Source organism: Labrys sp. ALF-8 (genome assembly GCF_059699065.1).
In genome coordinates this window covers 2986190-3041958 of sequence record NZ_AP048537.1, presented here as the reverse complement: position 1 = coordinate 3041958, position 55769 = coordinate 2986190, and the positions used below count along the sequence as shown (strand labels likewise).

The window sequence follows — 55769 nt, the reverse complement described above, 5'->3', positions numbered from 1 at the left end:
TGCCGTGGCGCTACGCCTCCAGCGCGAGAATCCGCACGGCTTCGAACTTCTCACCCGCTACCCCGTGCGCTTCGAATATGCGGGGTCCGCCGGTGTGTGCCTGCAGGCCAAGCGCCCCTTCATCGAACTGGGTCCCGACGGCGAGATGATCGCCATCCGCTTCAACAACCGTTCGGCGGCGCCGTTCGTCGACGTTCCCTATGCCGACATGCCAGACTTCTATGCCGCCTATCGCCGCTTTGCCGAGATCCTCGAGGATCCTGCGATGGAGGTGACATTCAAGCTGAAGCCCGGCGAACTCTTCATCGTCGACAACACCCGTGTGATGCACGCGCGCAAGGCCTTTTCCGGCACGGGCAAGCGCTGGCTCCAGGGCTGCTATGCCGACAAGGACGGCTTGCTGTCGACGCTGGCGGCGATCGAGGCCGAGACCAAGAGGGAAGCGGCGGAATGAGCACCCCCACCCTCGATTCGACCACGATCGTGGCTTTCCTCGCGGACATCTTCGAACGGCGAGGCGCCGAGGAATATCTCGGCGAACCGGTGACCATGGCCGAGCACATGCTGCAGGGTGCGTGGTTCGCCGAGCGGGAGAAGGCAAGCGACGAACTTGTGGCGGCGGCCCTCCTCCATGATGTCGGCCATTTCACCAGCGAGTTCGGCGCCTATTCGCCCGATGACACCGAGGACAAGCATCATGACGATGCTGGCGCCGAGGTTCTGGCTCCCTTCTTTCCGCCTCTCGTCACCGAATGCGTCCGTCTCCACGTCTCGGCCAAGCGCTATCTGTGCGCCACCGATCCGAGCTACGATGCCAAGCTCTCGCCCGCCTCGCGCCACACCCTCTCGCTCCAGGGCGGGCCGATGAACGAGGAGGAGATCGAGGAGTTCCGCTCCAGCCCCTTCTACGAGGAGGCCGTGCGTGTGCGGCTCTGGGACGAAGCCGGCAAGGTCGCCGGCATGAAGACGCGAAGCTTCCGCGACTATGCTCCCCTGCTCCAGCGCGTGGTCGACCGCTTCCTCGCGGGGAACGCGATCAGGGAAGGTGTGACAGGACGTTGATCACCTTGCCGAGCGGATCGCGCAGGTAGAAGCGCCGGACGCCCCAGGGTTCGTCGGTGAGGCCGTAGACGATCTCATGACCGGCGGCGATGGCGCGCCAATGGACCGCGTCGACGTCGTCCACCTCGATCGAAAGGTCGGGAACCGCCGTTCCCGAACCGCCCTCGCTGGCGATGCTGACTTGCGGCGCCTGCCGCCCCGCGGCCGCCAGCGTGACGATCCAGCCATGATCCATGACGAGTTCGAGGCCCAGCAGATCGCGATAGAACCCCACTGCCTTGCCCGGATCGACGGCGGCGATGTTGGGGATGATGCGCAGGACAGTCATCGGCTGAAATCCCCCGCTGCCAACGGCCGTTCGCCTAAATCCTCGGCGACACGCAGGAGATAGCCATCCGGGTCCTGGACGAGAAACTGCCGCTGCCCGACCTCGCATGCACCGACGCGATACCACTTGTCTTCGCAATCCATGTAAAGCGGCCAGTTCGCCTCCCCGAGCCGCGCTAGGATCGGTCCGACTCCGGAGACCTCTATCTGGAAATTGATGCCGCGCCCGAATGGCCGCGCCAGTGTATCCGTGATCCATTGCCGGGCAGCAGGATCGCGCTGTTCGAGCATGACCGCGGCTCCATTGCGATCGAGATAGGCAAAGCCCTCCTCCGGTCGATCATAGGATATGCGAAAGCCGATCAGGTCGACCCAGAATGCAAGGCTTCTGCCGATGTCGAGGACGATGAGTTCAGGAACGAGCCTCGCCGATCCGCCCATGGCCGCCCCCGCCACGCTACTCGTGCACCACACCCACCGGCGCCGTCTCGATCGAGAAGGCAGCAGCGAGCAGGGCCTGCGTATAAGGCTCGCGAGGGTGGTCGAAGATCTCGGTGGCGGGGCCATGTTCGACCACCTTGCCGGCCTGCATCACCATCACCTCGTTGGCGAGCGCCCTGACCACCTTGAGATCGTGGCTGATGAAGAGATAGGCGAGTTTGTGCTGCTGCTGCAATTGCCTCAGCAGGTCGACGATCTGGGCCTGTACGGACATGTCGAGCGCCGAGGTCGGCTCGTCCAGCACCAGGAACTTCGGCTGCAGCACCATGGCGCGGGCAATGGCGATGCGCTGGCGCTGGCCGCCCGAGAACTCGTGCGGATAGCGGTCCATGACCATCGGATCGAGACCGACATCCGTCAGTGCGCGAGCCACGGCAGCCCGGCGTTCCTCCACCTTCATGCGGGTGCCGAGCACCAGCAGTCCTTCCTCGACGATCTGTCCCACGGACATGCGCGGCGAAAGCGAGCCATAGGGATCCTGGAAGACGATCTGCATCTCCTTGCGCAGCGGGTTCATCGCCTTGCGGTCGAGACCGTCGATGGCCCGGCCGAGATAGGCGATCGGACCCTTGCTGGAGATCAAGCGCAGGATGGCGAGGCCGAGCGTGGTCTTGCCCGAACCGGACTCGCCCACGACGCCGAGCGTCTGCCCTTCCTTCACCGCGACGCTCACGCCGTCCACGGCCTTGACGTAGCCGACGGTGCGCCGCAACAGCCCTGCCTTGATCGGAAACCAGACCTTCAGCCCGTCGGTGGAGACGATGGTGCGGGCGTGGGGATCGAAGGGCGTCGGCCGGCCCTTGGGCTCAGCCGCCAGCAATCGATGCGTGTAGTCGCTGGAAGGACTCGCGAAAACCTCTTGCGTCGGCCCCTGGTCGACGATCCTGCCCTTCAGCATGACGCAGACCCGGTCGGCAAGCTTGCGCACGATGCCGAGATCGTGGGTGATGAAGAGCATGGCCATGCCGGTCTTGGCCTGCAATTCCTTGAGGAGCTTCAGGATCTGCGCCTGCACCGTGACATCGAGCGCCGTGGTCGGCTCGTCGGCGATCAGGAGATCGGGATCGTTGGCGAGCGCCATCGCGATCATCACGCGCTGGCGCTGGCCGCCCGAGAGCTGGTGCGGAAAGGCATCGAGGCGGCTCTCGGGATCGCGAATGCCGACCTGGCGCAGGAGTTCAACCGTACGGTTGCGGGCCTTCTCTCCCGACAGCCGCTGGTGCAGGCCGAGGATCTCACCGATCTGCCGCTCGATCGTATGCAGCGGGTTCAGCGAGGTCATCGGCTCCTGGAACACCATGGTGATGTCCGCGCCGCGCACCTTGCGCATCGTATCCTCGGAAGCGCCCAGCAGGTTTTGGCCGCGGAACAGGATTTCTCCCGAAGGGTGGGAGGCCGCGGGATAGTTCAGAAGTTGCACGATGGAGAGCGCCGTGACCGATTTGCCCGAGCCCGATTCACCGACCAGGGCAAGGGTCTGGCCCCTGTCGAGCGTGAACGAAACATGGTCGACGGCAAGCACCCTGCTGCCATCGTTGTTGAAGGCGACGGAGAGGTCGCGGACATCGAGAAGCGGTGCGGAAGGAGCCATGCGCAAGGCCTAACCCAGAATCGGAGCCAAATGAATCGGATTCTTCCGAGGGTCATACCCTCCCCTGTCCGATCCTCATCCGGGCACGCCGCGCCAACGCCTCCGAAACGATCAGTGCGGCGACGGCCAGCAGGATAGAGACCATCGTCAGGCGGACGACCGTGCTGTCGCCATTGGGATCCTGCAGCGCTGTGTAGATCGCTGCCGAAAGGGTCTGGGTCTCCCCCGGAATGTTCGATACGAAGGTGATGGTGGCGCCGAACTCGCCGAGCGCCTTGGCAAAGGCGAGCACCATGCCGGCGATGATACCGGGCAGCGTCAGGGGCAAGGTCACCGTGGCGAAAGAGAAGAAGGGATTGGCGCCCAGCGTGCCGGCCGCAGCCTCCAGCCTCGGATCGACGGCCTCGATGGCGAGACGGATGGCCCTCACCATCAGCGGGAAGCCCATCACGGCACAGGCGATCGCCGCGCCGGTCCAGCGAAAGGCGAACACGATGTTGAAATGCTGCAGCAGGAACGCGCCGATGATGCCGTTGCGCCCCAGGAGCACCAGCAGGATATAGCCGGTGACGACCGGAGGCAGCACCAGAGGCAAGTGCACGAAGCTGTCGAAGATGGCCTTTCCGGGGAAGCGGCAACGCGCCAACACCCAGGCGGCGGCAATGGCGAAGGGCAGCGAGATCACCGTGGCGAGCCCCGCGATCTGGAGACTGAGCCAAAGAGCCGTCCATTCCTCAGGCGACAGTGGATCCATCGCCCCTCCAAAGGCAAAGCGTGCTCGCAATTCCCGGCGAACCCGTCGGATCGCAGAAGGCTTCGGACTCGATCACGATGTTATGCCTTCGCGCCGTTTCGTTATATTCTGTTGAATAGGGCGCATCGGCTGCAATCGCAATCATGATGCGGCATCCGCAGCGCCCATCCCCCGACCACGGAGCCAGAATATGTCCGGCCAGCCCACCGTCAGCCTCAAGCTCACATTCGCCGTCGATGCCAGACTCGGCCCTGGCAAGATGGATCTTCTGGAGGCCGTGGCGCGTACAGGTTCAATCTCCGCGGCGGGACGCGCGCTCGGGATGTCCTATCGGCGCGCCTGGGTGCTGCTCGATTCCGTCAACACGATGTTCGGCGAGGCCGCCATCGAGACCTCGGCCGGCGGCGCCAATGGCGGCGGGGCCCGGCTGACCAGCTTCGGCCAGAGGCTGCTGGCGGCCTATCGCTCGGTTGAGGTCGAGACGGCGCGGCTGGCGGAACGGGCCTTCGAGGGCGTCCTGCCCGCGACGGCGGAGAAGGCCCGGGCGTGACGGCAGGGCGCAGGCTCTGCTACCGAACGCGATCGTACCGCTGCCACAACGGCCCGAGGAAGGCCTCGTAGTTGCGCCAGCGTCCGATCGACGTTTCATAGAGCGGTCTGTGGACCCGGCTGTCGGTATGTACCTGCCGGTGGCTCCTGTGAAATTCCACGCAGTCGGGATGCCATTCGAGTTCGCAATGCGCCAGGATCCTTCGAACCTGCGCCGGCAGGTCCTCGACCAGATCCTCGTAGCGAAGGTCCAGCATCACACCACCGGGGAGGACCCGGCGCCAATGGGCCATCAGACGCTCGTAGCCACGATAGTACCGTCCGAGCTCCGCGAGATCATAGGCGTAGGGCTGGTTTCCGTTCGAGAACAGGCGAAAGAAACAGGACAGGCAGGTGTCCAGGGGATCCCGATAGATGTGAATGATGCGGGCGCCCGGGAATGCCGCCTGGATGAGGCCGAGGTGCCGGAAATTGATCGGCAGTTTGTCGACCGGGCGTTGCCCGCCTGGTGCCATCGACCGCATGTTGCCGAGATATCGGGCGCCGATGGTCTCCAGATCGCGTTGCGACAGTGACGCCAGTTGCTCCGGATTCCCCGACAGGCCGGGCAGGCCATCGAAGCCGTCGATCGCCTTGTCGAGGAAACCGACTTCCCCCGCCGCGAAGATCCGCGGATGGCTCGAGAGGATCTGTTCAACGAGGCTGGATCCCGATCTCGGCATGCCGACGATGAAGATCGGCGCATCGGCCCCGGAAGGCGGTAGGGAGGGGCGCCGGTGCGTCACTTCCTCGCCAAAGGCGGCCGCCGTCCTCTCGAAAAGCTCCAAAGCAGCCGTTTCGTCGTAGCGGAGCGTCTTTCTCTTGAGGGCATTGCCGGCCGCAAGATGCCGGAACGAGCGTTCATACCGCTCGTAGTCCTCATAGGCCTTGGCCAGTCCGAAATGCAGGCTCGTCCTGTCGCTGGTAACGGGATGCGGTGTGTCCTCCAACATCTCTTCCATGACGCGCAGGCGTTCCGGATCGACCGCCCGGTACCCGCACTCCGCCAGTGCGTGGTAGAACGCCCCCCTCTCCGGAGCCAGCTTCAGCGCCGTTTCATAGGCGTGCCGGGCCGGAGCGAATTGGCCGAACTGTTCGAATATCCGGCCCATGTTGAAATGCGGATCGGCAAAGTCGGGTTTGGCCGTCATCGCCCTGGCGAGATCGTCCAGGGCCTCCGCGGATCTTCCCAGATGGCCGAGGAGCATGCCCCGATTATTGAGCGCCTCGTGATTGCCCGGCTCCAACGCCAGGATTCTCGCGAGCACCTCCAGGGCCTCGGCTTCGCGTCCCGACAAAACCAGCAACTGGGCCGTCCCCAGTAGAATTGCGGTGTTGGATGGATCAAGTTCCAGGGCGGATGAGGCACAGCGCAGCGCATCATCCGGTCGGTTCCATAGATAATAAATAGATGACAATAGATGAAGGCAACCCAAGTGATCAGGATGCCTCTTCAAAATCATCCGACAGATATCGGCCGCTCTCTTGAGATGCTCTTGGTTATATAAATCAACGGCCTTACTGAATAGCCCAGTCTCGTCCATCATATTTTGTATTCTGAAAAATACAAAACTAGGACTGCATTATTTCCGCTATGTTTCCGTATGGATAAGGAGTTATACTAAATCTTGTCATTTTCGATAAGATTGGCAGGAAACGATCTCGTGGCACCGCTCCGCCCCCGGGATGCGGAAAGTGAGAGGCGCACAGGTCTCGTGCACCACTCACGTTTCGACAGAAGCCGTGCGAACCTACCTTATCGCCGTCGCGCCGCCCGGAAGCACTTCCAATCTCCAGAACTTCTCGGGCTTGAAGTAGGTCGCCGCGATGGCGCGGACGTCCTGCGCCGTCACCTTCTCGTAGCCCGTCAAGTTCTGGCGGATGAGATCGAGCCGCCGGGCATCTGTCTGCACGCCGCGCAGGTTCCGCAGCCAGTACTCGTTGCCTTCCTGCTGGTGCTTTACCGTCTCGATCATCGGTTCCTTGGCACGGGCCAGTTCGTCCGCCGAAACATCGTTCGCGGCAAGATCGGCAGCGATCTTGTCGACCAGTGCATAGAACCGATCCACCTTGGCCGGCGTCGTCTCGACATAGGCATAGGCGTAGCCATACCCTGGAATGGATTTCGACAGGGAAACGTCTCCTTGCGGGCTGTAGGTCGCGCCCTCCGCGATGCGGAACTGGTCGATCAGCCGATTCTGGAAGATCTGGCCGGCGAGATCGGCGGAGAAGGCACGCGGCAAGTCGGAAAGCATATCCCCGACGGGCACCGCCATCACGGCGGCTGCGTTGTCGAGGCGGCCGGTGTGGCTGCGCAACACGGGCTGTGCGGTCGGTATGGGGAACTGTGCGCTGTCCGTCGCGGGCGCATCGTCCGCCCGGGGCGGCAGCGCACCGAAAGTCTGCGCGACGAGACCTATGGCCGCATCGGCCGTGACATCGCCCGCGATGGTCACCTCGATCGCCCCCTTGGTGATCGGGTCGTGGAACAGCGCCTCGAAGTCTGCGGGCTTGGCGGCCAGAAGCTGGTCGCGATCAGGGAACGTCCAGCGCGGGTCGCCGGCATGGACGAGACCGAGGAAATCCCGGCTGACGACCGCACCGGGCGTGGCCGAATATTGATCGAGGTTGTTCAGATAGGCCTGCTGGAGTCGCGCGAACACTTCCGGACGATAGGCAGGATCCGAACCGTAGGCGGTGAAGATCTGCAACTGCGTCGCAAGGTCCTCCGGACGCGTGCGGCCTTCGAACTTGAACGAACCGTCATCGAGCGAGAAGTCGATGCTGGCGACATTGGCGGCCAGCGCCTTCTGCATGTCCTCATAGTCGATGGCCTTCACGCCCGAAAGTTCCACGCCCTGCGCCGTCCATGTCGGGAGCGGGCGATCCTTCGGCAGATCGAGCCGGCCATGACCGATATCGACCCGCACCAGCACCTCGTTGGCCCGCAGCTTCGTCGGCTTGACGTTGAGGCGCACGCCATTGGCAAAGCGTACCAGCGTCAGGCCCAGATCGCCTACGTCGCGGCGCTCCACCACCGTGCCGGCATCGCCGAAATGCGTGTAGGGCCAAACGGCCGCCATGGTCTTGGCTGGTGCCGTCACCGGCACGGCCTGCGAGGCGGCATAGGCTTTCGCCACCGCATCCGCGCCGCCCTGCGGGGCCTGGGCCGTCTGCAGCACCAGGCGAGGTCCATTGCCCGAGAAAACGGTATTGTGCAGGGCCTGGTTTACCTCGTCCGCGGTGAGACCCTTCACCATGCGTTCGAACAAGGCGAGATCATCGGCGGGAGAGGTGAAGACCTTGTCGTCGTCGACGCTTTGAGCCAGCGTGTTGGCGATATCGGTGCTGGTACGCGTAGCCGCACCGCCGGCCGCGGCCTGGAGCAGCGAGCGGTATTCCAGGATCTCGCGATCGAGTTCGGACTGCTCTACCCCGAACTGGGCGATCCGGCGCTGCTCCTGATCGATGGCCGCGAGCGCGGCCTGCCATTTGTCCGGCTCGCTGTCGGCGGCGACGAGCGCGATTCGAGCAGAATCGTAGAGGTCCTGCGAGGCGACTTCGGCGCTGATGAAGGGCGCGTTGGCCCGCCGGGCCATGGCGCTGACCCTGCGCTTCAACACCGAAAGGCCGAGATCCTCGACCATTTCCGCTCGCCGCTTTGCAAAGGTGTCGGGTGAGCCGTCATAGGGCCGCGTCCAGGCGATCTGGATGCGCGTGGAGGCCCCCGGAACGGTGACGATATCGGCACCGAGGCCCTGCTGCTTGAGCTTGCCGAGATCGGGCTCCGGCCGCGCTGGGCCTGCCGGCTTCCAATCCTCGAAGCGCCGGCGGATTTCGGTCTCGATCGCATCGGGATCGACGTCGCCGACCACGATCAGCGTCGCACGATCGGGGCGATAGTTGGCACGGTAATAGTCACGCACCAGATCGACGGGCGCGTTGGAGATGATGTCCGTTTTTCCGATCGGCGGGCGCGACGGTACCCGCTGGCCGGCCAGCAGCACGTTGATGAGGCCGATCATGCCGCGATACTGCGGCGTGTCGCGCAGGCGCTCCTCGGAAAGGATGACGCCGCGCTCGCGATCGAAGGCGCCGGCGTCGAGCTTCAATTCGCTCGCGGTCTCACGCATCAGCATCAGGCCGGTCGACACCGTGTCGGCATCGACCTCGGGAAGGTCGAGGGCATAGACCGTTTCGTCATAGGACGTGTGCGCATTGGTATCCGGGCCGAAGGCGAGACCCTTGCGCTGGAGAATGCGCACCATCTCGCCCTCGGGGACGTGGGTCGAGCCCTTGAAGGCCATGTGTTCGAGGAAATGCGCGAGGCCCTGCTGGGTGTCGTCCTCCTCCAGCGAACCGGAACCGATGCGGAAGCGGATCGCCGCCTGTCCCGAAGGCGTCGCATTGCGCATGACGGCGAAGCGCATCCCGTTGGCGAGGGTGCCGAAGCGGATGCCGGACTCGGCCTGGAGATCGCTGGCAGCCTGGGGCCATGGCGAGACCGGCGCTTCGGCACGGGCGGGAAGCGCGGTTCCGGCGAGCACGGCGACGAGCGCCGTGGCCGCGAACAGACGGGACAGGGCGGAGAAGCGGGGGGAAAGGCGGGACAAGCGGATCTCGAATGCGACAATGGGAAACGGGCGGCAACGAAGCGGCTGACCGCCGTTCATCGCATCATCGCGCTTGCATGACAAATCCGCCCGCAATTGGGCCGACCGTCATGTTTATGCGGCAGATTGCCAAAAATTATACTGAGGCCGGCCGTGGACCGGTGCCCCGCTTGGCATCGAGCGAAATGAGTTGGCTCGGCTCCTTCTGCGGCGACTTGCGGTTGCCGAGATTCGAGCGGATGAAATCCGCAATGCGCGGAGCAATCTCGGCCCGGAAGCGCGAGCCGTTGAACACGCCGTAATGTCCGACGCCCGGCTGCGTGTAGTGGGCCTTCTTGTCGTGAGGCAGGTTCACGCAAAGGGCATGTGCGGCCTGGGTCTGGCCGTGCCCGGTAATGTCGTCGTTCTCGCCTTCGACGGTGAAGAGCGCGACATTGCGGATGGCGCCGGGGTCCACCGGCTTGCCGCGATGCGTCATCTCTCCCTTGGCGAGGGCATATTTGATGAACACCGTATCGACCGTCTGCAGGTAGAACTCCGCGGTCAGATCCATCACCGACAGATATTCGTCATAGAATTCACGATGCTTCTGGGCGCTGTCGCCGTCGCCACGCACGAGATCGAAATAGAGCGTCTTGTGCGCGTCGAAATGACGGCTGAGATTCATCGTCATGAAGCCGGTCAGCTGGAGGAAGCCCGGGTAGACGTCACGCATGAAGCCCGGATTGGGGAACGGAACCTTGGTGATGACGTTGCCCTTGAACCAATCGAGCCCCTTGTCGACGGCGACGTCATTGACCTTGGTCGGCGACAGGCGCGTGTCGATCGGGCCGCCCATGAGGGTCATGGTTAGCGGCGTATAGGGATCGTTCTTCTCCTCCATGAGCGACACGGCCGCCATCACGGGAACCGAGGGTTGGCAGACGCCGATCACATGGGTGTCCGGGCCGAGCGCGTGCAGCATCGAGATGACGTAATCGATGTAGTCGTCGAGATCGAAGCGGCCTTCAGAGAGCGGTACCAGGCGGGCATCGACCCAATCGGTGATGTAGACCTCGTGGTTGGGAAGGAAGGCCTCAACGGTCCCGCGCAGCAGCGTGGCGTAGTGGCCAGACATCGGCGCCACGATGAGAAGCTTCGGATCGGGGCGGCGATTGCCGCGGATGGAGCGGGAAAAGTGAATGAGATTGCAGAAGGGTCTCTGCCAGACGATGTCCTCGTGTACCGGGACGCGCTCGCCGCCGACCAGCACGTCCTCGATGCCGAAGGCAGGCTTGCCGTAGCGCCGCGTCACGCGCTCGAACACCTCGCAGGCCGCGGCGATCGACTTGCCGAACGGGGTGCTGGAAAGGGGGTTGCCCGGATTCTCGAAGAAGGCTCGCGTTGCGTCGGAAAATGCACGGCTTGGACCGATGGCGGCATGGGTCGCCTCGTAAAGGGCGTAAACCGGCGTCGAAACGACGCCCATGCCAAACATGTTTCGAAATTCTTCAAACATCGCACCACCACGAGACGGGATTTCCACCCAAAAGCTCAGACGCATATGTTCGACAAGTTGGCGCAGCCAACGGTGCGCCGCAAGGTGCCTGTCACTCATTTGTCATAGCAGCATTATTGCGCCGCAACAAACTCTCGTGATGTTTGCGTGTGCAGAAACAGCGACTCGCGATAGCTGTGCCGGCAAAATTGCCTAAGCTGGCGCCATCGTACCCAGGGAGACAGAGATGCCCGATCAACCCGCCCTCGGCCTTGCCTCACGAGAAGGCAAGCCGGATCTCTCCGATTTCGCCGGCACGCTCGACGAGATGGCGGATCTGCCGATCAGCCATGTCGAGATCCCCGCCTACGCCTACGATCTCGTGCTTGCCGGCAAGCCTCTCGCCGGGCGCGTTGCCGAATTCGAACGGCTCTGCCGCGACAGGCCGTTCGGCTACACCGTGCACGGCCCGCTTTCGATCAACTTCATGGGCCCCCCGGCTCAACTCCCCCGTTTCCTCGATACCACCAAGGCCTTCGTGGAGATCTGCGCGCGCATCGGTGCTCCGCACCTGGTCATTCACGTCGGCATGATGTTGCCGGACGAGCGCCATGATGCCGAGAACGCGGCTGGGCGCCAGCGCGACTACCTGCGCCGCGCGGGAGATTTCGCGGCCCGCCACGACGTCACGCTCTGCGTCGAGAACCTGTTCGACTTCGGCCCCTATGCCGCGACGCCGACCATCGCCCGCCTTGCCGAGGAACTGGCGCTGATCGACCATCCCCGGGTGCGGGCGACTTTCGATTTCAGCCACGGGCTGATCCACGCCACCCAATACGGCTACGACTTTCTGGAGGAAGCCAAGGCGCTGGCGCCTTTCGCAGTGCACCTGCATCTCCACGATTCCTTCGGCGAGCCGGATCTGCCCTGGGTCTATGCCAGCGCCGAGGCCAACGCCTTCGGCTTCGGCGATCTGCACTTGCCGCAGGGTTGGGGAAGCGTGCCATGGGACGCTCTCGCCGCCGAATGCGAATTCCCGGCCGACCTGATCGCCATCCACGAACTCAACATGCGCTTCTGGCGCGACCGGCATGACGCACTGGGCTATGCGAGCGGATTCCTCGGCCGGTTGAAGCCGAGGGACTGAGACATATCGCATATTGCAGGCGCCGTGCCTCGTGCGAAGGCCGGCGCTCCCCCCGGGAGCGCCGCGGCTGCCGCATCCTGTCGCAATCGGCATGGTCCCTGTCGTGCCAGGCCACGTTCGGACACGGCCCTGCCCTAACATCGCGCCTATCGGCAACGCTCCTCGAGTTGCCTGGGAGGAAGCCCCGTGAATACCGACGTCATCATTTCCTGTGCCATCACCGGAGCCGGCGATACCGTCGGTAAGCATCCCGCCATCCCGGTTACGCCCAAGCAGATCGCCGATTCCGCCATAGAGGCGGCCAAGGCCGGCGCTGCCATCGCCCATCTGCATGTGCGCGATCCCGAGACCGGCAAGGCCGCCCGCAAGCTCGAACACTACCGCGAGGCGGTTGAGCGCATTCGCGATTCGGGCGTCGACGTCATTATCAACCTCACTGCGGGCATGGGCGGCGACTTCTTCTTCGATCCCGCCAATCCGCGGACCGGGGGCCCCGGAACCGACATCGCCAATGCGGCCGAGCGCGTCGCGCACGTCGAGGAACTGCGCCCCGAGATCTGCACTCTCGATTGCGGCTCGCTTAATTTCGGCGACGGCCTCTTCATGGCCACCGGCGACCTCCTGCGTGAAATGGCCCAGCGCATCCAGGCCGCCGGCGTTAAGCCTGAGATCGAATGCTTCGAGCTCGGCCATATCTGGCTGGCCAAGGACCTCATCAAGCGCGGCCTGATCGATTCCCCGCCGATGTTCCAGCTCTGCCTCGGCATTCCCTGGGGCGCGGAGGCGACCACCGAGACCATGGTGGCCATGCGCAATCACCTGCCGGCCGACGCCAACTGGGCCGCCTTCGCCATCGGCCGCATGCAGATGCCCTTCGTGGCGCAGGCCATGCTGCTTGGGGGCAATGTGCGCGTCGGCCTCGAAGACAATATCTGGCTTGACCGCGGCGTGCATGCCAGCAACGAATCGCTGACCATGCGGGCCAGGGAGATCATCGAGCGTCTCGGCGGCCGCGCCCTCACGCCCGACGAAGCTCGCGAAAAGCTTGGTTTGAAGAAGCAGAAATAAAAGAGTTCCGGGGAGGTACGGGCATCTCACTCGTTCCTCCCTTGGTGCATTACCGTTCAAGAACGGGCAGGATGCCCGCGCCCCGGAGCGTCTCCATGGCCCGCGTAACCACGCCCAATGAAGGCAAGCCCTTTGCCGGCTGGGATCGGGACAAGCCGATCCCGGCGCCGCTCGCCTTGCACCGAACGCCCGTGATTGAGGCGTGGACCGACTATAACGACCATATGACCGAGAGCGCCTTCCTCCTGGTCTTCGGCGACTCGTCCGACTGTTTCTTTCGCTATATCGGCATCGACGAGGCCTATCGCGCAGCCGGCCAGTCGATCTACACCATGGAAACGCGCATCCATAACCGGCGCGAGGCCCATATCGGCGATTCCCTGGCATTGACGCTGCAACTCATCGACCACGACGCCAAGCGCCTGCACATCTTCCACACCATGACCGACGAGGCGACGGGCGAGGTGCTGGCCACTGCCGAACAGGTCCTTGTCCACGTCGACATGGGGGCCGGGCGCTCCTCCTCCTTCCCGCCGGAGATCGCGGAACGGATCGAGGCGATCGCCAGGGCGCATGCCGCGTTGCCCATGCCGCCTACGGTAGGCGTGCCGCTGGGACTGAAGAGGAAGTAGCTTCCTCCGTGCCGCATCATTAGAGCACGAGCAACTCCTCGAAATGCTCCATGTCGTTGAAACTGCAGAAGGCCGGCGGCTGCAGTTCCAGCACCGGGGCCTCCCGCTGCAGCAGCGCGAGGCCTTCGCCCAGCACCTCCTGCCAGGCCTCCAGGTGTTCCTCGGCAAGCCACTCCACCGGATAGGAGAGTGTGATGTGGAAGCGGTAGGTGTCGTGGTCGGGGTGCCGGTAGCCGAACGCGTCCGACAGCGAGTCCCGCCATGCCTTCAGCAACGCCCTGTCCTCGGGCGACGCGCCCTCGATCGTCACCTGGGTAGGAACCACGTCCACGGCCTTGACCCTGAAGGGCGCGGGACGGGAAAACTGCGCGAGCCGCTCGCGATAGAGGCGGGTCATGGCATTGATGGAAGTGCTCGAAAGCTGGTCCTGCGGCCAATAGGGCCAATGACGGCGATATTCGATGATGCCCTGGAACAGGGTCATGTGCAGGCTGGAGACCGGCGTGAAGGCGAGCCTGTCCGCATCCGGCATCGCCATGAGGCGGTCGCGCAGGGCCACCAGGGCGCGCTGGGTGGGCGTATCGGGCACCACATGGCTGATCACCGTATTGCCGGGCTCGGTCAGGAACCGGCCCTGCCGGTCGTAGCGCGTGCCGAAATGACGCGGGCTCTTCCGATTGGCACTGGCCGCAAATTGCCGAAGGGAGGATTTGATTGCCGGGGAATGCATTGCAGACTCGCCTCGAGGGCTGGGAGGACTGCCAACCTACGCATGCCCCGTGACAATCCCATGGAAGCCGCACCACAACGACAAAAGCCGGGCATGAGCCCGGCTTCAAATCACGTGGTGATGCGAAATCTCAAGACTTCGGCAGGTCGATCGGCTTGTCGCTCTGCGAGTTGAGATAGAGCAGCACGTCGGCGCGATCCTGCGGCTTCGGAAGGCCGGCGAATGTCATCTTCGTGCCCTTGATGAAAGCCTGCGGGCCCTTGATGAAGTGGTAGAAATCATCGGCCGACCAAGTCTCGCCCTTGTCGTGCAGCGCCTTGACGGCGTCCGAATAGGCGAAGTCCGACTTATGGCCCTTCGGGCCGCCGATCACGCCGAACAGGTTGGGGCCGACGCCGTTCTTGCCGCTCTTGTCGTCGGTATGGCAGGCGGCGCACTTCTTGAAGATGGCGGCGCCGCGTTCGGCCGAGGCCTTGGCGACCAGTTCGGCCAGCGGCGGATCCTGGGCCGCGGCCGGGGCGTTGGCGGCGACGGGAGTCGCATCGGGAAGCTCGAAGCCCGGCTTCTCGGCCTTCTCCGGCTTGAAGATTTCCTCGGCGACGATGCCGAGACCCAAGGAGAGCATAAGCGTGCCGAGGACCGCGCCGGCAATCTTGTTCAGTTCAAACGACGACGACGAGCTCATCCCCGGCTCCAGCTACATTACGACCTTGGCTTGCGGGCGCGAACCCTGCCAATCTTCTTGCCATCAACTCAAACGCCGGCGGCCCCTGTGTCAACGGCAAACCCCTAGGTTCTGTCGTCTATCCGGTTTGACCCGTAGTTTGCAACTCGTATAAATCGCGCGCACTTGCTACTTTTCGCCGCCCCGCTACAAGGGACGGTCCCTTCCGACCAGGATCGCCGTGTCCCATCCCCTCATTCTCATTCCTTCGCGCCTGGCTTCGACGCGCCTGCCCAACAAGCCGCTCGCCCCCATCGCGGGCGAAGCCATGATCGTCCACGTCTGGCGTCGCGCATGCGAATCGCGCCTGGGGCGGGTTGCCGTCGCCACCGACACGGCCGAGATCGCCGATGTCGTGCGGGCCGCGGGCGGCGAGGCGGTCATGACCCGCGCGGACCATCCTTCCGGTTCCGACCGCATCCACGAGGCAATGACGACCCTCGACCCGGAGGGACGTCACGACATCATCATCAACGTGCAGGGTGACCTGCCGACGATCGAGCCGGCCTCGATCCGCGCCGTGTTCGGCCCGCTCGCCAACAAGGCTGTGGATATCGCGACGCTCACCAGCGTGATCGCGCGCGAGGAGGAGAAGACCAACCCGGCCATCGTGAAGGTGGTGGGAACACCGATCGAACCCGGCCTCCTGCGGGCGCTCTACTTCACCCGCGCCACCGCACCCTGGGGCGAGGGGCCGCTTTATCATCATATCGGCCTCTATGCCTATCGCCGGGCTGCGCTTGAACGCTTCGTGAGCCTGCCGCCGTCGACGCTCGAGCAGCGCGAGCGGTTGGAGCAGCTTCGTGCCCTCGAGGCCGGCATGCGTATCGATGCCGCAGTGGTGGAGGGCGTGCCGCTGGGCGTGGATACGCAGGAAGAGCTCGACCGCGCCCGCAAGATCCTGGAAAGCCGTATCGTATGACCGCATCTCAGCTGAAAGTCTCGTTCCAGGGGGAACCGGGCGCAAACTCGCATATCGCCTGCGTCAACGTCTATCCGGACGCAGAGCCGCTGCCCTGCCCCACCTTCGAGGACGCCTTCAACGCCGTATCCTCCGGCGAGGCCGATCTCGCCATGATCCCGATCGAGAATTCGGTCGCCGGGCGGGTGGCCGACATCCACTACCTGCTGCCGACATCAGACCTGCACATCGTGGGCGAGTATTTCCTGCCCATCCACCACCAACTCATGGCCCTGCCCGGCGCGAGCCTTTCGACCATCCGCACCGTGCATAGCCACCCACAGGCGCTCGGCCAGTGCCGCAACAACATGCGCAGGCTCGGCCTCAGGCCGGTGACGGAGAGCGACACCGCCGGCGCCGCCCGCTTGGTCCGGGACTGGCAGGATCCCACCCGGGCCGCCCTCGCCTCGCCGCTGGCGGCTCAGATCTACGGCCTCGAAATCCTGCAGCCCGACGTCGAGGACGAGCCGTACAACACAACCCGCTTCGTCATCCTCTCCAAGGAGCCTGAATGGGTGCCCGTGGGCCAGGGACCGACGGTCACTTCGCTGATCTTCACGGTGCGCAACCTGCCGGCCGCCCTCTACAAGGCGATGGGCGGCTTCGCCACCAACGGCATCAACATGACGAAGCTGGAAAGCTACATGGTGGGCGGCCATTTCTCGGCGACGCAGTTCTATGCCGAGGTCGACGGCCATCCCGAGGAGAAGAACCTGAAGCGCGCCCTGGAAGAGCTGGGCTTCTTCTCCACCAAGATGCGCATCTTCGGCGTATTCCCGGCAAGCCCCGACCGGGACGACCACCAGCCGCCGGGCGAGTGAGGCCGCGCCGGGAGGTGCCTGCGCGCCTGCGGGACGCTAGAGCGTTTTGTGTTTTGACGGAATCGGCAAAACGCAAAGACGCGTCGAAAAACAAAGAGTTAGAGAAAAGCGGCGTTTCTACCTAGACGCGCTTTGCTCTAGGCCACCACGGAGCCTCCCTTTTCGGCGAATTCCTTGAGCAGGTGATGGGCGATCGCCACAGGCTTGGGAGCGTTGAAGCCATCCGGATGGCATTCGGCCAGCATCTGGATCACCTCGGCCTGCGTGAACCAGCGGGCATCCTCCAGCTCCTTCTTGTCGATGCTGATCTCGGTGCCGATTGCCCGGGCGAAGCATCCGATCATCAGGGACGACGGAAAGGGCCAGGGCTGGGAGGCGAAATAGCTGACGAAGGAACAGGAGATTCCCGCCTCCTCCCGGATCTCCCTCCGCACAGCGTCCTCCACGGTTTCCCCGGGCTCCAGGAAGCCGGCAAGAGCCGAATACATCTTGGGAGCGAAGCGATTCTGCCGGCCCATCAGGCAACGATCGCCATCGACGGCCAGCATGATCACCACGGGGTCGACGCGCGGGAAGTGCTGGGCCTTGCAATTGGGACAGTCACGCCGCCAGCCCGCGCAGCCGGCCTGGGATTCATGGCCGCAATTGGCGCAGAAGCGATGCCGGGTGTGCCAGTCGAGCGTTTCCTTGGCAGTGCCGAGCTCACCCACGATATCCGGCGAGACCAGGCCTCGCGTGGCGATCGATCGCAGGTCCACTGCCTCGATATCCTCGCGGCCCGCGATCGCCTCCAGCAGGTCCCGCTCGAAGCCCCGGGCAAAGACCGGCGTATCGTCATGATCGAGTCCGAGGAATATGGTTTGCCAGCTATCCGCCAGCGCTTCGATATCGGCCCGTGTAAAGAAGGCGCCGTAGGTCTCTCCTTCCTTCGCCAGGATCGGCATGTTGCCGGCCACGGCAATGAAGCGCGCCGCACGATGATTGAGCTGCTCGGCCACATAGGCCGGATCCTCGCGAAGACCGGAAACGCGGTCGAGCGGGTTAAAGGAGAAACCGATCGCGGCCGACCGGTCGAAGAGGGAATGCAATGTCATGAGTTCATCTTTACGATATGGAAAGCGCTACACGTAGCCGACTAATAAAATTGGAGGCATCCTCTTCCGAGTAGGCCACGGCCGGAACCTGCCCCCAAACGGGTTTGGGCCAGGCGGCGTCCGAGCGGAAGCGGGCAATCACGTGAACATGCAGCTGCGGCACGGCATTGCCGAGGGAAGCGACATTGAGCTTGTCGCAGCCGGTGAGGCCCCTGAGCGCCTTCGACGCCCCGGCGATCTCCACCATCAGCTGGGCGCGATCGGCCTCGTCGAGGTCGATGATCTCGGTCGCGCCGACGCGGCGGGGCATCAGCAGAAGCCAGGGATAGGTGGCGTCGTTCATCAGCCGCAGATGAGAGAGCGGCAGGTCGCCGATCTCGATCGTATCCTGGAGGATCTGCGGATGGAGTGTGAAGGCGGAGGATGACATCGGAATCGCGCAGTTTAGAAAGGCCTGCACAGTGTCACCAAGGGGGCCGCGTGGCAACGATTCTGCAAGACTCCCGCGTGTGCCCGCTATCGTGCCGATCCGAAGACCGGCACCTTTCCGATACCTTGCGTTTCCGGATGGTGCCCGTAGCGCCCGCGCGCTCCTCGAGCTATCCGATCACCAGCAACAGGTCCTTCGCGTCGATCTGAGAGCCGGGTGAAACGAGCACCTCCGCCACCTTGCCGTCGCGCGGCGCATGGAGCGCGGTCTCCATCTTCATGGCCTCGATGGTGAGCAGGACATCGCCGGCCTTCACCGCCTGGCCTTCCTTCACGGCTATCGTCGACACCGCACCCGGCATCGGTGCCGCGACATGGGCATCGTTGCCCTCCTCCGCCTTCCGGCGCGCCTTCACGCTGCCGGCGGCGAGGCGATCGGGCACCTTGATGATGCGCTGCTGGCCGTTGAGCTCGAAGAAGACGCGGACCTGGCCCTCCTCGTCGGTCTCGCCCATGGTCTGCAGGCGAATCGCCAGCGCCTTGCCGCGCTCGATCTCGATGGAGAGCTCCTCGCCGGTCTTCATGCCGTAGAAATAGGTGGGCGTCGGCAGCACCGAGACCGGCCCGTATTTGCGCAGGGCATGGGCATAGTCGGTGAACACCTTGGGATACATCAGATAGGACGAAATCTCGTTGCCCTCGACCTCGCGGCCGATCTTCTTCTCCGCCTCGGCCTTGAGTGCCGGGATATCGGCCGGCGGCAGCAACGAGCCGGGCCTGGCCGTGATCGGGGCCGTATCCTTCAGCACCTTCTTCTGCAGGGCCGCGGGCCAGCCACCCTCGGGCTGGCCGAGATCGCCATGCATCATCTCGACGACGGAGGCCGGGAACGCCACCTCGCGGGCCGGGTCTTCCACCTCGGCCCTGGTCAGCCCCTGCGCCACCATCATCAGCGCCATGTCGCCCACCACCTTGGAGGACGGCGTGACCTTGACGATGTCTCCGAACATGTCGTTGGCGGTGCGGTAGGCCTTCGCCACCTCGTGCCACCGCGTTTCCAGGCCCAGGGAGCGCGCCTGCTCCTTGAGGTTGGTGAACTGGCCACCGGGCATCTCGTGCAGGTAGACCTCCGAGGCACCGGCCTTCAGATCGCTCTCGAAAGCGGTATACTGCGTGCGCACGGCCTCCCAGTAGAAGGAGATCTGGCGAATCGCCTCCTGGTCGAGACCGGGATCGCGCTCGGAATGACGGAGTGCCTCCACGACCGAGCCGAGGCAGGCCTGGGACGTCGTGCCCGACATTGCATCCATGGCGGCATCCACCGCGTCGACACCGGCCTCGATCGCCGCCAGCACGGTTGCGCCGGCGATGCCCGACGTATCGTGCGTATGCAGGTGGATCGGCAGGCCGATCTCCTGCTTGAGCTCACTGACGAGCTTGCGCGCCTGGGCCGGCTTCAGGAGGCCCGCCATGTCCTTGATCGCCAGGATGTGGCAGCCCGCCTTTTCAAGCTCGCGCGCCATCCTGACGTAATAGGCCAAGTCGTATTTCGGACGCGAGGCGTCGAAGATATCGGCGGTGTAGCAGATAGCCCCCTCCGCCAGCTTGCCCGCCTCCAGCACGGCATCTATGGAGACGCGCATGTTCTCCACCCAGTTGAGGCAGTCGAAGATGCGGAAGAGATCCATGCCGGCTTGCGCCGCCTGACTGACGAAGAGCCGCACGACATTGTCGGGATAGTTGGTGTAGCCGACGCCATTGGCGCCGCGCAGCAGCATCTGGGTGAGGATGTTGGGCGTGCGCTCGCGGATCAAGGCAAGGCGCTCCCACGGATCCTCGGTGAGAAAGCGCATGGCGACGTCGAAGGTGGCCCCACCCCAGCATTCCAGCGAGAGGAGCTGCGGCAGCCCGGCGGCATAGGCCGAGGCGATGCCGGCGATGTCGTGCGTGCGCATGCGCGTGGCCAGCAGCGACTGGTGCGCGTCGCGCATGGTGGTATCGGTGATGAGGACCTGCCTCTGCTCCTTCATCCACTGCGCAAATTTTGCGGGGCCGAGCGTGTCGAGCAATTGCCTGGTGCCCGATTGCGGCTTGCCCTCGAAGGCGGGGGCCATCGGCGTGCGGGCCTCGGCGGGCGGCTTCGCCCGGCCGCGCGCCTCGGGATGGCCGTTGACGGTGACATCCGCGATATAGGTCAGGAGCTTGGTGGCGCGGTCGCGGCGCTTGGCGAACTGGAAGAGTTCGGGCGTCTCGTCGATGAAGCGCGTGGTATATTGATTGTTGCGGAACTTGGGATGAGCGAGCACCGCCTCGAGGAAGGGCAGGTTGGTCGCGACACCGCGGATGCGGTATTCGCGCAAAGCGCGCGTCATGCGGGCGATAGCCTCCTGTGGTGTCGAGGCCCAGGCCGTGACCTTCTCCAGCAGCGGGTCGTACCAGCGTGTCACAACGGCGCCCGAATAGGCGGTGCCGCCGTCGATGCGGATGCCGAACCCCATGGCGCCGCGATAGGCGGTGATCCGGCCATAGTCCGGAATGAAGTTGTTCTCCGGATTCTCGGTGGTCAGGCGACACTGGAGCGCATGGCCGCGCATGAAGATATCGGACTGCGGCGGGATGCCGGTTTCATAGGCGCCGTCCTTGCCGATGACGCCGATTCGTCCGCCCTCCGCGATTCGGATCTGCGCCTTGACGATGTCGAGGTCCGTGACGACCTCGGTCACCGTATGCTCGACCTGGATGCGCGGATTGACCTCGATGAAGTAGAACTTGCCAGTATCGGCGTCCATCAGGAACTCGACGGTGCCGGCGCCCGAATAGTCGGTGCCGCGACCGATCTTGAGGGCAGCCTCGCATAGCGCGTCGCGTGTCGCCTCATCGAGATACGGTGCGGGCGCGCGCTCGATGACCTTCTGGTTGCGACGCTGGATCGAGCAGTCGCGCTCGAACAGATGCACCAGCGTGCCGGCATTGTCGCCGAGGATCTGGACCTCGACGTGACGGGCGCGACGCACGAGCTTTTCGAGATAGACCTCGTCCTTCCCGAAGGCGGCCTTGGCCTCGCGCTTGGCGGTGAAGACGGCATCGAGCAGCTTGTCCTCGCTCTCGATGGGCCGCATGCCGCGCCCGCCGCCGCCCCAGGAGGCCTTGAGCATCACGGGATAGCCCACTTCGAGCGCCGCCGCCTTGATCGCCTCGGGATCGTCGGGCAGGGGCTCGGTCGCCGGCATGACCGGCACTCCGACCGACATGGCGAGGTTGCGCGCGTCGACCTTGTTGCCGAGTGTCCGCAACGTCTTCGGGCTCGGACCGACGAAGACGATGCCGGCCGCCGCGCAGGCCTCGGCGAATTCCGGGCTCTCGGAGAGCAGGCCATAGCCTGGATGGATCGCATCCGCCTTCGCCTCCCTGGCGACACGGATCACCTCCTCGATGGAGAGATAGGCCTCGACCGGCCCCTTGCCCTTGCCGATCTGGTAGGCCTCGTCCGCCTTGAAGCGGTGGAGCGAGAGCTTGTCCTCCTCCGCATAGATGGCGATGGTCGAGATGCCGAGCTCGGTTGCCGCGCGAAAGACACGGATGGCGATCTCGGAACGATTGGCGACGAGCAGGCGGCGGAAGGGAGGACGCATGGACACTCGCGTTCTGGAGGAGGGCGTCCGACTTTATGTTGCAACGCGAAGAGGATGCAAATGCTTTGCTGGAAGAGTTTCCGGGAACGTGGACATCCCGTCAGATCCTGGCGTGGCCCGCCACGGGAACGGAGCCGGTGCAGTCCCAGCGCGTTGTCCTCTTGGAAACCGCGACGTCTGAAGAGCCGACGGGATGTCCGCCCTCCAGGAATCGGAAGCCCCGCCGAAGCGGGGCTTCCTATCGGGCCATCGGACTGGTGTCGGGCGCAGATCCGACGGCCCGAAAGCTCAGTAGCAAACCTTCACGCGTTCCCAGTGCCAGCCGTAGTAGTCGGCGACGCGGCGCTTCTCGATGTAGCAGCGGCGATAGTAGACCGGGCGGTAGTCGTCATAATAACCGTAGCCGTTGTTGTAGGCGGAGCCGGCCAGGAGGCCGCCCAGCAGGCCGATGCCGGCACCGGCGGCAAAGGCGCCATTGCGGCCATAGCGAGCCTCGGCGGAACCGGTGGTGGCAACCGCGGCGCCAGCCAGCGTGGCAGCAACCAGAGTACCCGTCAGGATCTTCTTGAACATCGTCGTCTTCCCATCTCGCTGTCTTGCGCGGGCTTGCGCTTGATCGATGGAGAGACCTTGCCCCACGGCTGCGATTGCTTCCGTGCGATTAGGCACGGGCGGGTTTTTCCCTCGCGCCGGTCATCCCGGCGGCACACCCGCATATCGCGACATCCGTATCTTGGAACGGGGGCGCTGGGCATCTAAGGATGAAGCGGACGACGTTCGCGCACCCGGGCCATTGCCATGATCGACAAGTTCGAGTTCCTCATCGCCCTCTCCCGCGAGCACCATTTCGGGCGAGCAGCCGAAATCTGCGGGGTGACCCAGCCCACTCTCTCTGCCGGCATCAAGCAATTGGAGGGGGAACTCGGTGTTCTCCTGGTCTCGCGCGGCTCGCGTTTCCAGGGCTTCACGCCGGAGGGCGAGAAGGTGCTGGAATGGGCGCGGCGCATCGTCGGCGACAGCCGGGCCATGCGCCAGGAGGTGGCGGCGCTCAAGCGCGGCCTCAACGGTCATCTCACAATTTCCGTGATTCCCACCGCGCTCTCGATGGTGGCCTCGCTCACCACACCCTACCGAGCCCGACATCCCAACGTGACCTTCACCATTCTCTCCCGCACCTCGATCGACGTGCAGCAGGAACTGGACAACCTCGCCGTCGACGCCGGCATCACCTATCTCGACAACGAGCCGCTGGGCAAAGTCTCGGCGGTCGAGCTCTACCAGGAGAGCTATTGCCTGCTCACGGCCGCCGACAGCGAACTGGGCGGGCACGAGACCGTGAGCTGGGCGGAACTCAGCAACGTACCACTCTGCCTGCTGACGCCCGACATGCAGAACCGCCGCATCATCGATCAGTTGCTCCGCAGCGCCGGTTCCACCGTCGCGCCGACGCTCGAGTCCAACTCCATGCAGGTCCTGCTCTCGCATGTGCGTACCGGACGCTGGTCGAGCGTGATGCCCTCGATCCTGGTCGAGCGCCAGGGCGTGGGCCAGCGGGTGCGCTCGATCCCGATCGTCGAGCCGGCGGTCAGGCACCTGGTGGGGTTGATCACGCCGAGACGCGAGACGCAGACGCCCCTGGTTGCCGCCCTGATCGCCGAGGCGAAGCGCTTCGCGGCCGGCAATCGGACGGAATGAGCGTCCCAGAATCTTTGCATCTTGGCGCTCAACGCGCTATCGGCATGGCCCAAATCAGAATGACTAGGCCGCTGCAATGAAGTTCACGCTTTCCTGGCTCAAGGACCACCTCGAGACCGAGGCTTCGCTCGACGAGATCGTCACCACCCTCACCCGCATCGGGCTCGAGGTCGAAGGGGTGGAAGACCCCGCCAAGCGGCTGGCCGGCTTTTCCATCGCCTATGTGGTCTCGGCCGAGCAGCATCCCAACGCTGACAAGCTGAGGGTGTGCATGGTCGACACCGGCACGGGCGAGCCCGTTCAGGTGGTCTGCGGTGCGCCGAACGCACGCGCCGGGATGAAGTCCGTATTCTCCCCGCCCGGCACCTATATTCCCGCCAAGAACATCACGCTCGCCATCGCACCGGTGCGCGGCGTCGAGAGCCGCGGCATGCTCTGTTCGGAGTTCGAGCTCGAACTTTCCAACGATCACGACGGCATCATCGACCTTCCGGCCGATGCGCCCGTCGGCATGCCCTATGCGGATTATGCCGGCATCAACGATCCCGTCATCGACGTCAACCTGACGCCGAACCGGCCGGATTGCACGGGCGTGGTTGGCATCGCCCGCGATCTTGCGGCCGCCGGGCTCGGTCGCCTGAAGACGGCCGCCGTGCCCTCGATCGGCGGCAATGGCCCCTGCCCCGTCAGCGTTACGCTCGATTTCGGCGCTACTCCCTCGCTCTGCCGGGGCTTTGCCCTGCGCCTGGTGCGCGGCGTCAAGAACGGCCCTTCGCCCACCTGGATGCAGCGCCGCCTCTCCGCGATCGGCCTGCGCCCCATCAACGCCCTGGTCGACATCACCAACTACATCACCTTCGATCGCGGCCGGCCCCTGCACGTCTTCGACGCAGCCAAGGTCAAGGGCAACCTCGTGGTCCGGCGCGCCCGGGAAGGCGAGGCCATCCTCGCATTGGACGGCCACACCTACGCGCTCAACGACACCATATGCGTGATCACCGACGCCGAAGCGCTCGATTCCATCGCCGGCATCATGGGCGGCGAGCACTCGGGCTGCGACGAGAGCACCACCGACGTGCTGATCGAATCGGCGCTGTGGGAGCCGCTCAACATCGCCCGCACGGGGCGTGCGCTCGGCATCAACACAGATGCACGCTACCGCTTCGAGCGCGGCGTCGACCCGGAATTCATGGTGCCGGGCGCCGATCTCGCCACGCAACTGGTGATGGAGCTGTGCGGCGGCACGCCGACGGAGCTGACCATTGTCGGCGATCCTCTTCCGGCGGCCGAGATCATCGACCTCCCCGCGGACGAGGTGCTGCGGCTCACGGGGCTCGACACGAGCCTCGAAATCAGCGCCGATATCCTCGATCGCCTCGGGTTCGGCGTGATCCGCAAGCCGGACGCGCTGGCGGTGACGGCGCCGAGCTGGCGGCCCGACATCGAGGGCAAGGCCGATCTCGTCGAAGAAGTGATGCGCATCGTCGGCGTCGACAGCATTCCCGTCACGCCGCTGCCGCGAGCGCCCCACGTACCGCTGCCGGTGCTGACGGTGCTGCAGAAGCGCACGCGCCTCGCCAAGCGCAGTCTCGCCGCACGCGGACTGATGGAGGCCGTCACCTGGTCGTTCATCGCCAAGGACCAGGCCGAGAGATTCGGCGGCGGCCAGCCGGCGCTGGCGCTCGCCAATCCGATCGCGGCCGATCTCTCCGACATGCGCCCCAGCCTGCTGCCGGGCCTCGTCGCTGCGGGCCAGCGCAACGCCGATCGCGGCATCGCCGACGTCGCCCTCTTCGAAGTGGGTCAGATCTTCCGCGGCGATCGCCCGGAGGACCAGAAGATCGCCGCTTCCGGTATCCGCCGCGGCCTCGCGCGCCCCACCGGCTCGGGCCGTCACTGGTCCTCGGCCGCCCAGACCGTCGGCGTGTTCGATGCCAAGGAGGATGCGCTCAGCCTGCTCGGGGCACTCGGCGCGCCGGTGGCGAGCTTCCAGATCGTGCCGGGAGCGCCTTCATGGTACCACCCGGGCCGTTCGGGCACGATCCAGCTGGGGCCGCAGAACGTCATCGGCTGGTTTGGAGAACTCCATCCCGGCGCGCTCGATGCGCTCGATGCGGACGGCCCTGTCGTGGCCTTCGAGATCGTCCTCGACGCCATTCCGGTGCCCAAGCCAAAGGCCACCAAGACCCGCGGCCCCCTCAACGTCTCGGCCTTCCAGCCGGTAAGGCGCGACTTCGCCTTCCTTGTCGACCGCAAGGTGCGCGCCGCCGACATCCTCAAGGTCGCGCAGGGTGTCGACAAGAAGCTCATCGCGGGTGTCTCGATTTTCGACGTCTATGAAGGCAAGGGCGTCGGGGACGGGCAGAAATCGGTCGCCGTCGAGGTGGTGCTGCAACCGCAGGATCGCACCCTCACCGATGTCGAGATCGACGCCGTCGCCAGCAAGATCGTCGCCGAAGTGGCCCGGAAGACAGGCGCGACCTTGCGCGGATAGCCGGATGGGAGAGTTCTGCGCCGGGCACCCCTGGCAATGAGGGGCGCTACCGGACTCACGCCCGTCTTCAGGCGTCGCTGGAGGAGTGCTTCACCGCCTCGAGCAGCAGCGCCAGCTGGAGGGAGACGAAGGTGTCGACGAGTTCGGAAAGAGGGGCGTGGATCTCCACCGCGCGTCCGCCCGGGGCGTGCAGCGACACATAGCCGGCCTGCTCCGCGTCCTCCAGCAGGCGTCGCACGTGCACGCGCGAAACACCGAAATACTCGGCGACCGCACCGTAGTGGAAGTGGACGGTCCGCTCGGCCAACACCTCGCCCGGCTGGTCGGTGGAAATGAGCCTCAGAAGGATCTCGTAGCCGGCGTTGCGGGACATGAAGAGCCGGATGTCCGGCACCAGGTCCACAAGCGAGCCATGCTCCACGAAATGGCGGCTCAGGAACCGGCTGATGCCGGCCAGCAGCCTATCGTCCGCCTCCAACTGCGCGATGGCGTGATTCGCCTCTTCCAGCAAGGACAGCGCGAGCAGGAAGGGCGTCAGCAATCGCTTGCCGACGGTGATGGCGGCCTGCGTGACCTCCAGGCGCTTGATGCGCCTGTCGTGCGCTTCCTTGCGCTGGCGCAGATAGCCAGCCTCGCGCAGCAGATTGAGCAGGCTGCCGATCCGATTGTGACCGGCCAGCGTATGCCTGGTGCAGAAGGCCTGTACGTCTGAGACCGTGACGCCCGTGGAGAGATCGCCCGGGATATGGGAGAAGTGGCGGTCCAGCACATAAGCGCCGACGACCTGCCGCACCTCGTCGGTCGCCATCTGGATCAGCGCCTTGTTGCCCTTCAGGACGGCAACATAGCGGCGGGCAAAGACATTGCGTGCAGCCCTGAATTCCGGATGCATCCGCAGTGCCTCAGCGTCGGCAAGAATCGACGACTGACCCTCAGGCAACGAAGCTCTCATAGACCCGTCAACGCTGCGATATTGAACACTTTAATGTGCGGCATCTCGTAACAACATCCCTTGCACATCTCTTCGTAGATCCCGGTCACGCCGCGCTTATTTACTGGATAGGCGATTTCGCAAACGGGGGTGTATAAAGAAGCAAGAAAGGAACCCAAATTGACCGGGCTTTCGCCCAAACTGTGGCGATGAGGTCACAGATGCCTAGTTCCTACCACGCAATTAAAAAATGAAAAGAAAAAACTTACCCTACGACATGACATAGAACCATTCTACCACTTCTGACTTAATATCTTTCTAAAGAAGTATATTTTTCTATAGATTTAAATCAAATTTTGTATAATTTGATCTTTTTAACTTAAATAAACATGTTTATTTTACGATATACCTTCATAAGTATTTATATTTAAATTATAATTCCAAGTAAAATGTTTGTTAATATCTGATCTTCGGAGCAAATAAAGTGCTATAAGAACACATGGTACACTGCCTTGGCCTTGACCATTTGAGAAAGATTTCTCGAACGGTGAAATATTTCACGTACAGGCAGTCCGGCTCCATCCGGGCGATCAACGACAAGCCCCGGGAATTCCTCGCATCGACCCGCTGCAAATTCGGCAGGAGCGTACCCGCGGAACGCGAACGGCAGGTCCGGACCAGCTCGATACACTGAAGGTTATCGTCCGCTTGACGCCGCGCGTAGCGGGCCGCTTCCGGCGCCTTGCATCGATCCCTCTCTTGCTACCGTCGCCTCATGGTTACTGTTTGGTTATAACTCCCCCCTAGAATCACAGGCCTCGCCTGGCTTTGCCTCGCTTCACGCGGCGAACCGGTTCAGTTTCATCCCGAGCATCGTCCGGGGGCTCGCGCGCCCGGGCCCTGCCCCCATGAAGGCATCTCATGACCCTGTCGAGCATTCTGGAAGCCATCATCCTAGGCGTGGTCGAAGGTCTGACCGAATTCCTCCCGGTATCGTCGACCGGCCACCTGCTCCTCGCTTCCCACTTTCTCGGTTTCGATTCGGACGGTTCCTTCGAGATCCTGATCCAGTTCGGCGCCATCCTGGCACTGCTCTCGGTCTACGCCGAAAGACTGTGGCGCATCGCCACTGCCATTCCCACCGACAAGCAGGCGCGCCATTTCGTCATCGGCGTCCTCGTGGCCTTCCTGCCGGCCGTGGTCGTCGGCGTGCTGCTCGAGCACAAGATGAAGGAATATCTCTTCAACGTTCCAGTGGTCTGCTACGCGCTGATCGCAGGTGGCCTCGTGCTGCTGGCCATCGACGAGTTCAAGCTCGAGAAGCGGTTCCCCAACTGCTATGTTCTGCCGCTGCCGGACTATCTGAAGATCGGCATCGTCCAATGCCTCTCGATGATCCCAGGCGTTTCCCGGTCCGGTTCGACCATCGTGGGCGGCATGCTGGTCGGTCTCGACAAGCGCTCCGCAGCCGAGTTTTCCTTCTTCCTGGCCATGCCGACCATGCTTGGCGCCTTCGTCTACGAGTTCGCCAAATCCTACAAGACGATGAGCTTCGAGAATCTGGGCCTGACGGCGATCGGCTTCGTCACCGCCTTCATCTCGGGCCTCTTCGTCGTGAGGACGCTGCTCGATTTCGTCTCCAAGCGCGGCTTCGCGGTTTTCGGCTGGTGGCGTATCATCGTCGGCGTGATCGGCTTGGCAGCTTTCTACACCGTAGGCTGAGCGCCCACGAAAAAGGCCGGTCGTGAACGACCGGCCTTTCCATCATTCCCTTGATTTCGGGAGAGGCCGTCAGGCCACCATGTTCTCGAACTGGCCGGCCTTGCGGAAGCGCCAGAGATAGCTCGGCACGACGGCCTCGACGGTGGCGGGCTGGATCCCGAGCCCCTCCAGCGTGCGCCCGTCGGCCTGGGCCTGCGGGGAGACGACGTTGTCATGGCGTAGGAGTGCGACCTGGTCGCGCGTGAGCGGCGGGTTGGGCAACAGGCCGGTGAAGGTGGCCTGGATATTGGCGATCGCGAACGGGACCGGCACCAGCAGGCGGTTGCGGTGGGTGGTCTTGAGCACGAACTCGAAAATCTGGCGCAGGCTCATCACTTCCTGCCCCCCGAGTTCATAGGTGGTCGCAGGCTTGAGCGCCCCCTCTGCACCTCGAGCCAGCACTTCGGCGACGTCGCCGACGAAGACAGGCTGGAACTTGGTTTCCCCGCCGCCGATCAGCGGCAGCACCGGCGACATACGGGCAAGGGCCGCGAACTTGTTGAAGAAGTCGTCGTCCGGCCCGAAGATCACGGACGGGCGAAGGATGATGGCATCCTCGAAGGCAGTACGGGCGGAATCCTCGCCCTTCATCTTGCTGGCGGCGTATTGCGACGTCGAGGTTTCGTGCAGGCCGAGGGCGGAGACATGAACGAAGCGCTGCACGCCGGCGGCCTTGGCGGCTCGGCCGATGGCGCCCGGTCCGAAGGCCTGGGCTGCATCGAAGGTGTTGAGCCCGCGGCTATGCATCACGCCGACGAGATTGACGACCGCCTCGGCACCCTCCACGGCGGCGGCGATCGAATCCGGATAGCGCAAGTTGGCCTGCATGCCATGGATCTGGCCGACAGCGCCCGCCGTCATCAGATATTGCGCAAGATCCGGCCGACGCACCGCTACCCGCACGCGAAACCCACGCTTGGCGAGCGAGCGCACGAGATTGCGGCCGACAAAACCCGATCCCCCGAAAACCGTGACCAAGCGATCGCTGACTGGCGCCATTTCCTAGAAACCTTCAAAGATAATCCTGTCGGTTTTCCTTAGCGCGACAGGGTGGGGCTGTATAGAGGCTGTGCCGCCGCGATTCATGGCTATCGGCCGATCGAGGCTTCCGGCACAATATCCAGGGAGGAAGACAGGAGTACGATGTCAACTACGGTCATGCCCCATGACGGCCTCGGCCTCGACACGCTGCGCCTGGAAACGCTGATCCGGCTGCGCTGGATGGCCATCGCCGGACAGCTGGTCGCCGTGCTCGGCGTCCACTACGGGCTGGGCTTTCCCGTGCCGCTGGAGGCCTGCCTGCCCCTGATCGGGCTAAGCATGCTGGTGAACATCGTGCTCAGGCTGCGCTATCCTCCCACCGAACGCGTCGATCCGGCCCGCGCGGCCTTGCTGCTGGGCTTCGACATCGTGCAACTCGCCGCGCTGCTCTTCCTCACGGGCGGGCTGCAGAACCCCTTTGCCTTCCTTTTCCTGGCGCCGGTGATGATCTCGGCCACCTCCCTGCCGCCACTGATGACGCTTGCTCTCGGCGTGCTCGCCATTGGCTGCGCGACGCTCCTGACGGCCTGGCACCTGCCCCTGCCCTGGTTCGCCGGCCAGGAGCTCGGCATGCCCATGCTCTACGTCGTCGGCATGTGGTTTTCGGTCCTGCTCGGCCTTGCGTTCATCGGCGTCTATGCCTGGCGCGTGGCGGAGGAGGCGCGCCTGCTCTCCAATGCCCTCGCGGCGACGGAACTCGTGCTGGCGCGCGAGCAGCACCTGTCGCAGCTCGACGGACTTGCCGCCGCCGCCGCCCACGAACTCGGCACGCCGCTCGCCACCATCGCGCTCGTCGCGAAGGAACTGGAGGTCGCGGCGCCGCAGCAGGGTGATTTCGTGGACGATATCCGCCTCCTGCGCAGCCAGGTCGAGCGTTGCCGCGAGATTCTCGGTAAGCTCGCCTCGCTCGGCAACGACGACGAGACCCCCTTCGCGCGCATGCCCTTGCCGCTGCTGATCGAAGAGATCGCGGCACCCCACCGCGATTTCGGCATCGCCATCTCCGCGCATTTCGACGGTCCCGAGGAGGAGGCCCCCGCCGCGACACGCAACGCCGGCATGCTCTACGGCCTCGGCAACATCGTCGAGAACGCCGTGGATTTCGCCAAGTCCAGGGTCACCATCGTCGCCGCCTGGGATACCAAGATCGTGACCCTCACGGTGAGCGACGACGGCCCGGGTTTTCCGGCCGAGATCATCGGACGCCTGGGCGATCCCTACATCACGAGACGCCGGCCGCGCGCTCCCGGGCAGCCCGGAGGAGGCCTCGGCCTCGGATTCTTCATCGCCAAGACGCTCCTGGAGCGCTCGGGCGCCGCCATCGCCCTTGCCAACCGCGCCGCCCCGGACAGCGGCGCCATCGTGAGGCTGGAATGGCCGCGCGAGGCTTTTGAGCGATAATGACTCAAGAATTTCCTGAAAAATTGAAAGGTTTTTAAGTCGCCTTGTGCGGGATTAGGCGTTAGAAGGCGTCGACGGTGAATCTGCTTCATTTTGCCGCTATGGTTGTGATGTGGCCATGTGCCGCGCTTGGTGAGTACGTCGATGGTTACCCCAGACTTTCCCGACCGTTCACTCCTGCTCGTCGATGACGACAAGGCGTTCCTGCAACGATTGGGCCGGGCCATGGAGGCCCGGGGCTACACCGTGACGACGGCCGACACGGTCGCCGAGGGCCTCGCCCAGGTCGAGGGAGCACCGCCGGCCTTCGCCGTGATCGACATGAAGCTCTCGGACGGCTCGGGCCTCGACGTCATCTCGCGCCTCAAGGTCAAGCGGCCGGATGCGCGAGGCATCGTCCTGACCGGCTACGGCAACATCGCCACCGCCGTGACGGCGGTGAAGCTCGGCGCATTCGACTATATCGCCAAGCCGGCCGATGCCGACGACATCCACGCCGCGCTGATGGCGGATCCCAGCCACAAGCCGGAACTGCCGGAGAATCCGATGTCGGCCGACCGGGTCCGCTGGGAACATATCCAGCGGGTCTACGAGCTCTGCGGCCGCAATGTTTCGGAGACCGCGCGCCGGCTCGCCATGCATCGGCGCACCCTGCAGCGCATCCTGGCGAAAAGAGCGCCGAGGTAGCGGCGGGCACCGCGCTCGTCCGGCACCTGCAGCCCGGCCGGATTTCGAACGGTCTCTCCTGCGGCGAGGACCGTCGTCTCGACCTCATGGCTTGCAGACGGCCGGAACGACCGGGGCGTTCGCGCTCCAGGGAGCCTTGCATCCCCCCATCCATCCTTGCTAGGCCCTTCGCCAACCAATGGGAGAGCACATGAAGACGCGCGCAGCCGTGGCCTGGAAAGCGGGAGCTCCGCTGACGATCGAAACCATCGAGCTGGGAGGCCCCAAGGCGGGCGAGGTCCTGGTCGAGATCATGGCGACAGGTGTGTGCCACACCGATGCCTACACCCTTTCCGGCGCGGATCCGGAAGGTCTCTTCCCGGCGATTCTCGGCCATGAAGGCGCGGGCATCGTGCGCGAGGTAGGCGCCGGCGTCACCGGGCTGAAGCCAGGCGATCACGTCATCCCGCTCTACACGCCGGAGTGCCGGCAGTGCAAAACCTGCCTGTCGCAGCGCTCGAACCTGTGCACCGCCATCCGCGCCACCCAGGGCAAGGGCGTGATGCCGGACGGCACCAGCCGCTTTGCCTGCGACGGCGGCGAAGTCTTCCACTACATGGGCTGCTCGACCTTCTCGAACTTCACCGTGCTGCCGGAAATCGCGCTCGCCAAGGTGCGCGAGGACGCTCCCTTCGACAAGATCTGCTACATCGGCTGCGGCGTCACCACAGGCATCGGCGCCGTGATCAACACCGCCAAGGTCTGGCCCGGCGCCAATGTCGTGGTCTTCGGCCTGGGGGGCATCGGCCTCAATGTGATCCAGGGCGCCCGCATGGTCGGCGCCGACAAGATCATCGGCGTCGACCTCAACCCCGCCAAGGTCGAGATGGCCAAGAAGTTCGGCATGACGCACTTCGTCAATCCGGCGGAAGTCGGCCATGACAAGGTGGTGCAGGCGATCGTAGACCTCACCGGCGGCGGCGCCGACTTCTCGTTCGAGTGCATCGGCCTTCCCGTCACCATGCGCCAGGCGCTGGAATGCTGTCATCGCGGCTGGGGCGAATCGATCATCATCGGCGTGGCGGCCTCGGGTCAGGAAATCTCCACCCGTCCGTTCCAGCTCGTCACCGGCCGCGTCTGGAAGGGCACGGCGTTCGGCGGCGTGCGCGGGCGCACCGAAGTGCCGAAGATCGTCGACTGGTACATGGAGGGCAAGATCAACATCGATGACCTCATCACCCACACCATGCCGCTCGACCAGATCAACCACGCCTTCGACCTCATGCATGAGGGCAAGTCGATCCGCTCGGTGGTGACGTTCTGAGGCGGCGACGCCGCCAAGATTACCAAATTGTAACGCTGCGGCATTGCAACCTATGGATGCCGCAGTTTTTCCTTTTATCCTTCATCTAACTTTACAATCATCCCGTCGCTGCGAAAAGTCCGCCGGCTAGTCTCCCTCATCATGCAGTTCCACCTGCATTCCTGAATGGAGATTGAGATGAGTGAAGGCGTAGATACCTCGACCAAGACCCGCCGCTGGCCCCGCATCCTGCTGCTCGGCGGCACGATGGCCGCCGGCATCGTCGTCGGTGCGGCAGGCCTCGCCGGCGCGGCGATGGTGGGCGACCATATGGGCTGGCGCCAGCACGGGCCACGCCTGGAGCGTGTCCAGAATTTCGTCCGCATGTCGCTTGATTCGGTGGCGGCCACCTCCGACCAGGAGGCCAAGGTGCACGACATCATCGCCTCGGCCTTCACCGACATGGCGCCCAAGCCGGAGGACCAGGCGGCGCTGCGCAAGCAGGCCCTCGACATCCTCAAGGCGCCGACCGTCGACAAGGCGGCGATCGAGAAGCTGCGCACCGACTTCGTTGCCCGCGCCGACGCAAAGTCCAAGCGCTTCACGGATGCGGTGATCCAGATCGCCGACATCCTGACGCCCGACCAGCGCGCCAAGCTCGCCGAGCGTGCCCAGGCCTGGGTCGAGCATGGCCCGATGATGGGCGGCGGTGAGCACCACCGCGACGGCTGGCGCCATGACGGTCGGGGCGGTCCGCCGGAGCGGGGCGACGGCAACGACGAGCCGGGTCCCGGCAACAATTGATGCGCCGGCCCCGTTGGGCCTAGAATGGCGGCCGCTCCCGGGACCTGGCGACAGGTCCCGGGAGCGGCCAGACAGATTCAATGAACCAGATAGAACAGGCGGCTCGCTTGGAACGCATTCTGATTATCGACGACGATGCGCGTCTTTCTTCCATGCTGAGCGAATATCTTTCCGCCGCAGGCTTCGACGTCGACCGCCGACAATCCGGCATGGACGGCCTCAACGCGCTCGAGCGGGAAGCCTACGACGCCGTGGTGCTCGACATCATGCTGCCCGACTTCGACGGCTTCGAGGTCTGCCGGCGCCTGCGCATGCGCTCCAATATCCCGGTGGTGATGCTCACGGCGCGGGGCGACGATACGGACCGCATCGTCGGCCTCGAGATCGGCGCGGACGACTACCTGCCCAAGCCCTTCAACCCGCGCGAGCTGCTTGCGCGAATCAGGGCCGTGCTGCGCCGCCGCAGCGTCCCGGCCGAACGCGAGGACCAGGCGCTGCGCTTCGGGCGGCTCGCCATCGATCGCGGCTCGCGCAGCGTGCGCATCGATGGGGAGGACCGTCCTCTCACCAGCCATCAATTCGACATCCTGCTCGCCCTGGCCGACAATGCCGGGCGCGTGCTCAACCGCGAAAGACTGATGGACTTGGTCAAGGGCGAGGAACTCGACGCCTTCGACCGCTCGGTCGACGTGCACATCTCCCGCATCCGCGCCGCCATCGAGGACGACGCCAAGCATCCGCGCCGCATCCTGACCGTGCGTGGTGCCGGCTATGTCTTCGCCAAGCGGCAGGATGCTGACTGAAGCGGCGCGCTGCCATGCTGACCTTCTTCCGCAAGCGGCTGTTCTGGCAGGTCTATCTCACCCTGCTCACCTGCCTCGTCCTCCTGGCGCTGCTTGTCGGCGCGCTCTGGCGCCTGACCGGCGACGATCCCGGGGCGCGCTGGGGCGCCTTCCGCATCCGCCTGACGACGGAACTCATCAAGGCGGAACAGCAGTCGCCCGACACCCTGAACAGCGAGATCCGGCGGCTCAGCGAGGATATGGGCGCGTCGCTCTCGGTCTATACCAAGGATCGGGTCCTGGTCGCCTCGCGGGGCATCCCCATCGCCCTGCCTGCCGGCGACGACGACGCTCCCCAGCGCTGGCTCGACCATATCATCCGCGTCGACCTTCCGGATGGGCGCACGGTGCTCGCCCGCCTGCCGCGGCCGCCAGAGCCGGGACTGCGCATCCTCATGCTGGTGCTGATGGTTGCAGGCGGGGTGGGTATCGCCGCCTGGCCAGCCACCGCACGCCTCACGCGGCGGCTGGAGAATCTGCGGACCGGCGTCGAGAGCTGGGGCAGCGGCACGCTGAACCGCCGCCTCGCCGAACAGGGCACCGACGAAGTCGCCATGGTCGCCCGCAGCTTCAACGGCGCCGCAAGCCGTATCGAGGCGCTGGTCAAGTCGCAGAAGGCCCTGCTCGCCAATGCCAGCCATGAGCTGCGCTCCCCCCTGGCGCGGCTGGCCATGGCGATCGAGATCTGGGCGGAAGCGCCCAACGACGCGGCGCGCGAGGAGATCACCCGAGACCTGAGGGAGATCGACCAACTCGTCGAGGAGATCCTGCTCGCCAGCCGGCTCGACTATGCCGGCAATTCGCCGCTCGAAGGCGCGCAGGTCGATCTTCTCGGCCTCGCCGCGGAGGAGGCCGCGCGCACCGGGGCCAATGCGGACGGCACGGCGGTCGAGATCCACGGCGATGCCACGCTGCTGCGCAGGCTGATGCGCAATCTGCTCGAGAACGCCTGCAAGCATGGCAGCCCGCCCGTCGAGATCACCATCACCCAGAGCAACGGCCAGGCCCATATCGAGGTTGCCGACCGCGGCCCAGGCATCGCCGAGGCGGAGCGGACGCACCTGTTCGAGCCTTTCTACCGGCCCGCCGGCCGGAGCGAGATGTCGGGCGGCTGGGGCCTCGGACTGGCGCTGGTGCGCCAGATCGCCGGGCGCCATCACGGCTCGGTGCGCTGCGAACCACGCCAGGGCGGCGGCAGCCTCTTCGTGGTGGATCTGCCTCTCGCGGAGGCCTGAGGCGGGCGGCCTACGCCTGGACGGGAATCGAGAGCCGGCGGGAAAGGAAGTCGGCAGCCTTGAGCGCCCCTTCCGGTGAAATCGTGTGGTCGACCCCAGCCTCGATCTGGCTCTCCACCTCGACGCCGTGGCGCCGGAGCGTGGCGGCGGCGAGCAGTGTCTCGGCGGCGGGTATCACCCTGTCAGCGTCGCCGTGGACGAGCAGCGCCGCGCTGCCGGGCGGCGGCGAGAGGGGTTCGGCCGTGGCAAGCCGGCCGGCGAAGGCGACCACGGCGCGCACCGGCCAGCGGCCGGAGGCCAGGGCATCGAGGGCCATGATCGCGCCTTGCGAGAATCCCACCAGCGCCACCTGGTCGAGCCTGCCGGAGAAGCCCCGCCGTTCGAGGACGGCGTTCAGCGTGTCGTCGAAGGCGGTGCGCGCGGCCTCGACGCGTTGCGCCCTGTTGCTCTCGCTCACACCCGCGATGCTGAACCACTGGTGGCCGCCGCCTCCGTCGAAGGCGAAGGGCGCGTCCGGCGCCGCGACCGCGGCGCCCGGCAGCATCTCCAGCCAGATATCCCCCAGCCGGGCGAGATTCTCGCCGCTGCTGCCGACGCCGTGCAGGAGGATGATCAGGCTGGGTTGGGTGCTCATGCCGCTTTTCTCGCCAGGGTGACGGGAGCCAGCCCCGGCAGGTCGGGACCGACGGGAACGATGCCGTTGGGATTGAGGGCCTTGATCGAGTAGTAGCCGCGCTTGATGTGATCGATGCTGACGGTTTCGCGGACGCCCGGCACGGCAAGCATGGCGGAACCGAAGGCCGAAAGCCTAGGATAATCGACAATCCGGCGCAGATTGCACTTGAACAAACCGTGATAGGCCGCGTCGAAGCGCACCAGCGTGACGAACAGGCGGATATCGGTTTCCGTCACGCGCGAGCCGAACATCAGCGGACCGCCCTCGTAAAGATGCGCCTCGAGGGTGTCCAGCATGCCGAAGACATCGTTGAAGGCTTCTTCATAGGCCCCCTGGGTAGTCGCGAAGCCGGCGCGGTAGACGCCGTTGTTGAGGGTCGGGTAGATGCGCTCGCTCCAGGCATCGATCCGGGAACGCAGATCCTCGGGATAAAGATCCACGTCGCTGCGCGCCAAGGTGCCGAAACCCGAATTCAACATGCGCAGGATGTCGGCCGATTCGTTGTTCACGATGGTGCCGCGCTGCCTGTCCCACAGCACGGGCACGGTGGCGCGGCCGGTATGGACGGGATCGGCCTTCGTATAGATCTCGTGCAGGTGGGTGGCGCCGTTGACCGTATCGGCGCTGGCGCCGGGATAGGAGCCGAATCGCCAGCCCTGATCGGTCAGCACGGGTTCGACCACATCGACGGTGATGGCGTCCTCCAGGCCCTTGAGCTTGCGCCCGATGAGGGTGCGCGAAGCCCAGGGGCAGATGAGCGCCACATAGAGATGATAGCGCCCCGCCTCCGCCTTGAAGCCACCCTCTCCGGTCGGTCCGGCGCTGCCGTCGGGCGTGACCCAGTTGCGGAAACTGGAGACCTGCCGCAGGAAGGCGCCCTGCTTGCTGGAAGCCTGGATCGGTTGCCACGCGCTTTCCCACTTGCCGTTGACGAGCATGGCTCAACCTTTCCTGACGATCGAGATCGAGGTGTTCCAAGGGTCGCGCAGCGTGACGCCGTTCGGGATGGGCGTGGTCTCGACGCCCATGCGGGCGGCATTGGCTTCGACGGCGTCGATGACGCCCTGGTCGGCAGCGAGCAACTGCACGTCGGCCAGCCCCGTGGATGGGAAGCTGCGCGGTTCGGCGCCGCGACTGTTCCAGATGTTGGTCGCGAGGTGGTGGTGATAGCCGCCCGTGGAAAAGAAGCTGCCTCCCGGATAGCGGCAGGTCAGGTCCATGCCGAGCACGCCGGTGTAGAAGACCTCGGCGGGCGCGATCGCTCCGACCTGCAGATGCACGTGGCCGACGATGCCGCCGCCCGGAAAGCCCTTCCAGGGCTGCGGGCCGGCCTGCTTCAACAGGTCGTCCACGTCGAGCGCCTCGGTCGCCATCTCGACCATGCCGCCATTCATCTTCCAGGCGGAACGCGGCCGGTCCGTATAGATCTCGATGCCGTTGCCCTCGGGATCGGCGAGGTAGATCGCCTCGCTGACGAGGTGGTCCGAGGCACCCTGCACGGGCGTGCGGGCGGTGAGGGCGTGCTTCACCCAGCGGGCGAGATCGCCGCGCGCCGGCAGCAGGAAGGCGGTGTGGAACAGGCCTGCCTCGCGCGGGGAGCGGCGGCGGGCGTGAATGTCCCGCTGCAGATCGAGCAACACGGTGTCGTCGGCGCCGAGCCGGCGCAGGTCCGGCTCCGAGGAGAGCACGGAGAGCCCCACGACCTGTTCGTAATATCGGCTGACCGCATCGAGGTCGCGGACGGTCAGGCTGACCTTGCCGATGGAGAGGGGAGCGTCACTGGCAAACATGGCATGTCACGGGCGGGAGGACGGAAAGCCGGCACGCCACGAAATGGCAATGCCGGCGGGCAATATCAACGTGCAGCGCTGCCAAGCGGCGTTGGCTTGAGCGCAAGGGCGCCGTCGCCGACGAGGGCCACCGCCAGCAGGCCGACGATCCACAGGGCGATATACTCCCAGCCGCCGTTGGGATTGGTGAACCAGAAGCCGGCCGGGCCGTGCACGGTGGCGATGGCGCCGGCGAGGATCGGCACGAGGGCGAGGGCGACGAGACGGGGCCAGATGCCGAGGATGAGGGCGAGGCCGCCGATCACTTCCCAGGCCATGGTGACATAGGCCAGGGCGGCAGGCAGGCCGAGCGAAGCGAAGAACTGGGCAGTGCCGGCCGGCGTGAACACGAAGATCTTCAGCCCGGCATGGGCCAGGAACAGCAGACCGAGCGTGATGCGCAGGAGAAGCGCGGCATAGGGAGCGGTGCGGGTATCGAACATGATGTCCTCATTCAGGAAGCAGCGAAAACCTGCACCATCATCTACTTTTTCCGCCGCAAGAGATTAAGGTGGCGGAATGCGGGATATTTATTCCGAATCGGAAGGGATAGGAGGCACTTCAGGAAAGATGTCGATCCGGAGATCGACACTCCGATGCAGTCCGGCTCCGTCCGGCGTGTGCCCGTGGGCGTCCCCGGATCCTCGACGTCCCCTACCGTTTCCAGCCCCGGTCCCAGGCGGGTTCGCCGCGATAGCGCTCGGCCAGGAAGTCCACGAGCACGCGGACCTTGAGGGCCAGGTGGCGGCCGGGTGGATACATCGCGTAGACGGCGTGGCGCCCTTCCATGAAATCCTCCAGCAGCGGCTTGAGGCGGCCGGCCTGCAGGGCGGGGCCAGACATGAAGCTCGGCCCGTGCACGATGCCGAGTCCGGCCTCGGCCGCCGCCAGGCAGGCCTCCCCGTTGGAGAACTGCAGCCGCCCGGCGACCGGCACCGCAAGCGTACCCCCGTTGCGGTCGACGAAGCGCCAGGTCATGGGATCGCGGAAATTGCTGTCGAGGATGCAGTCATGCCCCGCGAGGTCGGCGGGATGGCGTGGCTCGCCATGGGCGGCGAGATAGGCGGGGGCGGCGGCCACCACCAGGCGGATATCGCAGAGCTTGCGGGCGATCAGGCTCGAATCGGCGGGATTGCCGACGCGTATTGCGAGGTCGAAGCCCTCGTCCACCAGGTTGACCACGCGGTCGGTGAAGCCGACGTCGAGCTGGATGTCCGGATACTCCCTGGCGAAATCCGCGAGGGCCGGGGTAAGATGCATGGTCCCGAAGCTGAGCGGCACGGTGAGCCGGATCCGGCCCGCCGCCAGGCCCGAAGCGGTGCGCACCGAGGCGTCGAGCGCGTCGAACTCCTCCAGCAGCGCCTTGATGCGCTCGTGATAGGCGCGCCCGATCTCGGTGGGCGAGAGCGCACGCGTGGTGCGCTTGAGGAGTTGCACGCCCAATTCCGCCTCCAGCCGCGAGACCAGCTTGGAGGCCTGGCCGGAACTGGTGCCGAGCCGCTCAGCCGCCTTGGAGAAGCTGCCCGTGTCCATCACCGCCACGAACATCCGGTCACAATCGAGCCGCTCCATGCATTGCTTCCGTCTGGGAGGGAATGGAATGGAGTATAGCGGAGAAAGGAAGAAAGCGGAAGGAATGGAAGGGAGAGGACCGCGCGGGATCTTCGCGGGCCTCCTAAGCCGGAGCCACCTCGACCACCTGCCCTTCCTGGACCTGCTCGACGTCGACGCCCACCCACAGCCCCACGAAGGCCGAGGGTGTGCCGACGAACGAGCCGCTGATCGGCAACGCCTGGTAGGGCTCGCGCACGGCGGCGATACGGATGAGATGGTCCGAGGCGATCAGCCCGTTGGTGGGATCGAACTCGATCCAGCCGGTATCGGGCAGGTAGACGTCCGCCCAAGCATGGGTCGCGCCGGCGCCCTTGATGTCGGAAGGGCCGTTCTCCGGCACGGGATCGAAGAGATAGCCCGAGACGAAGCGCGCGCCGAAGCCCAGGAGGCGGGCGCAGGCGATGAACAGGGCCGCGAAGTCGCGGCAGGCGCCGCTGCGGTTGCGGAAAGTCACGGCCGGATCCTGCGTCGACTGCTCGAACCGCGTCTCATAGGCGAAGTTGCCGTGGATCTCCTGGCACAGGCCGGTAAGCAGGTCCATCGCGCCGCCCGGATAGCGCTTGGGCAGGCCGGCGATCCACACGCGCAGATCGTCCGGATATGCGTCGGCGGAGGTGAGCATGGTGGCGCCGAGATCGATCGCCTCGTCTTGCGAATAGACGATAGGGAACGGCGCCTCGCGGCCGGAGAGGAAGATGGTGGGCACGGCCGAGGGGAAGCGATCGAGCTCCAGCCGGCTCTCGATCGACAATTCGTTGGCCTGGCCCTGGAAATGGCCGGTACACACCTCGTTGCCGAAGACGTCATAGGTCCAGACATGGTCGGCCGGCAGCGACGTCGTCAGCGTGGCCGAGATCAGCCGCATCTCATGGCTGTCGCGCGGGCGCAGCATCATGCGGTGGGGGCCAAAGCTGACCAGCTCGGCATAGCGATAGGTCGTGCGATGGGTGATGATCAGGCGCTTCAATGAGGTCAACTCCGCGATCCCCCGGCTGGCTGTCGGGTTTCGAACGACAACGGCGCAGCCTGGATCTTGTTTCATGCGCAAATCGGGCAGCCGCCATGCGCGGGTCATGCCGTAACGTAATATGCCTAAGTAGCACCCCATGGCAGTCGGTGCCAGGCTTTTTGCCTTCCGGTTACACCGGCCCCGAAACCGATACTGGGTCGTCGTCATTCCGGCCGGCCGAGCGAGGCCCGGAAAAGAGGCACGTCCCCCGACATGGCTCCAGCCGGCACGACGGCGTGCCGTCTCCACCGGGCTACAGGTGGACGGCGCGATAAAATAGGCTATGACCGGAGCAAAATCGCATCGGCCGGGTTGTAGTCGAATCAGCCCGGCGACGCGGGCTTGCAGGCGTTCGAGGAGTAGATATGGCAGGACCGCCCGGGATCAAGGCACGCGCGCGAGGATTTGCGGATATGTTCGATCGTTCCATCGGCGATGCTGTGACCCCGCTCAACGTGGTGATCGAGAAAGTGCTGAGTCCGGTGCGCGCCGTGATCGAGGGCCGGGAGACCCTGATGTTCGGCACCAATTCCTATCTCGGCCTGAACTTCGATCCCTCCTGCATCGCAGCCGCCACCGCCGCCCTGGCGAGCTTCGGCACCGGCTCCACCGCCTCGCGGGTCGCCAGCGGCAACCAGGCCCTGCATGTGGAACTCGAGCGCCGCATCGCCGGTCTCTACGGCCGGCGCGACGCGGTGGTGTTCTCCACCGGCTTCATGGCCAATCTCGGCACCATCGGCGGACTGGTGCGCGAGGGTGATGCGGCGGTGCTCGACGCCCATTGCCATGCCTCGATCTTCGACGCCGCCCGGCTCTCGGGCGCCAGGGTCCTCACCTTCCGGCACAACGACGCCGATGATCTCGCCCGCGTCGTCGCCGAGAGCGGTATCGCGCCGGCCCGCACGCTGGTCGTCGCCGAAGGCCTCTACAGCGTGCTGGGCGACCTGGCGGACCTGCCGGCCATCAGCGGCGTGACGGCGAGCCTCGGCGCCGTGCTGCTGGTGGACGAGGCGCATTCGCTCGGCCTCTACGGTACCGGAGGGCGCGGCGTCGCCGAGGCGCAGGGCGTGGAGGACAGGGTCGACGTCATCGTCGGCACCTTCTCCAAGAGCGTCGGCGTGGTGGGCGGCTATTGCGTCACCGACGATCCCGCCTTCCGGGCCCTGCGCTTTGCCGCGCGCAGCTATCTCTACACCGCCTCCCTGCCCCCACCCGTGGTGGCGGCCGCCGGACAGGCGCTCACCATCATCCGCGACGACACGGAAAGGCGCCGCACCGTCTTCCGGCACGCCGAGGCCTTCCATCGCGGCCTCACCGCCCTCGGCCTGCCTCCCCTGGCTCCGGCCGGCCCGGTGGGCGCGGTGCGCATGCCCGGCATCAAGCCCGGCCTCGACACCTGGACCGCCCTGCTGCGCGCCGGGCTCTACGTCAACATGCTGATCCCGCCCGCCACCCCGAACGGCGAGGTGGTGCTGCGCTATTCGGTCTCCGCCGCGCATGCGGCGGAGGACATCGACAAGGCGCTGGCGATCATCGCGACGACGGGCCGGCAGACGGGCGTGCTCCGGCCGGCGGCTTGAGGGGATAGAGCCCGCCACCGCCGCTATTGCGGTACCACCGTCTCGTCCAGGAACACATAGAGGGCGGCGATCCTGCCGTCCGCCACGATGAGCACATCCAATCCCGTGTAGACCGGCACCTCGCCGCGAGGGCCGGATCCCCAGGCAAGCCGGCCGGCGTTGTGGAGGACCTGCGCCTCGCCTCGCGGCGTGTAGACGAAGTGCGGGTGCGTGGCTCTCAGCTCGCCGGCGAATCGATCGATCGCCTCGCGACCCACGATGGCCCCTGGCGGCGCGTAGAGCACGCCGTCCTCCGCCCACAGCTCGTCGACCGCGGCACGCCGACGTTCGGCATCGCCCTCCCCGAAGACCTCCTGGAGGTTTCGATCGAGCAGGTCGCGAATGCGCTCCGGAAGTTCGGCATTTGGCGCCATGGCGTCTCTCCTGAAAGGTTCGGTGATCGATGCGGATGGCGCCGTCGCGGGAACGAGGGCGCCTTCCGGTCCGGCTGGTCCTCAGATCTGCGCCTGGCCACCGTCGACGAAGAGCTCGACGCCATTGACGAAGCTGGCTTCGTCGGATGCCAGGAACAGGACCGCCCTGGCGATCTCCTCGGGCTGGCCGACGCGCCCGGCGGGGATCAGGGTGGCCAGATAGTCCTTCGTGCCCTGGGCCTGCTCGCCGCCGCCGAACAGCTCGTTCAGGCCGGCGGTGTCGGTCACGCCGGGGCTGATCGCATTCACGCGGATATGCCGGTCCTTGAGGTCGAGGATCCAGTTGCGGGCGAAGTTGCGGACCGCCGCTTTCGTCGCCGAGTAGACGCTGAAGGCCGGCGTGCCCGAGACGCTCGTAGTCGAACCCGTCAGGATCACCGAGGCACCGTCCTTGAGGAGCGGCAGCGCCTTCTGCACCGTGAAGAGCACGCCCTTCACATTGGTATCGAAGGTGCTCTGGTAATGCTCCTCCGTGATCGCGCCGAGAGGCGCCATCTCTCCACCGCCCGCATTGGCGAAGACCACGTCGATCTGGCCATGCTTCTGCTGGACGGCATCATAAAGGCGGTCGATGTCGGCGAGCTTGGACATGTCGCCCCGCACGCCGGTGACCCTGCCGCCGATCTGCTTCAGCGCAGCGTCGAGAGCCTCCTGGCGCCGCCCGGTGATGAATACGAACGCGCCTTCGGCGGCGAATGCCTTCGCGGTGGCCAGGCCGATGCCGCTGGTCCCGCCAGTCACCACCACCACCTTGCTGTCGAACTTGCTTGTCATCGTCGGGCTCCTTGATTGTCCGGCCAATTGCCGGTGCCCCTTGTAGATGCAACGAGAACGATGATGCCTGTAGTCGGCAATTATGGCACATAGCGTTCCACAGGAGGAACGCTGATGAAGGTCGATCTCAATGATCATGCCTATTTCGCCGAGGTCGTGGCCCATGGCGGGTTCGCGGCGGCGGGCCGCGCCCTGCGCGAGCCCAAGTCGAAGCTCAGCCGGCGCATCGCCGGGTTGGAGGACAGGCTGGGACTTCGCCTGATCGAGCGGTCGAGCCGCCGTTTCCGGGTGACGGACACGGGCCAGGCCTTCTACGAGCGATGCAGGGCGATGCTAACAGAGGCGGAACAGGCCGAAGCGCTGGTCGTGCAGGCGCAGGCCGAGCCTCACGGCCGCATCCGCTTCAGTTGCCCCACCGGAATGCTGGAGCCGATTTCCGGCCTGATCTCCGCCTTCCTCGTTCGCTATCCCAAGGTGCGCCTCCAGCTCGTTGCGACGGACCGGCCCGTCGACCTGATCGAGGAGCGGATCGATCTCGCGCTCCGGGTACGCGGAAGCCTCACCAGCGACGCCGCCCTGACGATGCGCTCGCTTGGCGTTTCGACCCGCATCCTCGTCGCCAGCCCCGGACTTGCCGGCCAGGTGGGCAGCATCGAGCAGCTGGCCTCACTGCCCGCGCTCGCGACCAATGACGCCGCGGACGACATCGAATGGCATCTGGAGACGGAGGATGGCCGCAAGCATGTCGTGCGCGTGGAGCCGCGAATGGGGTGCGAGGACATGGCCAGCGTGCGCAACGCCGCCATCGACGGATTGGGAGTGGCGATCCTGCCGGACCATGTCTGCCGCAATGCGCTGGATGCCGGGCGCCTGGTGCGCGTGCTGCCGGCATGGCGCGGACTGCAAGGCATCGTGCATCTGGTCTTCACGACGCGGCGGGGCCTGCCGCCCGCCGTCCGTGCGCTGATCGATCATCTCGCGGCGGGCTTCCCGCGCGACGTCGCCGCGGCCCGGCCAGGAAGATAGCGCCCGTCGAGATCAGCGGAGAACGGGGCCAATGGCGGCCTCCGGCTGATCGCCCAGATGCCCGACGTGCCAAGGGTGGACGCCTGCTTCATTCGTGGAAGCGGATTTTCGGCGTTTCACCCCTCCCCGAACGCCGAAAGCTGTGGACCGCCCTCCGGAGGCACGCCGCCCGTATTCGGCCGCGAAAGCCGCGGGGACGAGCCCGGCAGCCCCGGCCTCTGCCGCGATCCGCCCGATCCTGCCGGAACTCGGCGCAATGTGGGCCTTCGGAACCGCATGATGCCACCGCCTCCGTCGGACGGCGACGCGGCGCGAAGAAGGCCCGCGCTTGCCAATCGGGCCGTCTGGGGGCAATGTCCGCCCGTCGGGAGACGCGGCGGGTTCGTGCCGGTGCATTCCCGGGTCGGACAACGGGATACGGGGACTCAAGAATCATGATCATGGACGGTGGGATTGCCGGTGCCGGCGAGATGGACGAGGCAGCCCGGCTTGAGCTTCGGGCGGGGCTTCTCAACCGCCGGTCGTTTCTGGTCGGCTCCGCCCTCGGGATCGGCGCGCTGGGGCTGGCCGGTTGCGCGACATCCGGCGGCATGAGCCTCGCCGAGGCACAGAGGCTCTACGGACCGGTGCCAGACGAGAAATTCCCGATCCCTGCGGTCGACGTCAGCAAGATCGATCCGAAATTCTATCGCCGGACGGTGCGCTACGACAGCAAGGAAGCGGCCGGCACGATCATCGTCGATCCCCACAATCACTACGTCTACCGCATAGAGGACGGCGGGAACGCCACCCGCTATGGCGCCAGCGTGGGCCGCGCCGGGTTCCTGTGGAGCGGTGACGCCTATGTCGGGCGCAAGGCCGAATGGGCGACCTGGACACCGCCCAAGGAGATGATCCAGCGCCAGCCCGAGGCGGCCAAATATGCCGGCGGCATGCCGGGCGGCCTCGACAACCCGCTCGGCGCACGCACGCTCTATCTCTACCAGAACGGCCGCTACACGCTCTACACGATCTACAGTACCCGCGTGGCCCAATCGATCGGGACCGGCGTGTCGAGCGGCTGCATCGGCCTCCTCAGTCAGGACATGATCCACCTCTACGAGCAGACGCCGGTCCAGACCAAGGTGGTCGTCCTGCCGGCCTAGGCAGCGACGACGCCCCGTCCAGGCGCTGCCCGAGCGGGCAGCGCAGGGAACCGGGGCGCTCGTTGGGGGCCGGGAGAGCGTGGCCGTGCGGCGGTCGCCTGTGGTGCGTCCGCGCCGCGCGGGTTCGGATGAGCCACTGCCTCGACGGCACATCGCGGACATTCTCTCGGCTGTTCACCAGTCCGGCGCGATTTGGACGAGCGGTTGCGCCGGCCGTGCGGCCAAGTCATCCAGCAGCCCGGTCTCGTCATCGAGGATCGAGCGTTTCGGCCGAGGCGCCTCCCGCCAGCGATCCCAGCTCGATGTCTCGCAACCGTTGAGCGCGTAGTGATCGCGCATGACGTTGACCTTTACGAACCACAAGCCCGTGACGCCGCCGTGCCCGAAGGCGGCCGGGTCGGCCTCGGAGTTGCGGCATTCGAATCTCGTCCGGCGTCCCGGTGAGGATGAAGATGGGAACTCTTATGTCATTGTTACGTCGATATAAAATTTTGATCCCAGATCGATGACTAGAAGCGATTTCAACAATACGGCTGGTCGGGACAAGCTTAAGGCCGACCCGCGCATTGGTCATGAGGCCCTGCCTGAATATTTTCCTTCTCACCCTTACGACGAGGCTGGTTCGAAGTCGCTTCTCGACTTCGAACCCCGACATGGGAGCATCTTCTCCAAATCCCATCAGCCATCGCAATCCAGGCCATATACCTACCCCCGTGGCTACCGTGGCAAGCGCGACTTGCAGCCCACTGGGCCGGAACACATATGGATCAGGAGCTCCCAGATAGGGTAACCTGCAGCTAAATAAAGCCTCTATTCTGCAGCCATTGCTGCTTGCCGTTCCGGTTCCTCCTTCGAATCCTCATGGATTTCATCCGCAGGCGGCCTGATCCGGAACCACGCGGCATAGAGTGCTGGAAGGAACAGCAGGATTAATGCAGTCCCGGCCGCCGTGCCGCCGATAAGCGTATAGGCCATTGATCCCCAGAACACCGAGTGTGTAAGTGGAATGAACGCAAGAACCGCAGCCAGTGCGGTCAGGATAACGGGGCGTGTCCGCTGGACAGTCGCCTCGATGACGGCATGGTAGTCGTCAAGCCCGGCCGCTTGATTCTCCTTGATCTGCTCAGTCAGGATCAGCGTGTTGCGCATCAAGATTCCGGCCAGTCCTATCAGTCCGAGGATAGCATTAAACCCGAAGGGCTGATTGAACATAAGCAACGTCGGAACCACACCAGCAAAACCGAGGGGTGCCGTCAACATAACCATGGTCATCGTCGAGAGGCTGCGAACCTGCAAGATAATCACGATCAGCATGGCGGCGACCATGGCCGGGAATATCTTGACAAGTGCGACATTGGCCTTGAGCGACTCCTCGATATTTCCGCCCATCTCGATGTGATAGCCCACTGGAAGCGAAGCGATCAGCGGTTGAAGTGCCTTCATGACCTGTTGCGAAACCTCCGGAGGCTGCATTGCCTCGTTGATATCGGACCGGATCGTGATGACCGGCGTTCGATCGCGGCGTTTCAGGATCGGTTCCTCAAACCGGATTTCGGAATGGCCAATCTGATCGAGCGGAACCTGGCGGCCATCCCGGCTCATCAGCGAAAAATCTGCCAACCGTGCCGGATCAAGGCGATTTTCGCCGGCGCTGCGCGCTACCACCGACACGTTGCGAATGTTCTCGCGGACCTGCGTGACCGGAATGCCCGTGAGCAGCAACTGCATCTGCTGGGCCGCCTCGGCCGGCGAAAGACCAATCAGGTTAAGTCGATCCTGGTCGGGGATAAAGCGGAGCACGGGTGTACGATTGCCCCAGTCGCGGTTGGCCTGCCGCACGTCCGCGACGCCCCGCATGATGTCGAGGGCCTTCTCGGAAATGCTGTAGAGTTGCGCGGGATCGGGTCCCATGACGCGGAACTCGACAGGAAATGGCGTGTAGGGACCGAATACCAGCTGCGTAACACGGACAAAGGCTTCGGGCACCAGCCCTTGTGCAACCGCATCACGAAGCCGATGTTTCAACGTCTCACGCGCCGCCGCATCGGGGGTTAGAACAACAATCTTGGCGAAGGCGGGGTCCGGCAATTCCGGCGCCATGGCAAAGAAGAAGCGCGGAGCGCCCTGGCCGATGTAACTCGTGACGATCTTCGCCTCGGGCTGTTCCTTCAGCCAGACTTCGAGCTTTTCGACTGCGGCCGTCGTTGCCTCGATACTCGTGCCTTCCGGCATGCGCACTTCGACCAGCACCTCGGGACGATCCGACGTCGGGAAGAACTGCTGTTTCACCGCTCCCATTCCAGCCACAGAGAGAGCCATGGCGACGCCAACGACAGCGCAGGTTACGAACTTGTGGCGCACGGTGAATTTGATCAGTCCCCGCAGGCGCCGGTAATTCGGCGTGTCGTAGATGGCGTGATGGCCACCCTCGACTGGCTTGATCGCGGGTAGCAACTTGACGCCGAGGTAAGGGGTGAAGACCACCGCCACGATCCAGGAAACGATCAGCGCAAAACCGACGACCCAGAAGATGTTGCCCGCGTACTCGCCGGCGGACGAACTGGCAAAGCCAACCGGCATCAGCCCGATGATTGTCACGAGCGTGCCGGACAGCATCGGTGCTGCCGTATGGCTCCAAGCATAGGCGGCCGCCTTGATGCGGTCCACGCCCTCTTCCATCTTCACCACCATCACCTCAATGGCGATGATGGCGTCGTCGACGAGAAGGCCGAGAGCCAGAATGAGCGCACCGAGCGTGATGCGATCGAAGAACCGGCCGGTTTCCAGCATAATGAGGAACACGACGGCAAGCGTCAGCGGGACGGCCAGCGCCACGACGATACCAACTCGCCAGCCGAGTGCGACCAGACTGACAAACAGCACGACGCCGAGCGCCATTACGAATTTCAGCATGAACTCGCCCACCGCCTCTTCGATATTCACCGCCTGGTCGCTGACCTTGGCGAGCGTCATTCCGAGCGGCAATGTCTGTGCGATGGCGGCCGATCTCTCATCCAGGGCTTTGCCGAGTTCCAGCCCATTCCACCCCTGCTGCATCACCGCCCCAAGCATGATGGCGGGCTCGCCCTCATGGCGGATGATGTAAGTCGGAGGGTCTTCATAACCGCGCCGCACACTCGCGATGTCGGAGAGCTTCAACGTGCGGCCGCCCGCGACGATCGGTGTATCGGCGATCGCCTGAACGCTGTCATAGGCGCCGTCTAACCGGATGAAGACCTGCGGGCCACGTGTATCGATCGAACCCGCCGGCGTGACGGTGTTTTGCCGCTGCAAGGCGGAGGCTATGTCCTGCGCCGATACGCCCAGCGTGGCGAGCTTGGCATAGGAGAACTCGACAAAAATCTGTTCGGGGCGCTCGCCGAGGATGTTGATCTTCTTCACGCCAGGCACATGCAGGAGATCCTGTCGGATCGCTTCGGCCTGCCGCACAAGCTCGCGCATCGGCATGCCGTTGGCCTTTAGCGCGTACAGGCCGAAGCTCACATCGGAATATTCGTCGTTGACGAACGGGCCGAGAACGCCGGGCGGCAGATTTCGCGCTTCGTCTCCGAGTTTCTTGCGCGCCTGGTAGAACTCCTCCTCAACGGCGGAGGGTGGCGTGCTATCCTTCAGCGTAACGGTCAGAAAGGCATAGCCTGGGCGTGTTGTCGTCTCGACACGGTCATAGTAAGTCAGCTCCTGGATACGCTTTTCAAGTGGCTCGGCGACGAGATCCTGCATCTCGCGTGCCGTCGCCCCTGGCCATACGGTCGTGACCGTCAGTGTCTTGATGGTAAAGGATGGATCCTCCGCCCGCCCCAACTTGACGAAAGAATAGACGCCGGCGGCGGCCAGAAGCACGATAAAGAACAGGGTGACGGCGCGTTCGCGAACAGCAAGCTCGGACAGATTGAGGCTCATCAGTTGCTCCCGCTTTCCGAGGCAGCCCGGACGCGAGCGCCCTCTTGCAGAAGATGAGCCCCGAGCGAAACAACCGGTTCACCAGACGTCAGTCCGGAGATCACGGCGGTTTCGCTGGTCACACGCACAAGCTTGACGGGCTGGAATTTCACCGTCGAGGTGGCGCCATCCAAGACCCAGACGCCAGTGCTATGGCCATTGTCTAGCACCGCTCCGAGTGGCACTTCCACCTCGGGCTGGCTCGCCTGATTGACCAAACGAATGGTGACCGTTGCTCCCAGCGGTGCCGCCGCGGCGTCGCCGTCGAGCACATAGCGGGCTTCATAGGTGCGGGTCTGGGCGTCGGCAGAATCCGATAGCTGCCGCAGATGCGCCGTGTAGCGGCGTTCATCGCTCCCGTACACACTGGCCTCTGCCACCGACCCGATCGCCGGCCGGATCGTTTCGGGCAATGCGACCACCGCCTCGCGCGGTCCGGCATGGGCAAGTCGAACCACGGCCTGACCGGCGGAGACGACCTGTCCCGGCTCGGCTAGCGTTTCGATTACCGTTCCATCGGCATCCGCTACCAGAACGGAATAGGCAGCCTCGTTCTCTGCTACCTTCGCTTCCGCTTCCGCCACGGCAAGCTGTGCCGTCGCAGTATCAAGGGCGGCCTTCGCCTGCTCATAACGCTGCGGCGTTGCCGCCAGTCCGTTTTTGACCAGAACTGCATAACGCGACTCGTCGGCGTTCGCCTGAGTCAGGACCGCGCGTGCCGCCGCAACAGCGTTGCGCTTTGCAGTCAGCGCGAGGCGGAGGTCGGTTTCGTCGATTCGCATCAGCGGCTGACGGGCCTTGACCTGCTGACCGGCATTCACCAGCCGTTCCACGACCTTTCCAGGAACGCGAAAACCTAGATTGCTCTCCACCCTTGCCCCGACGATACCTGTGAAGGAGCGTTCGGCACCGGTCACCGGCGCTGCCAATGCCAGACTGACGATCGGCGCTTCCTGTCTCGGGTCGCTCAGGGCCACAGCTTTTTGCCCGTAAAGGGAAAGCGCGACGAATGCGGCCACTCCAAGCCCCGCGATCAGGGCGCCCGACACCATAATAGCGGGTTTCATTTTCATCTTTGTTGCCTTGTCAAATTAGATTGCGTCCAACATCTATATCCAATATAGATGTTGGACGCAATCTAATTCTGGAGATCGACAATGCGAGTTAGTCGCGTTCAGGCTGAGGAAAACCGGCAGACAGTAATCAACGTGGCGAGCCGCCTTTTTCGGGAGCACGGCTTTGACGGCATCGGCCTCAAGGACCTGATGGAGAGTGCCGGGCTGACCCAGGGCGCGTTTTACAAGCAGTTCGCGTCAAAGGACGACTTGGCTGCGCAAGCGTCCAGGCGGGCCTTGGAGAGTGCCTTTCAACGATGGTCAGCCGCAGCCGCGGCCAATCCGCAGGACCCGCTTGGCGCGGTAATCGCGTTCTACCTCAGCATGGAGCACGGCGCGGAAAAGATGGAAGGCTGTCCGGTCGTTGCGCTCGGCTCGGATGCTGCCAGGCACGGCGCCGATGTGAAGGCCTCATTCGAAGCCGGAATCAGAGACTACCTAGAAATGCTCGGTCCCTGGGTTGGCGAGGCCGATGGCCAGGAGCGCGGTGGCAAGGCGATGGCCATTCTCTCGACTATGGTCGGCGCGGTAATTCTCTCGCGAGCTGTTAACGACGAGCAGTTGTCGAAGCGGTTCCTGCAAGCGGCCGCCGAGAGCATTTTGAATGGGTCGTTTGCAAACGATGCCCAGCAAGGACCGCGCCTATGACGATGGATTCTCCAACCCGCGTGAGCGGCGCAAGCCCAACATTGAAGCCTTGCCTCTGGCCGTTCCTGTTTTCCCAACCCACCGGAGTAGCAGCCGACAAACAGGGCAGGGACGAAGAGGCACGCGATGCATGACATTCGCGATAGGAAAAACGTGAATCCCATGAACAAGAACAATCCTGGCGTCGCCCTGGTGACAGGGGCATCCTCCGGCATTGGGCGCGCGACGGCCAAAGTCTTGCAGAATGCGGGTTTTAGCGTATTCGGAACCAGCCGCCGTACGACTGCCCAAAGCATCGATGGCGTGACCATGCTGGCCTGTGACGTGACCAATGATGAGTCTGTGGTGAAACTGGTCGAAGAGGTGATGGTCAAGGCGGGGCGCATCGATCTGCTCGTCAACAACGCCGGCGTTGGGCTGCTTGGCGGCGCAGAGGAATCCTCGATGGTGCAGGCTCAGGCGCTGTTCGACGTGAACGTCTTCGGCGTTCTGCGCGTCACCAGAGCGGCGCTACCTATAATGCGCCATCAAAGGAAGGGCAGAATCATCAATCTGAGCTCGGTGCAGGGATTTATCCCAGCTCCCTATTTCGCGCTCTACGCATCGACCAAACATGCCATTGAAGGCTATTCTGAATCGCTTGACCATGAACTGCGCCCGTTCGGAATTCGCGTTGTCTTGGTCGAGCCAGCCTATACTCGCACGTCATTCGAGAACAATCTCGCCAGGCCGGATCAGTTGCTCGATATCTACGACTCCGCGCGCGCTAAAATGAATTTAGTCGTGCGTAAAGCGATTGAAAAAGGCGATGCGCCCGAAGTCGTGGCCAAGACGGTTTTGGCGGCTGCGACCGATCCCGCTCCAAAGAGCCGCTATGCGGCGGGAAAAATGGCGCGTCAGGTCAGTTTCCTGCGCCGTTTCGTCCCCGCGTCCGCATTCGACAAGAGCCTGCGAAAGCAGCTCGAGATGCCGGTCTGACGCAAGATCAGCAATATGCGGTGAGTCGGCTTTCAGAAGTTCTTATGGCACTGCGGGCATGTCCTGGGGGCAAACGGCGACAGCCCCGTTTCTGGCATTTCCGTAATGAACACTCGCTCGCGAGCATGATCGTGACGACACCGTACGTTACCACCCGAACAGAGATGGCATCAATCCTGCCCATTATGGACGTTGCCGAACTGAACGTTGCCCAGTCTTGTTCTGCCGCACCCAAAAAACATCATAGAAAGATAAATGCGTTGCGAATGGCGTGGCCGACAGGATTCGAGCCGATACCTGATCGCAGCAAAAATACTAAAGGGGCACATGGAGCTTCAGCCTAGGAAAACATGCTTAGATTACGAGATCACTAACTTGAATGTCTTCTAATTCTCCTGGGTGCAACAGAAGGTGCCGGTCAGTTTCCGGCCCTTATCCAGCCACTCGCGAACGTCATCTTCCCCCCCTTCACCCAGCCTTCACCACCGCCACTTTCGGCATGCACACGAACTCGTTGCGCTTGCCGAAGATCACCTCCCGCTGCGCCAAGCCGATCACGACCCCAATCCTGAAGAGGTTGCGGGAGACGAAGAAGAAGTCGCGGGCGAACTGGCGCGGCGAGAGGTTGCCGGGACGCGGGAAAATGAAGAGCGCCGCGCAGCCGATCAGGAGTTGGCCGAGCGGCAGCCCCGCCAGGGGGCGCTGCCGTTGCAGCAACTCACCACGCGCAAATCTGCGCGATGGCGTTCACCCAGCATGCACCCTTGCGAGTGAGCGTTCCCAGAGGCGCGTCAGCATGTAGATCTGTTCGATCCTCGTTCCACCTGGCCTCCGCCGTGTTTCCATGCACGTCGACATAGGCGAAATGAAACCCGCCGGCGGGGATTCGCTGGTCATCCCTGAGAACGCCGATGGCAAACGATCCGTCCTGACCGAAGTCCTCGAAATTGCACCGGCCGTCGATATAGGTCTTGCCCTTGACCACGAGCTTGCACAGGGCCGGGCGTTGCGCGGCGATCGCGGCGCTCCCCGCCAAACCGCATAATGCGATAATGCCAACCACGAAGATCGATCGCATGGCTTGCCTCCTCCGTTCGCCCATATGTCCAGCGAGTTCCACCACGTCGTGGTTCTCGATCAGTCGCGAACCGGATCTCCGCAATTTCGATCGTCGGCCCCCGACCGGATTGGTCGGTTCCCGCCAATCCAGACCGGTAAATGCATGGAAGCACTTTGAAGCCCGCATTCGGAAATACGATCCTGGCTCGATCACATGCCCTGGGTTGAACAATGCTGGCGGCCACCGTCACTGACTGAAGTGCCACCTGTCTTTGGTCCCGATGGATGCGATGATGCGGTTCGCCGCCTTCTCCATGCGCACCATCACATCATTCTGCCAACTTCGAGATTACCACCAGGCACTGCCTTTCACCCAAGTTGAATTCTCGGGCCGCCTGCAGCAGAGTGGCGCAAGAAGTAGCGATCTTTGGGGGAAGACGCGAATGCGCTCCGTTGTGGCTTTTGCGACGCTCGTGCTCTCGATCAATTCGGCGCTCGCCTGCGGTATCCGCCCTCAGACAAATGTGAAACTCGATCCGAAGGACCAGGCGGTCTTGATATCGCTGGGGAAGGCCATCAATGCGCAGGAGTTGCTGAACGGCGCGCCCGTCGCCACGCTTTTCACCAAGCCCCCGGGCGTGCTGACGCTCAACGCATCCGACACCCAGGCATTGTCTCGGGGCCTGGCAGGCCTGCGCAAGGCCACGGCCTGCCACGCCGACGGGGTCACGATGGAGAGAATCCTCGAAGACGACACCCCCGGCATCCGGCTTCTCAAGCAGATCGAAGAATGCCTGGCCGATGCCTGTGTCGACAATCAGTAGTATGATCGTTCGCTTTTCGCGTTGGGTGTCTTGGCAGCGGGCGCCCTGTCCTGCGCCCCTTCGCGAGCATCGAATCTAACTCGGCCCTTGCAGGCCGGGTCGCTTGCATCGTGGCGCCTGCCGGGACCATACTCGATCGTGAACACTTCGGTTTCGGGCCTTGGCATGCCGCAGAACCATCAGGACATCGGGCGCGTCACCCTCAACATACTGTTCATTGCAGGGCTGCTGCTTGCAAGCTTCTTTGTTCTGCAGCCGTTCCTGCCTGCAATCTTGTGGGCGACCACCATCGTGCTTGCGACCTGGCCTCTGATGCGCTGGGTCGAGCGCCATGTCGGCAATAGACGCGGCATCGCAGTAACGATCATGACGATCCTGATCCTGCTGCTGCTGATCGTGCCGCTCTGGCTCGCCGTCGGCAAGGTGGTCACAAATCTCGATGTAATCGCCGACCTCCTGCGCAAGATCCTCTCGATGCGCATCCCGCCGCCACCGCCGTGGATCGCCGGCGTGCCGGTTGTCGGGGCACCTCTCGCGGATAGCTGGGAAGGGCTGGCGTCGAGCGGCGTCCAGGACCTCGCCGCCGTCTGGCTCGCTCCCTATAGCGGCACCGTGACGAGATGGCTGGCCTCCGTCGCGGGAAGCCTTGGCGGGCTGCTGGTGCAACTCCTCCTGTCGACGGCTCTCGCGGCGCTCCTCTACGCGAGCGGCGAGAGCGCGGGCGCCTACATGCTG

Annotated in this window: 52 protein-coding genes (2 of these 52 running past the window's edge); 24 read left to right on the top strand and 28 right to left on the bottom strand. The window is 64.4% G+C overall.

The window, feature by feature from the left end; all coding sequences use genetic code 11:
- Window positions 1-454, top strand: partial view of a 2-trimethylaminoethylphosphonate dioxygenase gene (gene tmpA, locus AC6H34_RS14035; RefSeq protein WP_497539188.1) — the final stretch only. It extends 704 nt beyond the left edge of the window; only the last 454 of its 1158 coding nucleotides appear in the window; its start codon lies off the left edge, out of view; the stop codon is at window positions 452-454.
- A complete protein-coding gene (gene tmpB / locus AC6H34_RS14030; protein ID WP_497539187.1) occupies window positions 451-1062 on the top strand; it encodes a (R)-1-hydroxy-2-trimethylaminoethylphosphonate oxygenase in 612 nt (203 codons plus the stop codon). The genes tmpA and tmpB overlap by 4 nt, the downstream gene beginning before the upstream one ends.
- Here tmpB and AC6H34_RS14025 read toward each other — a convergent pair.
- From AC6H34_RS14025 to modB, 4 genes are read right to left on the bottom strand one after another with little or no spacing between them, the layout of a single operon-like run.
- Window positions 1037-1390: a VOC family protein gene (locus AC6H34_RS14025; RefSeq protein ID WP_497539186.1), complete on the bottom strand. Its 354-nt coding sequence runs from the start codon at window positions 1388-1390 to the stop codon at window positions 1037-1039. The genes tmpB and AC6H34_RS14025 overlap by 26 nt on opposite strands.
- Window positions 1387-1830, bottom strand: coding sequence for a bleomycin resistance protein (locus tag AC6H34_RS14020; RefSeq protein ID WP_497539185.1), 444 nt, complete (start codon window positions 1828-1830; stop codon window positions 1387-1389). Before AC6H34_RS14020 ends, AC6H34_RS14025 begins: the two co-directional genes overlap by 4 nt.
- A gap of 16 nt (window positions 1831-1846) precedes the next feature.
- Window positions 1847-3481, bottom strand: coding sequence for an ABC transporter ATP-binding protein (locus AC6H34_RS14015; protein ID WP_497539184.1), 1635 nt, complete (start codon window positions 3479-3481; stop codon window positions 1847-1849).
- A 52-nt stretch (window positions 3482-3533) separates the two neighbouring features.
- The gene (gene modB, locus AC6H34_RS14010; protein WP_448149383.1) at window positions 3534-4235 is read right to left on the bottom strand and encodes a molybdate ABC transporter permease subunit; all 702 of its coding nucleotides are present in this window, start codon (window positions 4233-4235) and stop codon (window positions 3534-3536) included.
- A 190-nt stretch (window positions 4236-4425) separates the two neighbouring features.
- Between modB and AC6H34_RS14005 the strand changes: the two genes are divergently transcribed.
- Window positions 4426-4785 (top strand): winged helix-turn-helix domain-containing protein, encoded by a 360-nt coding sequence (locus AC6H34_RS14005; RefSeq protein ID WP_497539183.1) that lies wholly within the window; start codon window positions 4426-4428, stop codon window positions 4783-4785.
- Window positions 4786-4804: 19 nt separating this feature from the next.
- Here the strand turns inward: AC6H34_RS14005 and AC6H34_RS14000 are convergent, their stop codons facing one another.
- The 3 genes from AC6H34_RS14000 to AC6H34_RS13990 form a co-directional block, all read right to left on the bottom strand.
- Window positions 4805-6286 carry a tetratricopeptide repeat-containing sulfotransferase family protein gene (locus AC6H34_RS14000; protein WP_497539182.1) on the bottom strand — a complete coding sequence of 494 codons (1482 nt, stop codon included), beginning with the start codon at window positions 6284-6286 and terminating at the stop codon, window positions 4805-4807.
- 288 nt (window positions 6287-6574) lie between these two features.
- On the bottom strand, window positions 6575-9496 hold the full coding sequence (locus tag AC6H34_RS13995; protein ID WP_497539181.1) for a M16 family metallopeptidase: 2922 nt from the start codon (window positions 9494-9496) through the stop codon (window positions 6575-6577).
- Window positions 9497-9572: 76 nt separating this feature from the next.
- Window positions 9573-10913, bottom strand: coding sequence for a polyhydroxyalkanoate depolymerase (locus AC6H34_RS13990; RefSeq protein WP_448149387.1), 1341 nt, complete (start codon window positions 10911-10913; stop codon window positions 9573-9575).
- Between the two features lie 247 nt (window positions 10914-11160).
- Here AC6H34_RS13990 and AC6H34_RS13985 point away from each other — a divergent pair, with 247 nt between their 5' ends.
- The 3 genes from AC6H34_RS13985 (at window position 11161) to AC6H34_RS13975 (ending at window position 13760) form a co-directional block, all read left to right on the top strand.
- Entirely contained in the window at window positions 11161-12060 is a 900-nt protein-coding gene (locus AC6H34_RS13985) for a sugar phosphate isomerase/epimerase family protein (RefSeq protein WP_497539180.1), read from the top strand.
- A 186-nt stretch (window positions 12061-12246) separates the two neighbouring features.
- Complete coding sequence (locus tag AC6H34_RS13980) at window positions 12247-13128, top strand: beta-keto acid cleavage family enzyme (RefSeq protein WP_448149389.1); 882 nt, start codon at window positions 12247-12249, stop codon at window positions 13126-13128.
- Window positions 13129-13223: 95 nt separating this feature from the next.
- Window positions 13224-13760 (top strand): thioesterase family protein, encoded by a 537-nt coding sequence (locus AC6H34_RS13975; protein WP_497539179.1) that lies wholly within the window; start codon window positions 13224-13226, stop codon window positions 13758-13760.
- Between the two features lie 19 nt (window positions 13761-13779).
- On the opposite strand, the gene AC6H34_RS13970 is transcribed toward AC6H34_RS13975, so the two are convergent.
- Window positions 13780-14490 carry a DUF1868 domain-containing protein gene (locus AC6H34_RS13970; RefSeq protein WP_497539178.1) on the bottom strand — a complete coding sequence of 237 codons (711 nt, stop codon included), beginning with the start codon at window positions 14488-14490 and terminating at the stop codon, window positions 13780-13782.
- A 130-nt stretch (window positions 14491-14620) separates the two neighbouring features.
- Complete coding sequence (locus AC6H34_RS13965) at window positions 14621-15175, bottom strand: c-type cytochrome (protein WP_448149392.1); 555 nt, start codon at window positions 15173-15175, stop codon at window positions 14621-14623.
- A 220-nt stretch (window positions 15176-15395) separates the two neighbouring features.
- On the opposite strand from AC6H34_RS13965, the gene AC6H34_RS13960 reads away from it, so the two are divergent.
- Together AC6H34_RS13960 and AC6H34_RS13955 are read left to right on the top strand one after the other, a co-directional pair.
- On the top strand, window positions 15396-16136 hold the full coding sequence (locus tag AC6H34_RS13960) for a 3-deoxy-manno-octulosonate cytidylyltransferase (RefSeq protein ID WP_448149393.1): 741 nt from the start codon (window positions 15396-15398) through the stop codon (window positions 16134-16136).
- Entirely contained in the window at window positions 16133-16996 is an 864-nt protein-coding gene (locus AC6H34_RS13955) for a prephenate dehydratase (protein ID WP_448149394.1), read from the top strand. The genes AC6H34_RS13960 and AC6H34_RS13955 overlap by 4 nt, the downstream gene beginning before the upstream one ends.
- A 137-nt stretch (window positions 16997-17133) precedes the next feature.
- Here AC6H34_RS13955 and nudC read toward each other — a convergent pair whose 3' ends face one another.
- From nudC to AC6H34_RS13935, 4 genes are all read right to left on the bottom strand, one after another.
- Entirely contained in the window at window positions 17134-18090 is a 957-nt protein-coding gene (nudC, locus tag AC6H34_RS13950) for an NAD(+) diphosphatase (RefSeq protein WP_497539177.1), read from the bottom strand.
- A 10-nt stretch (window positions 18091-18100) separates the two neighbouring features.
- Window positions 18101-18520 (bottom strand): HIT domain-containing protein, encoded by a 420-nt coding sequence (locus AC6H34_RS13945; protein ID WP_448149396.1) that lies wholly within the window; start codon window positions 18518-18520, stop codon window positions 18101-18103.
- A gap of 169 nt (window positions 18521-18689) precedes the next feature.
- Window positions 18690-22151, bottom strand: coding sequence for a pyruvate carboxylase (gene pyc, locus AC6H34_RS13940; RefSeq protein WP_497539176.1), 3462 nt, complete (start codon window positions 22149-22151; stop codon window positions 18690-18692).
- 288 nt (window positions 22152-22439) lie between these two features.
- Window positions 22440-22724: a hypothetical protein gene (locus AC6H34_RS13935; RefSeq protein ID WP_448149398.1), complete on the bottom strand. Its 285-nt coding sequence runs from the start codon at window positions 22722-22724 to the stop codon at window positions 22440-22442.
- 225 nt (window positions 22725-22949) lie between these two features.
- Between AC6H34_RS13935 and AC6H34_RS13930 the strand changes: the two genes are divergently transcribed.
- Both AC6H34_RS13930 and pheT read left to right on the top strand, forming a co-directional pair.
- Complete coding sequence (locus AC6H34_RS13930) at window positions 22950-23846, top strand: LysR family transcriptional regulator (RefSeq protein WP_448149399.1); 897 nt, start codon at window positions 22950-22952, stop codon at window positions 23844-23846.
- Window positions 23847-23922: 76 nt separating this feature from the next.
- Complete coding sequence (gene pheT / locus AC6H34_RS13925) at window positions 23923-26340, top strand: phenylalanine--tRNA ligase subunit beta (protein WP_497539175.1); 2418 nt, start codon at window positions 23923-23925, stop codon at window positions 26338-26340.
- Window positions 26341-26407: 67 nt separating this feature from the next.
- Here pheT and AC6H34_RS13920 read toward each other — a convergent pair whose 3' ends face one another.
- Window positions 26408-27280, bottom strand: a complete 873-nt coding sequence (locus AC6H34_RS13920; protein WP_497539174.1) for a hypothetical protein — start codon at window positions 27278-27280, stop codon at window positions 26408-26410.
- 912 nt (window positions 27281-28192) lie between these two features.
- Between AC6H34_RS13920 and AC6H34_RS13915 the strand changes: the two genes are divergently transcribed.
- On the top strand, window positions 28193-28993 hold the full coding sequence (locus tag AC6H34_RS13915; RefSeq protein WP_448149402.1) for an undecaprenyl-diphosphate phosphatase: 801 nt from the start codon (window positions 28193-28195) through the stop codon (window positions 28991-28993).
- Window positions 28994-29062: 69 nt separating this feature from the next.
- Here the strand turns inward: AC6H34_RS13915 and AC6H34_RS13910 are convergent, their stop codons facing one another.
- The gene (locus AC6H34_RS13910) at window positions 29063-30031 is read right to left on the bottom strand and encodes a complex I NDUFA9 subunit family protein (RefSeq protein ID WP_497539173.1); all 969 of its coding nucleotides are present in this window, start codon (window positions 30029-30031) and stop codon (window positions 29063-29065) included.
- A gap of 144 nt (window positions 30032-30175) precedes the next feature.
- Here AC6H34_RS13910 and AC6H34_RS13905 point away from each other — a divergent pair, with 144 nt between their 5' ends.
- The 6 genes from AC6H34_RS13905 (at window position 30176) to AC6H34_RS13880 (ending at window position 36324) form a co-directional block, all read left to right on the top strand.
- Window positions 30176-31474 (top strand): ActS/PrrB/RegB family redox-sensitive histidine kinase, encoded by a 1299-nt coding sequence (locus AC6H34_RS13905; RefSeq protein ID WP_448149404.1) that lies wholly within the window; start codon window positions 30176-30178, stop codon window positions 31472-31474.
- Between the two features lie 144 nt (window positions 31475-31618).
- Window positions 31619-32161, top strand: coding sequence for an ActR/PrrA/RegA family redox response regulator transcription factor (locus AC6H34_RS13900; RefSeq protein ID WP_448149405.1), 543 nt, complete (start codon window positions 31619-31621; stop codon window positions 32159-32161).
- A 190-nt stretch (window positions 32162-32351) separates the two neighbouring features.
- On the top strand, window positions 32352-33464 hold the full coding sequence (locus AC6H34_RS13895; protein ID WP_448149406.1) for an S-(hydroxymethyl)glutathione dehydrogenase/class III alcohol dehydrogenase: 1113 nt from the start codon (window positions 32352-32354) through the stop codon (window positions 33462-33464).
- A gap of 177 nt (window positions 33465-33641) precedes the next feature.
- A complete protein-coding gene (locus tag AC6H34_RS13890; RefSeq protein WP_497539172.1) occupies window positions 33642-34247 on the top strand; it encodes a Spy/CpxP family protein refolding chaperone in 606 nt (201 codons plus the stop codon).
- Window positions 34248-34354: 107 nt separating this feature from the next.
- Window positions 34355-35050 carry a response regulator gene (locus AC6H34_RS13885; protein ID WP_497539171.1) on the top strand — a complete coding sequence of 232 codons (696 nt, stop codon included), beginning with the start codon at window positions 34355-34357 and terminating at the stop codon, window positions 35048-35050.
- Between the two features lie 14 nt (window positions 35051-35064).
- Window positions 35065-36324 (top strand): sensor histidine kinase, encoded by a 1260-nt coding sequence (locus AC6H34_RS13880; protein ID WP_448149409.1) that lies wholly within the window; start codon window positions 35065-35067, stop codon window positions 36322-36324.
- 10 nt (window positions 36325-36334) lie between these two features.
- On the opposite strand, the gene AC6H34_RS13875 is transcribed toward AC6H34_RS13880, so the two are convergent.
- The 6 genes from AC6H34_RS13875 to AC6H34_RS13850 form a co-directional block, all read right to left on the bottom strand.
- A complete protein-coding gene (locus AC6H34_RS13875) occupies window positions 36335-36958 on the bottom strand; it encodes an alpha/beta hydrolase (RefSeq protein ID WP_497539170.1) in 624 nt (207 codons plus the stop codon).
- Entirely contained in the window at window positions 36955-37938 is a 984-nt protein-coding gene (locus tag AC6H34_RS13870) for a glutathione S-transferase family protein (RefSeq protein ID WP_497539169.1), read from the bottom strand. The genes AC6H34_RS13875 and AC6H34_RS13870 overlap by 4 nt, the downstream gene beginning before the upstream one ends.
- Window positions 37939-37941: 3 nt before the next feature.
- Entirely contained in the window at window positions 37942-38790 is an 849-nt protein-coding gene (locus AC6H34_RS13865) for a VOC family protein (protein ID WP_497539168.1), read from the bottom strand.
- A 65-nt stretch (window positions 38791-38855) separates the two neighbouring features.
- Entirely contained in the window at window positions 38856-39272 is a 417-nt protein-coding gene (locus AC6H34_RS13860) for a DoxX family protein (protein WP_448149413.1), read from the bottom strand.
- Window positions 39273-39483: 211 nt separating this feature from the next.
- A complete protein-coding gene (locus AC6H34_RS13855) occupies window positions 39484-40401 on the bottom strand; it encodes a LysR family transcriptional regulator (protein ID WP_497539167.1) in 918 nt (305 codons plus the stop codon).
- Between the two features lie 103 nt (window positions 40402-40504).
- Window positions 40505-41419, bottom strand: a complete 915-nt coding sequence (locus tag AC6H34_RS13850; RefSeq protein WP_497539166.1) for a transglutaminase family protein — start codon at window positions 41417-41419, stop codon at window positions 40505-40507.
- Between the two features lie 446 nt (window positions 41420-41865).
- Here AC6H34_RS13850 and AC6H34_RS13845 point away from each other — a divergent pair, with 446 nt between their 5' ends.
- Window positions 41866-43032, top strand: coding sequence for an aminotransferase class I/II-fold pyridoxal phosphate-dependent enzyme (locus AC6H34_RS13845; RefSeq protein ID WP_497539165.1), 1167 nt, complete (start codon window positions 41866-41868; stop codon window positions 43030-43032).
- A gap of 23 nt (window positions 43033-43055) precedes the next feature.
- Here AC6H34_RS13845 and AC6H34_RS13840 read toward each other — a convergent pair whose 3' ends face one another.
- Both AC6H34_RS13840 and AC6H34_RS13835 read right to left on the bottom strand, forming a co-directional pair.
- A complete protein-coding gene (locus AC6H34_RS13840; protein WP_497539164.1) occupies window positions 43056-43445 on the bottom strand; it encodes a nuclear transport factor 2 family protein in 390 nt (129 codons plus the stop codon).
- Window positions 43446-43526: 81 nt separating this feature from the next.
- Entirely contained in the window at window positions 43527-44279 is a 753-nt protein-coding gene (locus AC6H34_RS13835) for an SDR family NAD(P)-dependent oxidoreductase (protein ID WP_448149418.1), read from the bottom strand.
- A 114-nt stretch (window positions 44280-44393) separates the two neighbouring features.
- Between AC6H34_RS13835 and AC6H34_RS13830 the strand changes: the two genes are divergently transcribed.
- On the top strand, window positions 44394-45305 hold the full coding sequence (locus AC6H34_RS13830) for a LysR family transcriptional regulator (protein WP_497539163.1): 912 nt from the start codon (window positions 44394-44396) through the stop codon (window positions 45303-45305).
- A 434-nt stretch (window positions 45306-45739) separates the two neighbouring features.
- On the top strand, window positions 45740-46450 hold the full coding sequence (locus AC6H34_RS13825) for a L,D-transpeptidase (RefSeq protein ID WP_448149420.1): 711 nt from the start codon (window positions 45740-45742) through the stop codon (window positions 46448-46450).
- 174 nt (window positions 46451-46624) lie between these two features.
- Here AC6H34_RS13825 and AC6H34_RS13820 read toward each other — a convergent pair whose 3' ends face one another.
- From AC6H34_RS13820 to AC6H34_RS13810, 3 genes are all read right to left on the bottom strand, one after another.
- Window positions 46625-46813, bottom strand: coding sequence for a hypothetical protein (locus AC6H34_RS13820; RefSeq protein WP_497539162.1), 189 nt, complete (start codon window positions 46811-46813; stop codon window positions 46625-46627).
- Between the two features lie 447 nt (window positions 46814-47260).
- Window positions 47261-50371: an efflux RND transporter permease subunit gene (locus AC6H34_RS13815; RefSeq protein ID WP_497539161.1), complete on the bottom strand. Its 3111-nt coding sequence runs from the start codon at window positions 50369-50371 to the stop codon at window positions 47261-47263.
- Window positions 50371-51483, bottom strand: coding sequence for an efflux RND transporter periplasmic adaptor subunit (locus tag AC6H34_RS13810; protein ID WP_497539160.1), 1113 nt, complete (start codon window positions 51481-51483; stop codon window positions 50371-50373). The genes AC6H34_RS13815 and AC6H34_RS13810 overlap by 1 nt, the downstream gene beginning before the upstream one ends.
- A gap of 84 nt (window positions 51484-51567) precedes the next feature.
- Here AC6H34_RS13810 and AC6H34_RS13805 point away from each other — a divergent pair, with 84 nt between their 5' ends.
- Both AC6H34_RS13805 and AC6H34_RS13800 read left to right on the top strand, forming a co-directional pair.
- Window positions 51568-52173, top strand: a complete 606-nt coding sequence (locus tag AC6H34_RS13805) for a TetR/AcrR family transcriptional regulator (RefSeq protein ID WP_497539159.1) — start codon at window positions 51568-51570, stop codon at window positions 52171-52173.
- A 162-nt stretch (window positions 52174-52335) separates the two neighbouring features.
- Complete coding sequence (locus tag AC6H34_RS13800) at window positions 52336-53151, top strand: oxidoreductase (RefSeq protein WP_497539158.1); 816 nt, start codon at window positions 52336-52338, stop codon at window positions 53149-53151.
- Between the two features lie 468 nt (window positions 53152-53619).
- On the opposite strand, the gene AC6H34_RS13795 is transcribed toward AC6H34_RS13800, so the two are convergent.
- Window positions 53620-53868 (bottom strand): hypothetical protein, encoded by a 249-nt coding sequence (locus tag AC6H34_RS13795; protein WP_497539157.1) that lies wholly within the window; start codon window positions 53866-53868, stop codon window positions 53620-53622.
- Between the two features lies 1 nt (window position 53869).
- Complete coding sequence (locus AC6H34_RS13790) at window positions 53870-54229, bottom strand: hypothetical protein (RefSeq protein ID WP_448149424.1); 360 nt, start codon at window positions 54227-54229, stop codon at window positions 53870-53872.
- A 424-nt stretch (window positions 54230-54653) separates the two neighbouring features.
- On the opposite strand from AC6H34_RS13790, the gene AC6H34_RS13785 reads away from it, so the two are divergent.
- Together AC6H34_RS13785 and ydiK are read left to right on the top strand one after the other, a co-directional pair.
- The gene (locus AC6H34_RS13785) at window positions 54654-55034 is read left to right on the top strand and encodes a hypothetical protein (protein ID WP_497539156.1); all 381 of its coding nucleotides are present in this window, start codon (window positions 54654-54656) and stop codon (window positions 55032-55034) included.
- Window positions 55035-55172: 138 nt separating this feature from the next.
- On the top strand, window positions 55173-55769 hold the 5' portion of the coding sequence (gene ydiK, locus AC6H34_RS13780; RefSeq protein ID WP_448149426.1) for an AI-2E family transporter YdiK. 531 nt of this gene lie beyond the right edge of the window; the window shows 597 of its 1128 coding nt (coding positions 1-597); it begins with the start codon at window positions 55173-55175; the stop codon falls past the right edge of the window.

What these genes read in the sequence shown, in the direction of transcription:
- AC6H34_RS13890 (WP_497539172.1), top strand. Translation starts at nt 33,642, where the DNA reads ATGAGTGAAGGCGTAGATACCTCGACCAAGACCCGCCGCTGGCCCCGC.
- AC6H34_RS13830 (WP_497539163.1), top strand. Translation starts at nt 44,394, where the DNA reads ATGAAGGTCGATCTCAATGATCATGCCTATTTCGCCGAGGTCGTGGCC.
- AC6H34_RS13860 (WP_448149413.1), bottom strand. Translation starts at nt 39,272, where the DNA reads ATGTTCGATACCCGCACCGCTCCCTATGCCGCGCTTCTCCTGCGCATC.
- nudC (WP_497539177.1), bottom strand. Translation starts at nt 18,090, where the DNA reads ATGACATTGCATTCCCTCTTCGACCGGTCGGCCGCGATCGGTTTCTCC.
- AC6H34_RS13965 (WP_448149392.1), bottom strand. Translation starts at nt 15,175, where the DNA reads ATGAGCTCGTCGTCGTCGTTTGAACTGAACAAGATTGCCGGCGCGGTC.
- AC6H34_RS13995 (WP_497539181.1), bottom strand. Translation starts at nt 9,496, where the DNA reads ATGAACGGCGGTCAGCCGCTTCGTTGCCGCCCGTTTCCCATTGTCGCA.
- AC6H34_RS13910 (WP_497539173.1), bottom strand. Translation starts at nt 30,031, where the DNA reads ATGGCGCCAGTCAGCGATCGCTTGGTCACGGTTTTCGGGGGATCGGGT.
- pheT (WP_497539175.1), top strand. Translation starts at nt 23,923, where the DNA reads ATGAAGTTCACGCTTTCCTGGCTCAAGGACCACCTCGAGACCGAGGCT.
- AC6H34_RS13835 (WP_448149418.1), bottom strand. Translation starts at nt 44,279, where the DNA reads ATGACAAGCAAGTTCGACAGCAAGGTGGTGGTGGTGACTGGCGGGACC.
- AC6H34_RS13955 (WP_448149394.1), top strand. Translation starts at nt 16,133, where the DNA reads ATGACCGCATCTCAGCTGAAAGTCTCGTTCCAGGGGGAACCGGGCGCA.
- AC6H34_RS13915 (WP_448149402.1), top strand. Translation starts at nt 28,193, where the DNA reads ATGACCCTGTCGAGCATTCTGGAAGCCATCATCCTAGGCGTGGTCGAA.
- AC6H34_RS13975 (WP_497539179.1), top strand. Translation starts at nt 13,224, where the DNA reads ATGGCCCGCGTAACCACGCCCAATGAAGGCAAGCCCTTTGCCGGCTGG.
- AC6H34_RS14005 (WP_497539183.1), top strand. Translation starts at nt 4,426, where the DNA reads ATGTCCGGCCAGCCCACCGTCAGCCTCAAGCTCACATTCGCCGTCGAT.
- tmpB (WP_497539187.1), top strand. Translation starts at nt 451, where the DNA reads ATGAGCACCCCCACCCTCGATTCGACCACGATCGTGGCTTTCCTCGCG.
- AC6H34_RS13900 (WP_448149405.1), top strand. Translation starts at nt 31,619, where the DNA reads ATGGTTACCCCAGACTTTCCCGACCGTTCACTCCTGCTCGTCGATGAC.
- AC6H34_RS13970 (WP_497539178.1), bottom strand. Translation starts at nt 14,490, where the DNA reads ATGCATTCCCCGGCAATCAAATCCTCCCTTCGGCAATTTGCGGCCAGT.
- AC6H34_RS13985 (WP_497539180.1), top strand. Translation starts at nt 11,161, where the DNA reads ATGCCCGATCAACCCGCCCTCGGCCTTGCCTCACGAGAAGGCAAGCCG.
- AC6H34_RS13875 (WP_497539170.1), bottom strand. Translation starts at nt 36,958, where the DNA reads ATGAGCACCCAACCCAGCCTGATCATCCTCCTGCACGGCGTCGGCAGC.
- AC6H34_RS13845 (WP_497539165.1), top strand. Translation starts at nt 41,866, where the DNA reads ATGTTCGATCGTTCCATCGGCGATGCTGTGACCCCGCTCAACGTGGTG.
- AC6H34_RS13840 (WP_497539164.1), bottom strand. Translation starts at nt 43,445, where the DNA reads ATGGCGCCAAATGCCGAACTTCCGGAGCGCATTCGCGACCTGCTCGAT.
- AC6H34_RS13895 (WP_448149406.1), top strand. Translation starts at nt 32,352, where the DNA reads ATGAAGACGCGCGCAGCCGTGGCCTGGAAAGCGGGAGCTCCGCTGACG.
- AC6H34_RS13825 (WP_448149420.1), top strand. Translation starts at nt 45,740, where the DNA reads ATGATCATGGACGGTGGGATTGCCGGTGCCGGCGAGATGGACGAGGCA.
- AC6H34_RS13815 (WP_497539161.1), bottom strand. Translation starts at nt 50,371, where the DNA reads ATGAGCCTCAATCTGTCCGAGCTTGCTGTTCGCGAACGCGCCGTCACC.
- AC6H34_RS13810 (WP_497539160.1), bottom strand. Translation starts at nt 51,483, where the DNA reads ATGAAAATGAAACCCGCTATTATGGTGTCGGGCGCCCTGATCGCGGGG.
- AC6H34_RS13880 (WP_448149409.1), top strand. Translation starts at nt 35,065, where the DNA reads ATGCTGACCTTCTTCCGCAAGCGGCTGTTCTGGCAGGTCTATCTCACC.
- AC6H34_RS14000 (WP_497539182.1), bottom strand. Translation starts at nt 6,286, where the DNA reads ATGATTTTGAAGAGGCATCCTGATCACTTGGGTTGCCTTCATCTATTG.
- modB (WP_448149383.1), bottom strand. Translation starts at nt 4,235, where the DNA reads ATGGATCCACTGTCGCCTGAGGAATGGACGGCTCTTTGGCTCAGTCTC.
- AC6H34_RS13785 (WP_497539156.1), top strand. Translation starts at nt 54,654, where the DNA reads ATGCGCTCCGTTGTGGCTTTTGCGACGCTCGTGCTCTCGATCAATTCG.
- AC6H34_RS13790 (WP_448149424.1), bottom strand. Translation starts at nt 54,229, where the DNA reads ATGCGATCGATCTTCGTGGTTGGCATTATCGCATTATGCGGTTTGGCG.
- AC6H34_RS14025 (WP_497539186.1), bottom strand. Translation starts at nt 1,390, where the DNA reads ATGACTGTCCTGCGCATCATCCCCAACATCGCCGCCGTCGATCCGGGC.
- AC6H34_RS13805 (WP_497539159.1), top strand. Translation starts at nt 51,568, where the DNA reads ATGCGAGTTAGTCGCGTTCAGGCTGAGGAAAACCGGCAGACAGTAATC.
- AC6H34_RS13865 (WP_497539168.1), bottom strand. Translation starts at nt 38,790, where the DNA reads ATGTTTGCCAGTGACGCTCCCCTCTCCATCGGCAAGGTCAGCCTGACC.
- AC6H34_RS14015 (WP_497539184.1), bottom strand. Translation starts at nt 3,481, where the DNA reads ATGGCTCCTTCCGCACCGCTTCTCGATGTCCGCGACCTCTCCGTCGCC.
- AC6H34_RS13945 (WP_448149396.1), bottom strand. Translation starts at nt 18,520, where the DNA reads ATGTCATCCTCCGCCTTCACACTCCATCCGCAGATCCTCCAGGATACG.
- AC6H34_RS13870 (WP_497539169.1), bottom strand. Translation starts at nt 37,938, where the DNA reads ATGCTCGTCAACGGCAAGTGGGAAAGCGCGTGGCAACCGATCCAGGCT.
- AC6H34_RS14020 (WP_497539185.1), bottom strand. Translation starts at nt 1,830, where the DNA reads ATGGGCGGATCGGCGAGGCTCGTTCCTGAACTCATCGTCCTCGACATC.
- AC6H34_RS13905 (WP_448149404.1), top strand. Translation starts at nt 30,176, where the DNA reads ATGTCAACTACGGTCATGCCCCATGACGGCCTCGGCCTCGACACGCTG.
- AC6H34_RS13930 (WP_448149399.1), top strand. Translation starts at nt 22,950, where the DNA reads ATGATCGACAAGTTCGAGTTCCTCATCGCCCTCTCCCGCGAGCACCAT.
- AC6H34_RS13935 (WP_448149398.1), bottom strand. Translation starts at nt 22,724, where the DNA reads ATGTTCAAGAAGATCCTGACGGGTACTCTGGTTGCTGCCACGCTGGCT.
- AC6H34_RS13990 (WP_448149387.1), bottom strand. Translation starts at nt 10,913, where the DNA reads ATGTTTGGCATGGGCGTCGTTTCGACGCCGGTTTACGCCCTTTACGAG.
- AC6H34_RS13800 (WP_497539158.1), top strand. Translation starts at nt 52,336, where the DNA reads ATGAACAAGAACAATCCTGGCGTCGCCCTGGTGACAGGGGCATCCTCC.
- pyc (WP_497539176.1), bottom strand. Translation starts at nt 22,151, where the DNA reads ATGCGTCCTCCCTTCCGCCGCCTGCTCGTCGCCAATCGTTCCGAGATC.
- AC6H34_RS13855 (WP_497539167.1), bottom strand. Translation starts at nt 40,401, where the DNA reads ATGGAGCGGCTCGATTGTGACCGGATGTTCGTGGCGGTGATGGACACG.